Origin of the sequence: Streptomyces sparsogenes subsp. cuspidosporus, from assembly GCF_039532705.1 — a bacterium.
GTDB lineage: Bacteria > Actinomycetota > Actinomycetes > Streptomycetales > Streptomycetaceae > Streptomyces > Streptomyces sparsogenes.
Genome location: NZ_BAAASD010000041.1, coordinates 1 through 56326, shown reverse-complemented (window position 1 = coordinate 56326; position 56326 = coordinate 1). Strand labels below are relative to the sequence as shown.

49 protein-coding genes are annotated in these 56326 nt (G+C 73.1%); 16 read left to right on the top strand and 33 right to left on the bottom strand.

From position 1 onward, the window contains the following. Positions 1-106 precede the first annotated feature (106 nt). Together ABFY07_RS33845 and ABFY07_RS33840 are read left to right on the top strand one after the other, a co-directional pair. Positions 107-4678: a hypothetical protein gene (locus ABFY07_RS33845; RefSeq protein WP_346178157.1), complete on the top strand. Its 4572-nt coding sequence runs from the start codon at positions 107-109 to the stop codon at positions 4676-4678. Further along, complete coding sequence (locus tag ABFY07_RS33840; RefSeq protein WP_346178156.1) at positions 4679-5320, top strand: hypothetical protein; 642 nt, start codon at positions 4679-4681, stop codon at positions 5318-5320. It begins immediately after the preceding gene. Between the two features lie 114 nt (positions 5321-5434). Here the strand turns inward: ABFY07_RS33840 and ABFY07_RS33835 are convergent, their stop codons facing one another. The 21 genes from ABFY07_RS33835 to ABFY07_RS33735 all read right to left on the bottom strand — a co-directional run bounded on the left by ABFY07_RS33835 (position 5435) and on the right by ABFY07_RS33735 (position 30180). Next, positions 5435-5596, bottom strand: a complete 162-nt coding sequence (locus ABFY07_RS33835; protein WP_346178155.1) for a hypothetical protein — start codon at positions 5594-5596, stop codon at positions 5435-5437. Positions 5597-5718: 122 nt separating this feature from the next. Continuing rightward, the gene (locus ABFY07_RS33830) at positions 5719-7851 is read right to left on the bottom strand and encodes an ATP-binding protein (RefSeq protein ID WP_346178154.1); all 2133 of its coding nucleotides are present in this window, start codon (positions 7849-7851) and stop codon (positions 5719-5721) included. Between the two features lie 5 nt (positions 7852-7856). Then, positions 7857-9686 carry a hypothetical protein gene (locus ABFY07_RS33825; protein ID WP_346178153.1) on the bottom strand — a complete coding sequence of 610 codons (1830 nt, stop codon included), beginning with the start codon at positions 9684-9686 and terminating at the stop codon, positions 7857-7859. Continuing rightward, complete coding sequence (locus ABFY07_RS33820; protein WP_346178152.1) at positions 9683-10213, bottom strand: hypothetical protein; 531 nt, start codon at positions 10211-10213, stop codon at positions 9683-9685. The genes ABFY07_RS33825 and ABFY07_RS33820 overlap by 4 nt, the downstream gene beginning before the upstream one ends. Positions 10214-10215: 2 nt before the next feature. Then, complete coding sequence (locus ABFY07_RS33815) at positions 10216-11352, bottom strand: hypothetical protein (RefSeq protein WP_346178151.1); 1137 nt, start codon at positions 11350-11352, stop codon at positions 10216-10218. After that, positions 11349-13484, bottom strand: a complete 2136-nt coding sequence (locus ABFY07_RS33810) for a hypothetical protein (RefSeq protein WP_346178150.1) — start codon at positions 13482-13484, stop codon at positions 11349-11351. Before ABFY07_RS33810 ends, ABFY07_RS33815 begins: the two co-directional genes overlap by 4 nt. 2 nt (positions 13485-13486) lie before the next feature. Then, the gene (locus tag ABFY07_RS33805; protein WP_346178149.1) at positions 13487-14821 is read right to left on the bottom strand and encodes a hypothetical protein; all 1335 of its coding nucleotides are present in this window, start codon (positions 14819-14821) and stop codon (positions 13487-13489) included. Positions 14822-14832: 11 nt separating this feature from the next. Then, complete coding sequence (locus ABFY07_RS33800; protein WP_346178148.1) at positions 14833-16794, bottom strand: phage tail protein; 1962 nt, start codon at positions 16792-16794, stop codon at positions 14833-14835. After that, positions 16791-18851 carry a putative baseplate assembly protein gene (locus ABFY07_RS33795; protein ID WP_346178147.1) on the bottom strand — a complete coding sequence of 687 codons (2061 nt, stop codon included), beginning with the start codon at positions 18849-18851 and terminating at the stop codon, positions 16791-16793. Before ABFY07_RS33795 ends, ABFY07_RS33800 begins: the two co-directional genes overlap by 4 nt. Further along, on the bottom strand, positions 18848-20830 hold the full coding sequence (locus ABFY07_RS33790) for a baseplate J/gp47 family protein (RefSeq protein ID WP_346178146.1): 1983 nt from the start codon (positions 20828-20830) through the stop codon (positions 18848-18850). Before ABFY07_RS33790 ends, ABFY07_RS33795 begins: the two co-directional genes overlap by 4 nt. Beyond that, positions 20827-21249: a GPW/gp25 family protein gene (locus tag ABFY07_RS33785; RefSeq protein ID WP_346178145.1), complete on the bottom strand. Its 423-nt coding sequence runs from the start codon at positions 21247-21249 to the stop codon at positions 20827-20829. The genes ABFY07_RS33790 and ABFY07_RS33785 overlap by 4 nt, the downstream gene beginning before the upstream one ends. Continuing rightward, positions 21246-21941 carry a phage baseplate assembly protein V gene (locus ABFY07_RS33780; protein WP_346178144.1) on the bottom strand — a complete coding sequence of 232 codons (696 nt, stop codon included), beginning with the start codon at positions 21939-21941 and terminating at the stop codon, positions 21246-21248. Before ABFY07_RS33780 ends, ABFY07_RS33785 begins: the two co-directional genes overlap by 4 nt. A 2-nt stretch (positions 21942-21943) precedes the next feature. Next, positions 21944-23125 carry a phage late control D family protein gene (locus ABFY07_RS33775; protein ID WP_346178143.1) on the bottom strand — a complete coding sequence of 394 codons (1182 nt, stop codon included), beginning with the start codon at positions 23123-23125 and terminating at the stop codon, positions 21944-21946. 10 nt (positions 23126-23135) lie between these two features. Then, complete coding sequence (locus tag ABFY07_RS33770; RefSeq protein ID WP_346178142.1) at positions 23136-23807, bottom strand: CIS tube protein; 672 nt, start codon at positions 23805-23807, stop codon at positions 23136-23138. Between the two features lie 112 nt (positions 23808-23919). After that, complete coding sequence (locus ABFY07_RS33765; RefSeq protein WP_346178141.1) at positions 23920-24102, bottom strand: putative phage tail protein; 183 nt, start codon at positions 24100-24102, stop codon at positions 23920-23922. 5 nt (positions 24103-24107) lie between these two features. Continuing rightward, complete coding sequence (locus ABFY07_RS33760) at positions 24108-24626, bottom strand: phage tail protein (RefSeq protein WP_346178140.1); 519 nt, start codon at positions 24624-24626, stop codon at positions 24108-24110. After that, on the bottom strand, positions 24623-26116 hold the full coding sequence (locus ABFY07_RS33755) for a phage tail sheath family protein (RefSeq protein ID WP_346178139.1): 1494 nt from the start codon (positions 26114-26116) through the stop codon (positions 24623-24625). Before ABFY07_RS33755 ends, ABFY07_RS33760 begins: the two co-directional genes overlap by 4 nt. Before the next feature lies 1 nt (position 26117). Next, positions 26118-26573 carry a phage tail protein gene (locus tag ABFY07_RS33750; RefSeq protein ID WP_346178138.1) on the bottom strand — a complete coding sequence of 152 codons (456 nt, stop codon included), beginning with the start codon at positions 26571-26573 and terminating at the stop codon, positions 26118-26120. A gap of 31 nt (positions 26574-26604) precedes the next feature. Next, complete coding sequence (locus ABFY07_RS33745; protein ID WP_346178137.1) at positions 26605-28869, bottom strand: phage tail sheath C-terminal domain-containing protein; 2265 nt, start codon at positions 28867-28869, stop codon at positions 26605-26607. A 10-nt stretch (positions 28870-28879) separates the two neighbouring features. Continuing rightward, positions 28880-29605: a carboxypeptidase-like regulatory domain-containing protein gene (locus ABFY07_RS33740; RefSeq protein ID WP_065967828.1), complete on the bottom strand. Its 726-nt coding sequence runs from the start codon at positions 29603-29605 to the stop codon at positions 28880-28882. Continuing rightward, positions 29602-30180, bottom strand: a complete 579-nt coding sequence (locus ABFY07_RS33735) for a Pvc16 family protein (protein WP_346178136.1) — start codon at positions 30178-30180, stop codon at positions 29602-29604. Before ABFY07_RS33735 ends, ABFY07_RS33740 begins: the two co-directional genes overlap by 4 nt. 185 nt (positions 30181-30365) lie before the next feature. Here ABFY07_RS33735 and ABFY07_RS33730 point away from each other — a divergent pair, with 185 nt between their 5' ends. Both ABFY07_RS33730 and ABFY07_RS33725 read left to right on the top strand, forming a co-directional pair. Continuing rightward, positions 30366-30563, top strand: coding sequence for a hypothetical protein (locus tag ABFY07_RS33730; RefSeq protein WP_065967830.1), 198 nt, complete (start codon positions 30366-30368; stop codon positions 30561-30563). 159 nt (positions 30564-30722) lie between these two features. Beyond that, on the top strand, positions 30723-31523 hold the full coding sequence (locus tag ABFY07_RS33725) for an AfsR/SARP family transcriptional regulator (protein ID WP_245738456.1): 801 nt from the start codon (positions 30723-30725) through the stop codon (positions 31521-31523). Here the strand turns inward: ABFY07_RS33725 and ABFY07_RS33720 are convergent. Next, the gene (locus ABFY07_RS33720; RefSeq protein WP_065967831.1) at positions 31484-32422 is read right to left on the bottom strand and encodes a LysR family transcriptional regulator; all 939 of its coding nucleotides are present in this window, start codon (positions 32420-32422) and stop codon (positions 31484-31486) included. The genes ABFY07_RS33725 and ABFY07_RS33720 overlap by 40 nt on opposite strands. A gap of 241 nt (positions 32423-32663) precedes the next feature. Here ABFY07_RS33720 and ABFY07_RS33715 point away from each other — a divergent pair, with 241 nt between their 5' ends. From ABFY07_RS33715 to ABFY07_RS33700, 4 genes are all read left to right on the top strand, one after another. Then, on the top strand, positions 32664-33554 hold the full coding sequence (locus ABFY07_RS33715) for an ABC transporter substrate-binding protein (protein WP_346178135.1): 891 nt from the start codon (positions 32664-32666) through the stop codon (positions 33552-33554). Beyond that, complete coding sequence (locus tag ABFY07_RS33710) at positions 33551-34456, top strand: amino acid ABC transporter permease (protein ID WP_346178134.1); 906 nt, start codon at positions 33551-33553, stop codon at positions 34454-34456. Before ABFY07_RS33715 ends, ABFY07_RS33710 begins: the two co-directional genes overlap by 4 nt. Beyond that, positions 34453-35217 (top strand): amino acid ABC transporter ATP-binding protein, encoded by a 765-nt coding sequence (locus tag ABFY07_RS33705; RefSeq protein WP_065967832.1) that lies wholly within the window; start codon positions 34453-34455, stop codon positions 35215-35217. The genes ABFY07_RS33710 and ABFY07_RS33705 overlap by 4 nt, the downstream gene beginning before the upstream one ends. Positions 35218-35290: 73 nt before the next feature. After that, positions 35291-36484 carry an NAD(P)/FAD-dependent oxidoreductase gene (locus ABFY07_RS33700; RefSeq protein WP_346178133.1) on the top strand — a complete coding sequence of 398 codons (1194 nt, stop codon included), beginning with the start codon at positions 35291-35293 and terminating at the stop codon, positions 36482-36484. Positions 36485-36763: 279 nt separating this feature from the next. Here ABFY07_RS33700 and ABFY07_RS33695 read toward each other — a convergent pair whose 3' ends face one another. The 5 genes from ABFY07_RS33695 to ABFY07_RS33675 form a co-directional block, all read right to left on the bottom strand. Next, the gene (locus tag ABFY07_RS33695; protein WP_346178132.1) at positions 36764-37744 is read right to left on the bottom strand and encodes a PfkB family carbohydrate kinase; all 981 of its coding nucleotides are present in this window, start codon (positions 37742-37744) and stop codon (positions 36764-36766) included. Then, entirely contained in the window at positions 37741-39234 is a 1494-nt protein-coding gene (locus tag ABFY07_RS33690) for a purine-cytosine permease family protein (RefSeq protein ID WP_346178131.1), read from the bottom strand. The genes ABFY07_RS33695 and ABFY07_RS33690 overlap by 4 nt, the downstream gene beginning before the upstream one ends. A gap of 61 nt (positions 39235-39295) precedes the next feature. Then, positions 39296-40303 (bottom strand): ADP-ribosylglycohydrolase family protein, encoded by a 1008-nt coding sequence (locus ABFY07_RS33685; RefSeq protein WP_065967836.1) that lies wholly within the window; start codon positions 40301-40303, stop codon positions 39296-39298. A 59-nt stretch (positions 40304-40362) separates the two neighbouring features. Next, the gene (locus tag ABFY07_RS33680) at positions 40363-41079 is read right to left on the bottom strand and encodes a GntR family transcriptional regulator (RefSeq protein WP_346178130.1); all 717 of its coding nucleotides are present in this window, start codon (positions 41077-41079) and stop codon (positions 40363-40365) included. A 110-nt stretch (positions 41080-41189) separates the two neighbouring features. Next, positions 41190-41921: a glycoside hydrolase family 15 protein gene (locus ABFY07_RS33675; protein WP_346178129.1), complete on the bottom strand. Its 732-nt coding sequence runs from the start codon at positions 41919-41921 to the stop codon at positions 41190-41192. A gap of 185 nt (positions 41922-42106) precedes the next feature. Here ABFY07_RS33675 and ABFY07_RS33670 point away from each other — a divergent pair, with 185 nt between their 5' ends. The 6 genes from ABFY07_RS33670 (at position 42107) to ABFY07_RS33645 (ending at position 46648) form a co-directional block, all read left to right on the top strand. Next, positions 42107-42493, top strand: a complete 387-nt coding sequence (locus ABFY07_RS33670) for a TOBE domain-containing protein (protein WP_346178128.1) — start codon at positions 42107-42109, stop codon at positions 42491-42493. Between the two features lie 33 nt (positions 42494-42526). Beyond that, the gene (modA, locus tag ABFY07_RS33665) at positions 42527-43354 is read left to right on the top strand and encodes a molybdate ABC transporter substrate-binding protein (RefSeq protein ID WP_346178127.1); all 828 of its coding nucleotides are present in this window, start codon (positions 42527-42529) and stop codon (positions 43352-43354) included. Further along, entirely contained in the window at positions 43351-44199 is an 849-nt protein-coding gene (gene modB, locus ABFY07_RS33660) for a molybdate ABC transporter permease subunit (protein WP_346178126.1), read from the top strand. Before modA ends, modB begins: the two co-directional genes overlap by 4 nt. Further along, a complete protein-coding gene (locus ABFY07_RS33655) occupies positions 44196-45290 on the top strand; it encodes an ABC transporter ATP-binding protein (protein WP_346178125.1) in 1095 nt (364 codons plus the stop codon). Before modB ends, ABFY07_RS33655 begins: the two co-directional genes overlap by 4 nt. A 495-nt stretch (positions 45291-45785) precedes the next feature. Then, a complete protein-coding gene (locus ABFY07_RS33650) occupies positions 45786-45953 on the top strand; it encodes a type 1 glutamine amidotransferase family protein (RefSeq protein ID WP_346178124.1) in 168 nt (55 codons plus the stop codon). Positions 45954-45982: 29 nt separating this feature from the next. Further along, positions 45983-46648, top strand: coding sequence for a DJ-1/PfpI family protein (locus tag ABFY07_RS33645; RefSeq protein ID WP_346178123.1), 666 nt, complete (start codon positions 45983-45985; stop codon positions 46646-46648). A gap of 132 nt (positions 46649-46780) precedes the next feature. On the opposite strand, the gene ABFY07_RS33640 is transcribed toward ABFY07_RS33645, so the two are convergent. Then, positions 46781-47425 (bottom strand): dihydrofolate reductase family protein, encoded by a 645-nt coding sequence (locus tag ABFY07_RS33640; RefSeq protein WP_346178122.1) that lies wholly within the window; start codon positions 47423-47425, stop codon positions 46781-46783. Between the two features lie 147 nt (positions 47426-47572). Here ABFY07_RS33640 and ABFY07_RS33635 point away from each other — a divergent pair, with 147 nt between their 5' ends. Then, entirely contained in the window at positions 47573-48310 is a 738-nt protein-coding gene (locus ABFY07_RS33635; protein ID WP_346178121.1) for a class I SAM-dependent methyltransferase, read from the top strand. Here the strand turns inward: ABFY07_RS33635 and ABFY07_RS33630 are convergent. The 5 genes from ABFY07_RS33630 to ABFY07_RS33610 all read right to left on the bottom strand — a co-directional run bounded on the left by ABFY07_RS33630 (position 48261) and on the right by ABFY07_RS33610 (position 53737). Continuing rightward, entirely contained in the window at positions 48261-49049 is a 789-nt protein-coding gene (locus tag ABFY07_RS33630) for an SGNH/GDSL hydrolase family protein (protein WP_346178120.1), read from the bottom strand. The two genes, ABFY07_RS33635 and ABFY07_RS33630, sit on opposite strands and share 50 nt — an antisense overlap. Before the next feature lie 122 nt (positions 49050-49171). Next, entirely contained in the window at positions 49172-50194 is a 1023-nt protein-coding gene (locus tag ABFY07_RS33625; RefSeq protein ID WP_346178119.1) for a carbohydrate ABC transporter permease, read from the bottom strand. Further along, positions 50191-51177, bottom strand: a complete 987-nt coding sequence (locus ABFY07_RS33620; protein ID WP_065967847.1) for a carbohydrate ABC transporter permease — start codon at positions 51175-51177, stop codon at positions 50191-50193. Before ABFY07_RS33620 ends, ABFY07_RS33625 begins: the two co-directional genes overlap by 4 nt. A gap of 231 nt (positions 51178-51408) precedes the next feature. Beyond that, complete coding sequence (locus ABFY07_RS33615; protein WP_346178117.1) at positions 51409-52650, bottom strand: sugar ABC transporter substrate-binding protein; 1242 nt, start codon at positions 52648-52650, stop codon at positions 51409-51411. Between the two features lie 37 nt (positions 52651-52687). Beyond that, positions 52688-53737 (bottom strand): LacI family DNA-binding transcriptional regulator, encoded by a 1050-nt coding sequence (locus tag ABFY07_RS33610; protein WP_346178116.1) that lies wholly within the window; start codon positions 53735-53737, stop codon positions 52688-52690. Positions 53738-53868: 131 nt separating this feature from the next. Between ABFY07_RS33610 and ABFY07_RS33605 the strand changes: the two genes are divergently transcribed. Further along, complete coding sequence (locus ABFY07_RS33605) at positions 53869-56052, top strand: amylo-alpha-1,6-glucosidase (protein ID WP_346178115.1); 2184 nt, start codon at positions 53869-53871, stop codon at positions 56050-56052. Positions 56053-56326: the final 274 nt, after the last annotated feature.

Genomic DNA, 56326 nt, shown 5'->3' with positions numbered 1-56326 from the left:
TTCCTCGGGGGTGTCGACAGGACACCGCGTTCCTGCCGGCACCGACATGCCGTGGGAGGGGTTCCGTCCGATGCCACCGCCGAAGGCTCTCGCTCAGCGGCCGAGGATGGCGAAGTCGGTCCCCGCCCCCACCCAGGAACGGCCGGAGGTACACAGCCCCGCCAGGCCCCCCTTCGCTCCCTCCAACGCGGCGGCGGCCGCCGCCCTGGCCGGCGGGCCCAGACCCGCGCCGCCCGCAGGGCAGGACATGGTCGGCAATGGCGCGATCGCGGCGGCGCGCCGTGCCGAGCCCGCCCCTCAGCGGCCGCCCGCGGCCGAACCGCCGGCGGTGGACACGCCGGAGGCGAAGACACCCGACGCAAAGGCACCTGACGCGAAAGCACGCCCCGGCCCTGACGCGGATCCGAAGTTCGCGACGCTGAAGAAGGACGTGCAGCGCAAGAAGCGCTCGGTGGCGAGCTCGCACCCGCCCCCCAGGGCGGAGGCGGGGGCCGCGCAGGACGCGGCCCGGCCGCCCAAGGACGACGAAGAGGCGCAGGGCAAGACCGCCAACGCCGAGAAGATGAACGAGGCGAAGCCGAAGGAGTTCGACAAGGACGCGTTCATCAGGGCGGTCGAGAAGGCGATCGCCGAGAAGGCGCCCAAGAACCTCGACGAGGCCGACAAGTTCGCCGACTCCGGCAAGGCCGACGAGGTGCGGGCCGAGGTGCACGGCAAGGTCGGCGAGGGCAAGACGGACTCGGCCGAGCAGATCGCCACGACGACCGCCGCTCCCCCGGACACCTCGGCGGCCGTGCCCAAGAAGGTCGTACCGATGACCCCGGACCGGCCCCCCGGGACCCCGGGCACGCCGAATCCGGCGAACGCCGTACCCGACAAGCTGCCGCCCTCGGCCACCGACTTGTCCGCCGGACCCGCGCAGGTCGACCGGCAGATGGCGGACGCACAGGTCACCGAGACGCAGTTGAAGAAGTCCAACGAGCCCACGTTCAAGAACGCGCTGGGTGAGAAGAAGGCCGCCGAACGGCACTCCGAGGTGGCCCCCGGCCGGATGCGCGGGCACGAGAAGAAGGAACTGCGCGCCGCCACCGCCCAGGCCCAACGGCTCGGCACCGCCGCCATGGGCGCGATCGGCGCCCAGCGGGTGAAGACCGGGCAGCAGGTCGGCGCGGGCAAGACCGGTGCCAAGGGCCGGGACGAGGAGAAGCGGGCCCAGGTCACGGCCATCCTTCAGGGCGTCTTCGACACGATGAAGAAGGACGTCGAGGCGATCCTCGACGGCCTCGACAAGCTCGTCGACGACCAGTTCGGCAGGGAAGAGAAGGCGGCGCGGGACGCGTTCACCGCCGAGCACAAGCGGAAGATGGAGGAGTACAAGGACCGCCGCTACTCGGGCTGGACCGGCAAGGCCCGCTGGCTCCGGGACCTGTTCGCCGGGCTGCCCGCCGAGGCCGACAAGATCTTCGAGGAGGCCCGCGACAACTACGTCCGCCGAATGCGGCAGGTCATCTCCGACGTCGCCGACACCATCGGCGGCGAACTGAACCGGGCGAAGCGCCGCATCGCCCAGGGCCGCGCCGAGATGCAGGCCGCGGTGCGCAAGCTCCCGGCCGATCTGCGGTCCATCGGGCAGCAGGCGGCCGCCGAGTTCACCGACAAGTTCGACGAACTCACCCAGTCCGTGGACGACAAGGGCACCCAGCTCGTCGACACGCTCGCCACCAAGTACACCGACGCGCTCAAGTCCGTCGACGACGAGATCGCGGCGGAGAAGGAGAAGAACAAGGGCCTCGTCGCCAAGGCCGTGGACGCGGTCAAGTCCGTCATCAACACCATCCTGGAGCTCAAGCGGCTCCTGCTGTCGGTCCTCGCCAAGGCCGCGTCGGCGGTCATGCTGATCCTCAAGGACCCCATCGGCTTCCTGCGCAACCTGGTCTCGGCGGTCGGCGCCGGCCTGCGGCAGTTCCTGGCGAACATCGGCCGCCATCTGCAACAGGGCGTCCTCTCCTGGCTCCTGGGCAAGACGGCCGAGGCGGGCATCGAGCTGCCGTCGAAGTTCGACGCCCAGGGAGTCCTGCGGATGCTCGCCTCCCTGCTCGGACTGACCTGGCAGAACATCCGCTCCCGGATCGTCCGCAAGGTCCCGAAGATGGAACCGGCGGTCGCGGCGGCGGAGACCGCGGTGCCGCTGGTCGCGGAGGTCCGCAAGCGGGGCGTCGCGGGGATGTGGGACGACCTCAAGACCCGCGTGGGCGACCTGAAGAAGGACCTCCTCGACAAGGTCATCGCCTACGTCACGCCGACCATCGTCGTCGCCGGGATCACGTGGATCATCTCGCTGCTCAACCCCGCGTCCGCCTTCGTCCGCGCGGTGAAGCTGATCATCGACATCGTGCGCTTCATCGTCACCCAGGCGCGCCAGATCTTCGAGTTCGTGAACGCGGTGCTCGACGCGGTCATCGCAATCGCGAGAGGCGGCAGCGGCGGCGTCCCCGGCCTCATCGAACGCGCCCTCGCCCGCTCCATCCCGGTCCTGCTGGGCGTCTTGGCCGGCATCCTGGGCGTGGGCGGCATCGCCGCCAAGGTCAAGCAGATCGTCCAGGCGATGACCAAGCCGGTGAACCGGGCGGTGGACTGGGTGATCGACAAGATCGTGGGCCTGGTGAAGAAGCTGTGGGCCAAGATCAAGGTCAAGTTCGAGAAGAAGAAGCCCAAGCCGAAGCCGAAGCGCCGCCCGGACCGGAAGCGGCCGGGCAGGCCGCGCCGCCGGAGGCGCCCGGACCAGCGGCGACGTCCGGACCGGCGGAGGCCGAAGCGGAAGGACCGGCGCGATCCGAGGAAGAAGCGTCCCGACAAGCGGTCCAGGAAGGACATGCTGCGCGCCCTCGACGCCGCCGTACGCGAGGCGGCGCGCCTGCTGGACACCAAGTCGGCGACGGAGGAGACCATACGACGAGGGCTTCCGGCCATCAAAGCGCGCCATGGACTCTCCCGCATCAAATTAGAACAAGCGGCCCGAAACACCTACTTCATCACGGTCGCCATCAACCCAGAGAAAAAGACCCCGTTCAAGAGGCTCTTCCCTTACAAGATCGGCAAGGCTGCGGCGTCGACCGGGCTCGACGATGCCGCCGGGTCGATCGGCGCTCTGCGCGAAATCGACAACCCCATGGGGGTGAAGCACGCGGTCGCCTTCGTCATCACCATGGTGGCGACTCCCAATGAGGTGAAGGCAAAGCCGAGGGTCGCCGCGCGTTATCTCGAAGAGGCGTGGAGCGGCTCCCCCGAAAAGAAGGCGGCCTGGGCGAGGACCGCCGTCATCATCGGCGTCAACTCCGCGAACCGCTTGGACCCGGAGCGCTCGAACGCCGGCGTCCCTGCGATCTCCCAGGCACTGGGGTCGATCCTACGGCCGGACGAACTGCGCATGATCGCGTTCGGCTTCGTCTGGACTCCCGAGTGGTTCGATGTCAACAGTAAGAAGACCGTTCCGTTCAGCACCGTGAAGAACACGTACGTCAGCTTGGACGACGCGCACAAGAAGGCCGCACGTGACGTGGAGGGGAAGGGCATCGGCAGCAAGCGGGCGAAGGCGGTGCCGTACGGGCTCCTGCGCGAACGTGTCTTCACGTCCACGCACACCAAGCGTGCGGTCGCCGTCCTCAGCAAGGTCAACCAGCAGGTGCAGGTCCTGAGCCAGGACCCTGACGGCGGAGTCCGCGCTCCCAAGGGCCGCGGCGTGCTCGCCGCGTACGAACAGATCCTCCACGTCATCGCCGGTGACCCGATCATGATCGTCGGTGGCTACGACTTCGAGGAGCTCCACTGGGAGGAGGGCGCCCAGGAGCGGGTGGTCCAGTTGACGCAGCTCGCCAACGCGGTCGACCGGGCGGTCCGGGCGGCCGTCGCCCGGCGTATCCCGGAGATGACGTATCCCACCGAGCCCAACACCCTGGTCAAGGTGTGGGACGAGGATCGCCGGAACGGCGTTTTCCAGATGATGCAGAACCGGGCCGATGAGGCGGCCAGGAAGGAACTTCCCTTTGGTTTCGGTGAAGGGGAAGGGCGTAGTTTCCGCAAGTGGCTGTTGCGTCTCTACGGCAGCGCCTTCTCCATCGTCCATGACCAAAGCGCGTCCGTCAGCTCCGATGCGAAGCTGCACGACCCTGGTCGCAAACTCGCGGTGCGTGGACCGAGCGCGCGCAGCAAACGCCACATGGCGTACGCGATCATGCTGCAGTCGCAGTCGATGGCGAACGCCCAAGTACTGGCCAACGAGCTCTTCCTGGCGAATCAGGGATTGGGTCTCCCGGCCAAGAACTTCGTGCGGGCGGAAGTCTTCTCGCATGTGGAGGCCGTCATCAAGATGATGGTGGACAACCCTGACCTGACGGTGGATGACCCGAAGATCAAGAAGCGCATCGAGGCAATGGAGAAATCGGTACAGAAATATCTCGAAGAGAAGATCCCGCCGGAGGAACAGCGCAGATCCGGGGATCAGAGACTGCACGACATCCTGGTCAGGACGGAGACCATGACGCGCGAGATCGTCACCGCGTTGACGGCGGAGGAACTCAAGAGTGTCTGGCGCAAGCTGAGCGTCCTGCTGCAGGAGGCCAAGAACGAGGCCGAGAAGAACGCGGAAGCAGCGAAGAACAAGAAGACGGGGAAGAAGTAAATGGACGAGTCCGCACTCCGGCGGCTGCGGACGGAGGCGTCCCGCGCAGACTACTCCTCGATGGCCCGTCTGGCACACGCCCTCTACGAGAACGGTTTGTCCGTGCCGGAGGTCATGCGCGAGTGCTACGGGGTCGATCTGCCGACGGAGTTCCTCGTACTCGCCGAGGTCGATCTATGGCGTCTCGACCTTCTGTTCGTGTGTACCCGTCAGCCGTGGTGGCTGGCCGTCCCGCCGACCCGGGGCGGCCCTGTGACCGCCCCGGATTCCTCCGCCGGGACGGAACGGAAGCTCCTCGCGCTCGATCCCGATCTTCTGCCCCTCGGCTACACCCTCGGCACGAACAGCCCACCCTGGCATAACAGGGAGGTGGTCTGCTATCGGCTGTCCGAGCTCGCCGCAGGCCGGGCGACCGTCTTCCGGCTGCGGGAGAAGACCACTCGTCTGGACAGGGTGAAGCAGCGAGGCGAATCCCTGATGACGGTACTGGAAGAACTCCACGCGGCAGAACTGCGTGAGACAGAGCGTCAGGTGCACGACTTGGACATCGGCGCCCAAGAGGAGCTTGTGGGGGCGGCACGGGAATTGATCGAGCAGGTCGAGGAGCTGCGGCGCAAGGTCGCGGCACGCGAGGGGGAGTGAGCGCGGCCCGGCCCGTGGGGCGTGGCCCCAGCGGGCGCGTATCCACTGCCATCGCGAGCTTGTCACTCCAGGCAGTCCGCGCCGCCCACCTCCCCGACTTGCTCTCAGGTTTCTCTACTGCCGTTGGGTCTTCAGCGGCATGACGAGCAGCGGTACAGCCGGGGCCGCCTGTGCGGCCGCTTTGGCCATGGCCGCGTTGCCGAGCTGGTCCTGGGCGGCGGCCGACGCTGTCCCAGCCAGCGCGTGCATGCCATGGGCCACTGCCGCATTGCTCACCGGCACCGGGGCCGGCGCCGGCACCTGGCGGGTGGCCGTCGCCGTTTCCTGGGTACGCGCCGGTGGGACGGGAGCCACTAGCCGGTGGAGGGAGAGCGGGGGTTCGGTGGGCAGCATCGGCGTCACCCCTTGGACGTGTCGCCGAGCAGGTCGGCGTACGGGCCGAGTTCGGTCGGGCGGAGGAGGCGCGCCTCGCGCTGGAACTGGCGGGCCACCCCGCGCACCACATGGCGCATACCGATAACGGTACTGCCGGCGTCGGCGGCGGCAAGGGCGGCGGTGCGGGCCGCCGCGGTGATGCCGGCGCCCGTCATGTCGAGGCGGGCCAGGGCGTCCAGGTCCACGTCGGGGGCGAGGGGGGCTTCCTCGGGGAAGGCGATGCGCCACAGGCGGCGACGCTCGGCGGCGGACGGGCGGGGGAAGTGGACGACGAAGTGGAAGCGCCGGGTGAAGGCCGGGTCGATGTTGTCCTTGAGGTTGCTGGTGAGGATCACCAGACCGTCGCTGGCCTCCAGGCGCTGCAGCAGATAGCCGACCTCGAGGTTGGCGTACCGGTCGGTGCCGTGCTTCACCTCGCCCCGCTTGCCGAACAACGCGTCGGCCTCGTCGAAGAGCAGCACCGCGTGGCTCTCCTCGGCCTGCCGGAACGCGGTCTCCATGTTCTTCTCCGTCTCCCCCACCCATTTGGAGACCACCTGGGCGAGGTCCACCTTGAGCAGTTCCAGGCCGAGCATGCCGGTGACGATCTCGGCGGACATGGTCTTGCCGGTTCCGGGCTCCCCGGTGAAGAGCGCCTTGACCCCGCCATGACCCGAGCCGCGGGCGAAGCCCCAGCTCTCGGCGATGCGGGGCCAGGCGCGGAAGGCCGAGGCGATCTCCAGGATCTGGCGGAACTGGACGTCGGGCAGGACCAGGTCGTCGACGGTGCGACGGGGAACGATCGAGTGGACGGCGCTGCCGCCGCGGCCGCGGGTGACTGTGGCGATGGCGGGTTCGACGTGGTCGGCGAGCGGCTGCGGGTGGCCGTTGCCGGCCAGGCGTGCCCCGGCGGTCGCGACCGAGGCGACGGCGCGCAGTTCGCCGCCGTTCATCCGGTAGCGGACGGCGAGGTCTTCCAGGAGGGTGCCGTTCAGGTCCGGGAGGGCGGCCGACCACATGGCGCGGCGGTCGGTGAAGCCGGGGACGGGCACGGTGAGTTCGGCGTAGGCGCGCGCGGCGAGCAGGCCGGGCGGGCGCCATGGTTTCAGGCCGGTCAGGCACACCGGTACGCGTGAGCGCGGCAGCGCGGCGGACACCGCGTCGGCGTGGTGCCGCCGCGACTCGCCGTGCAGGTCGTCGGCGGGGATCCACAGCACCGCGCCCAGCGCGGCGGCCGTCCGCAGGTCGGCCTCGGGGTCGTCGGTCAGAGTACGCAGCGGTGCCCCCGCGGCCCGGGCCAGCGCCTGTGCGGCGTCGAGCTGGCCGTCGGGCGGGCAGCCCCACAGCCCGGCCAGGTCGATGTCGCCGGAGCCGAGGGCGCGGCCCAGCCGGGTGAGTTCGTCCGACGAGAGGTACGGGGACAGGACGCGCGGCTCCGGCGGCGCGACCTCGCCGGGGTCGTGGCCGAGCAGTCCGACGTCGCCGCCCCAGCCCAGCAGGAAGTCCAGCACCCCGGGGCCGACGACCAGTTCCTGGGCCAGTTCGACGGCGGCCTCCCCGTGCGGGCGCAGCAGGCCGTAGCGGCGCAGCGGCCCGGCCGGGCCGAGGCTCCGGCGCAGGGCCAGGCGGGCCGCCGCGCTACCCGCATCTTCCTCGGCCTCTTCGTGTCTCAGTGCGCCCACCGTCACCAGCAGTTCGACGCTCGGCAGGCGGCGGTTGAGGTTGTCCACGATGTACGCGTAGATCCGCTCGTACCCCCGGTCCAGTTCGACCGCCGCGGCGAGGAGCAGCGCGTCCTGCTCCGCACGGGTCAGGCCGAAGCGGGTGGCGAGCGCGTCCAGCGGCAGTGGCGTGCCCTGGGCGGACGCGCGCCGCCTCAGGTCCCGTTCGGCGTCCGGCTCCACCCGGCGGGGGGCGTACGGCTCGGCCATGGTGTCGGTGAAGGCGTGCACCTCGCCGAGCAGCACCTCGACCTGCTCGTCAGTCACGCAGTACGGGGTGAGGTCGGGCCTGGTGAGGCGGGCGGCGAGCCGGGCCTGACGCTCGACGGCGGCCCCGAGCGCCCGGTGCAGGCCGGCGAGACGGATCCGCAGGTGCTCCACCGCTGGTTCGCCCATGCCCGTCACCCGGCCGAGAAGGTCAGGGTCCGGCCGCCCAGCCAGGCCACGTCGGGCACATCGGCGAGCAGGCCGCCGGCCAGGAGGTCCGCGTGGCGCCGTCCCCTCGGCACCCGTACGCGGACGGCGCCGGGCTCGTACCGCACCGTGGCCTCCAGGTCGGCGAAGCGGACGAGGGCGGCCGTCGGATCGGGCGTCTCGCGGTCGCGCCAGAGCGTCCAGGCGATCGTGGCCAGGCCGAGCCCCGCGGCCAGGGTGACGGTGCGCTCCAGGCCGCCGTCCCGCGCGAGCGGCACCGCCCGGCGCTCGGTGGCCAGGGCGGTGACCAGGTCCGCGAGCCGTTCGGCGTGGTCGGGCAGCTCCGCGGCGAGGCGCGTGTCCGGCGCCGTGCCCGCGCCGGCCCACAGCGGTGTGCGCCAGGGCAGCCGCACCACCGGGTCGCCGCGCAGCGGCCGTACGCCGGTGAGGAACGGGACGCCCGCCGCCGCGAGTTCGCGCAGGGTGCCGGGGGGCAGGGGGCCGTCGCAGAGCAGCACGGGGGGCCGTCCGCAGGTCTGCCAGTGCGGCAGCAGCCCGGCGGCCTCCGCCGCCCAGGCGACCGGGAACATGCCCTGGGCGTCGACGAGGAGCAGCCCGCCGTCGACGTGGGTGGTGCCCGTGATCAGGAGCGGGTCGGCGGGGTCGTGGCCGCGGCCCACCGACAGCGCCAGGACGCCGTCGAGGACCGGGAGCGCGGGGCGGACCCGGCGGGCGAAGTCGGCCAGCCGTTCCTCGGCGACGGGCGGCGCGAGCCCGGCGAAGGCGGCCGCGGCCTCGGCGTCCCCCTCGGCGCGGCGCCAGCCCCGCGCGGTCACGCCCAGCACCTTGTACGCCAGTGCCGCCGCGAACAGCGGTGTGTCCTCGGCCAGTTCGATACCCGCCAGGGCGGGTCCGATGGCGTCGAGGTATCCGATACGCGCCAGGGGCCCGGCGAGCAGGAAGGGCAGCACGGACCGCACCCGTACCTCCCCCGTGGCCCGCGCCCCACGGGTGTCCTCCGCCGCCCGGGGCGGCTCCCCGGCGGCCCCGGCGGCCCGGTCAGCCCGGTCAGCCCGGTCGGGCTGGTCTCGCGGGCCCGCCGGGAGCCGCGCAAGCCGTAGCGCCTCCTCGCGGTCGGCCGATGCCAGGAAGCCGGCGAGCACCCGGGGCAGGTCCGCCGCGTCGAGGCCCGCGACCGCGGCGCGCAGCCGCTCGGGCAGCGCCTCGGCGGGCGCAGGGCCCGCAACGGGGGCGCGGCCGACGAGTTCGGCGAGCAGGCGCGCGGCCGCCGGGTCGTCGGCGCCGAGCAGGGCGAGGAGGTAGGTCCGCAGCGTCTCGTCCGGCAACAGCGCGAGCAGCGCGTCCAGTTCCCCGCGCTCGGCGAGTTCGGCGAAGAGCGCGGCGGCGCCCGGGACGGTCCGGGGTTCCGGCTCCGCCGCGAAGGACTCCGCGAAGGCGTCCTGGAGGGACGCGGCGTCGTCGGCGGGCGGCTCGGCCGGGACTGCCACCACCGGCACCGGCGCGAAGTGGACCTCGACGGGCGGGCCGCCGCCCGGCGGCCGGCCGGGCCCTCGCGGCCGGCCCTGCCGGACGGTGACGGTCAGCGGCTCGGTGATCTCCACGTCCGGTCCGTCTTCCGCCAGCCGCTCGGCGAAGTGGTCGGCCAGCAGCTCCGGCAGGGCGTCGACCACCTGGCGGACCAGGCCGCGGGGGTCGGGCCCCCAGCTCCACCCACCGCGCCGGACCACCGTCACGGTGCACCGGCGCACCGTGATGTCGCCGGTCCCGCCGACGGCCGGCCCGGTGGGGGCGCTCATGTCACCGCCGCCTTCTCCAGGTGGCCCGCCCAGCCGGCCGGGAGCACCAGCACCCCGTGCACGCTGCCCGCGGTGAGGGTCACCGGCAGTTTCACCTGGGTCTGCTGGGCGGGGATCTCCCCGGCGAGCACATGGGTGTCCTGTTCGTCGGAGACCAGGGCGACGACGGGGGTGGGGCGGGCCACGGCCACCTGCACGGTGACGGTGAGCCCGTCCTTGGCCAGCGCGATGCCGTCGGTCCACGACGGGAGACGCACCAGCGCCGGTTTGGGTCTGCCCTCACCCGTCACCTCGACGCCGAAGGACAACGGGTCGGTGAGGGCGGCCGGTTCGTCGTCCACGGCCGCCACGGCGAGGTCCCGGGCGTTCAGCGGAAGGGTCGCGGTCCGGCCTTGCCCCAGGGAGACGCGCAGCGGCAGCGCGCGCCCCACGAGGGCGGCCACATCGGCCGGGGCGGCTACGCCGGTCAGGGCCAGCGCGCCCACGACGTGGCCCGTGTCGGCCGCGTACACCACGGAAAGAGCCATCGTCAGCCACCGCCGTTCGTCGCCGCGACCGTCGCCAGGACGAGGAAGTCGACCGCCCCGGGCTGTTCGACGACCTTCGCCGGGGTCGCCAGGGGGTCGTACAGGCGCACCCGGCAGCGGACGCGCCGGTCGCCGTCCACGGTGGCCTCGGCCGGGCCGCACAGCGTCCCGTCGGGCAAGGGCGGGGTGCGCGGGGTCAGATGGACATGGAGGACCACGCGGCCGTCGGCGACCTGCTCCGGGAGGATGCCGGAGGGCAGCGGCAGCAGCATCCCGTCGGTGGCGGTTCCGGAGGCCACCAGTGTGCTGCCGGCCGCCATCCGGCCGCTGAAGCTGCCCTCGATCGTCAGGTTGCCGTTGGCTGCCACGGTCATCAGCGGGGAGACCGCGCCGCCGCCCTGATAGAGGCCGAAGACCAGGCTGGGCTGGTCACCGCCGGACAGCACGAGCGCGGGCCTGCCCTCCTGGGCCGCCGGGTCGGTCCGCAGGGTCAGCGTGCCGGACCGGGCCGCGACGGTGTCCGCGCGCACGCCCGCGAAGCGCACCGCGACGCCCCGCGCGCGGGTCTGGACGCCGCTGAAGTGGCCGTCCGCCCATCGGACGTAGCCCAGCAGCACGAGCCAGCGGGCGGGCGGATCGGCCGGCGGCTCGCCGATGGCGGGCGGCCGCTGCTCCTCGGCCAGCCGCTCGTCGCCCCGGCGCCCGAAGAGGATCTGGTACGACTCCTCCACGCGGGTCGAGGTGGCGCTCCCGGAGCAGGAGACCGGCCCGGGGGCCCGGGCCGGTTCCCGGTCGGCGGCGGTGAGGAAGACCGGGTACGGCTCGTCGGTGGGCTGGTCGGCGCCGTTGACCGCTTCGAAGTCGCTCTCGCGCAGCACGACCGGCTCGGTGAGGACCACTTCGCGGCCCGTCCCGTCCACGGCCATCCCCGCGGCGACGCTCACCTCGACATGGCGGACGCCCGTCAGCGGGTCGGTGCGGGGCTCGGTGGTGAGGCCGAGCCCTTCGACGATGCCCCACTCGTGCAGGTGCCGCGCGTACCGCGCGGCCCGGCCGCGCGCGTACTCCACCGTGGCCGTCAGGTCCGCGGCGGCCAGCACCTGGCCTTCGTGGAAGGCGGGGCGCAGGGGTCCCGTCATGGCGTCTCACCGGACTTCCGGGTACGCGGCGCCCGGGCGCGCTTGGCCGGCGGCTTGGCGGGCCCGTCGGCCTGATCCGGGCCCTGGTCGGAGGCATGGTCCGGGCCCTGGTCGGAGGCATGGTCCGGGCCCTGGTCGGAGGCCTGGTCCGGGGCCTGGTCAGAGGTCTGGTCCGGGCCCTGGCCCGGTGTCCGGTCCGGGGCCTCGCCGGTTGCCCGCTCCGGGGCCTCGCCGGTTCGGTCCGGGTTGCCTTCGAGCTGCGCGAGGCGCGGCCCGAGCCGTTCCGGCAGCCGCTCCGCCAGGTGGGTCACCTGCGTCTCCGCGCTGCTCATCTGGGCGCGCAGCCCCTCCAGGGCGGCGGTGAGGTCCGCGACCTGCGTCCTGAGCCCGGCCAGTTCCCGCATGCTGTCGGTGACTTCGCTGGGGGTCGTGTAGACCTGTTCGTGCAGCGCCTTGGGCGGCGTCTCGCCGGGCGCGGGGGTCAGCAGCAGGGACAGCATCTCCTCCAGGTCGCCGGTGCGCGGCCAGTCGCCGAGCAGTCCCTCCGCGTACGGGCGCGCCACCGGGCCCTCCGAGGGGAGCGCAGGCTTACGGCACGACGGGAGGGGGCCGCAGCACACGCGCTCGGCGAGTTCCCGCAGCCGGTAGAGCTTGGGCAGCCACTCGCCGTACGCCGATCCGCCCGGCAGCACCTGTTCCCGGGTGGCGGAGCAGACCCGCACCACATCGCAGCCTTCCAGCTCCACGTGCGCGAGCAGGACGTCGGTGTCGGCGCTGTCGCCGCACGGCGGGTTCAGGGTGGCGCACGCGGCGTCGGTCAGGAACCGGCGCAGCGCGGTGCCCAGCGCCGCGGCCGCCTCCGCGATCTGCTGCGCCTCGGCGACGGTCGCCTTCTCGGTGCTGTCCGACGGCGGGGGCGGCAGCAGCGGTGGTACGTCGACGGTGGCGACGTCCGTGCGCAGCGCGCAGTCGGCGAGGTCGGCGGCCTGGTCGAGACGGCCCAGGAGCCACTCCCGGATCAGGGCGATGTCGGCGCGGAACTCCACCCGCAGCGCGTGTCCGAGCGGCGTGCCCTGGGCGAGCATCCGCACCTCCAGCGGCGCGTCCGGGTCGCCCTGCGCCGGTACGACGCGGGCCGCGGCCTCGGTGACGACGGCGCGGGCGATCGTGCGGCGCAGCGGGTCCGGCCACGCCGCCTCCAGGTCGGCGCCCCTGAGGCGTTCGCAGGCCGTGCCCAGGACGGCGCGGGCCTCCCGCACGGTGGCGAGGTCCGGGTAGTCCCTCCCGAGCTGCTCCTGCCCGGCCGGGTCGTAGGTGTCGAACCGGGCGACGGCGGCGGCCAGCGCGCGCACGTGTTCGGTCGTCTCACGGGCCGTCGGCGGGGGCGGCGGGCCCTCACCGCCCGCGTTCTCGCGCAGCCACGCGAGAGCGGTGGCGTACCGCCGCGCGTCGGCGGCGTCGAAGCGGAAGGTCCGGCCGGTGCCGAGCGAGGCGACGAGGAGGGCGTCGGTGTACATCCCCAGCCGCCGGTCGCGGGTGCGGGCCCGGTCGGCCCGTGGGAGGTCGCCGAGGCTCGCGAGGAGCCGGGTGCCGGGGTTGTGGCGGTGGTCCTCGACGTCGGCCCGTCCGACGAGGAAGCGGAACCCCTCCTGGATCCTGGAGGGCACACATCCGGGTGCGGGGCAGGGCTCCTCCGTGGCGTACGGTGCCACCGGCTCGACGGGGGACTCCTGGTAGCGCACATAGAGCCCGTAGCGGCGCCCGCCGTCGTCGCCGCAGTCCGCCCCGCAGTCCACGCCGAGGCCGCTGATCCGCAGTTCCCGCACCAGTGCCGTGACGTCGACCCGTTCGGTGCAGGGCACCACGATGTCGTTTCCGGCGCGGTCCAGCGCGTGTCCGGGGTGGACCGCCACGGTTCCGCCGCCGCACGGGTCGCAGGTGACGCCGAGGCCGCAGACGACCCCCGGCCCGTACAGGGACCGGTTGTGCAGTCTGCTCTTCGCCGTCGTGTACTCGACCAGCAGGCTCAGGTCGTCCTCGGTCAGCAGTTGCCCGGCGAAGAAGCGGGGGCGTACGAAGGCGGAGGTCCGGGTGGCCTCGCCACCGCAGCCGCATCCGCAGTCTGTTCGCATGATCAGCGCTCCTTCACGAAGAACCAGCTCTCGAAGACGTCCCCGCCCGCCCCGGTGCCGGAGGTCCAGGGGCCGATGCCCGAGGGCGGGAGGTGGCAGTCGCCGTGCGCCGCGGCCGGGGTCGCCCCGGCGTCGATGGTCGGTACGCGTCCGCCGACGTGGGTGCCGTCGACCGGGCGGCAGCAGCGGTCGAGGATGAACGCGGCGCGGACGGTGATCAGTACGCGGTCGCCGTCCTGCAGCGTCTCGCGGGTGGTCTGGCGGTAGCGGAACTCCCGGGTGAACTTGCCGCATTCACCGCCTGTTTCCGGGTCCGGTTCGGCGAAGGTGCCGCCCATGTACCAGGTGGAGGCGTTGCGGCCGCTGCCGCCCTCGATCACCTGGAGCTCCACCACGCCGGGCCGCAGCGTGTCGGACCGTACGTCGGCGGAGAACCGCACCACGAGCCCGCCGTCCTCGTCGTGGGTGCCGAGGAGGTCCTTGGCCTCGTCGATGGTGTAGGTGTGTCCGTGGATCCAGTTGACACCGGTGATCACCGTGGGCAGATGGCGGCCGAACGGACGGCGTACGTTCATGTGGATCCGGTCGCGGCGCACCGGCTCGTGCCAGTCCACGCAGTCGATCCTGGCCAGCCAGAGCACCTTGTGCCCGCAGGGCGTGCAGCAGGTGTCGCAGCGCTCGTCGGCCGGCGGCTCGCAGCCGGTGACCCGTACCCTGTGGCACTCCTCCGTCCAGCCGAACTCGCAGTCGGGGGTGTCCGCGCAGCCGTCGTTGTAGACGGCGCGGGTGGGCTCCACGGGCCGCTCGGCGTACTCGACGCCGACCCAGACGGTGTCGGTGTCCCGTTCGTGCGGGGGAAGCGCCTTCCACAGGTCGATCACGCAGGCGCCGCGCACCACGACCTCGTTGCCGTCGCAGTCCACGGCGAGACCGGGCGTGATCGCCACCTTGGCCCTGCGCCGGGTGCGCTCCGCCGGCTCGGCACCGCCGGCTTCCGTGCTCTCCTCGGGCAGCCCCGACTCCTCGGACGGCCCCGACTCCTCGGACGGCCCCGACTCCTCGGGCAGCCCGGACTCCTCGGGCAGCGCGGATTCCCCGGCGGTGTCCGGCGGGCAGTCGTCGTCGTCCCGCGGCACCGGTTCCACGTGCAGGCCGCACACCACGCCGTAGCCGAGCAGACAGCGCATGCGCAGTCGCGACTTCTCGCGGTGGTACTCCTGTTCGCGCTGGAAGTCCCGCGCGCCCAGCATCTGGCCGTGGAAGTACCGCAGCCGGCGCAGCGGTGGCGCGTCGAACTCCCCGCTCCTCGATGTCCCTGTCGTCCCTGGCTCCGTCATCGCCCGTCCTCTCACGACACTCGCGTATGCACACCGACGGCGGAGACGACTCCGACGCCCACTCCTCGGCGCGGCCCCCTCGGCCCCGGCCTCAGCACCCCGTCGCGGTTCAGCCGCACCGGGCGCTCACCCCCCAGCACGGGCGCGGGCAGCGGGACGAACGCCGTGTCCACGCCGACCGTGGACCGCGCGCCCACCACGAACCCCGCACCCCCGGTGCGCACCGACCCCACCGTGTGCGCGGGTGCCTGCCGCTCCACCAGCCGCCGCAGCGCCGCCCCGTCCGCCGAGCCGGCGGGCAGGAGCACCCGGAACCGGTGCGCGTGCGCGGTGTACGGATCGCTGTCCGGGGTGCCGAACGCGCGCAGCGGCGCCGAGCCGAGCGCCGAGCCGCCGAGCCGGAACCGGCTCGCCGACCGGCCGAACAACCGGACGGATCCCAGCTCTTCAGCCTGGCCCGATCCCGCCGGGGTGCCGCCCACGGCCTCGCGCAGCCGCGCCCAGCGGCGGTCCGCCGCCGACTCGTCGATGACCGGCGCCACCCCGAACACGATGCGCACCGCCTCCCGCAGCGCCCCCGGCGTGCCCCGGCGCCGGTACAGCTCCGGGGCCGCGGCCAGCAGCGCGCGCCGGGTGGCGGGGTCCCAGCCCGCCTCGAACGACAGGCCCAGCAGCCCGGCCAGCCACGGCAGCACCCGGTCCGGGACGCCCGCCGGGTCCAGCAGCGCCGGGTACCGCTCGATCACCCGGTCGACCTCGGCGAGGGTGGCGTCGAACAACGACAGGAAGCGTTCGGTGAAGTCGTCGGCCGCGGGGTCCTGCCGGAAGGCGGGCGGCAGCAGGTCGGCGCTGGTGACCCTGGGGAAGTCCAGCCGGATCCGGCGGACGACGGGGGTCGCGCCGCCGTCGCCCGACAACCGCAGCCGCAGCCGCAGGAAGCGGCCGGGCGGCTGGTCGACGAGGAAGTCCGTGACGCCCGGGGCCGAGGCCTGCCAGTCGCTCTCGTCGTACCGGTCGTCCTCGCTCACCACGATCCCGACCGCGACCGCCGTCCCTGCGGGCACGTCGGCGTCCACGCGTACGCGGTGCCAGCGGCACCGCGAGATGCCGCTGTCGATGAGGGTGGTGACGTACGACCCGCTGGTCACATACGCGTCGGCGGCCCGCGGCGCGGCGTCCCGGGGCAGTCCCCGCCAGGTGAAGCAGGTGGTCCGGGGGCCGTCCGGGCCCTTCTCGCCCAGGCAGAACCCGTCCTCGTCCGCCGAGGTGAGCGCGGACGGCGGCAGGGCCGCGGCCAGTTCGGCCACGGTGGCGGTGCGAAAGGGGCGGCGGCGACCGCCCCGGTGGATCCTGAGCCGTCCGCCGTCGTCGGTGAGCAGCCACACGGTCTGCCCCGGTCCGGTGCGCAGGCCGATGACCTCGCCGCGCGCGCCGGTGCGCAGCACGCCGCGGAAGCCGCCCGTCGAGTCGAACCGCCGCAGGAGCGTGCTGCCCCGGCAGGCCACCAGGACCTCGTCGTCCGGGCCCGGCGCGGCCCACCGCGGCCGCTCGACCCGGATCACCCCGGCGAGTTGCTCGCCCTCGCGGCGCCACACCAGCACCCGGTCGGACTCGACCACGGCCAGCCGGTGGCCGCGCGCGGCCACCGAGACGGGCTCGCGCGGCGGGGCGGGGTCGCAGCCGGGCGGCCGGACGGGTGTGAAGGCGTCGCCGCACACGTCGCGGCGCAGCAGCCGCCGCTCGTCCGGGACGAGCAGGTACCAGGCGCACGGCCCGCACCCGGGGGCCAGCCGCGGGTCGGGGAACCAGGGCAGGAGTTGGTCCCTGGTGGGGCCTTCCGGGGCCGTGCCGCGGTAGGCGAGCCGGAGGCCGGCCGGGTCGTCGAAGCCGACGAGGCCGTGCGCCTCCTGCTGGTCCCAGCCGACGTAGGCGTCGAGGAGGCGGAAGGTCGCGGGGTGCGGTGCGCAGGTCATGGTTGCTCACCTACCGGGATCAGCAGCGGGCGCTCCGGCCAGACCAGAGTGTGGGGCGGGAGGGCGTGGTCGGTGCAGGGCGGGTGGCGCACTCCGTCGACGGTGAGCGAGAGCCGGGTCACGGCCAGCACCCCGTCGACGGCCAGGAGCCGTCGCACCAGCGCCGTGTGGCGCAGCGCGCCACCGAACGGCCAGCCCGCGCCGTCCTCGCCGCCGCGCAGCGGGTCCAGGTAGCCGCGCACCGCGTCGCCGGCCCGGGCCAGGACCGCGGCCCGGTCGAGGTCCGGGTCGAGGGTGACCCAGGACTCCACTTGGACGCGGCGGTACGGCGCGGGGGCGGCGACCACCGTGACCCCGGCGGGCGCGGCCCGGCGGGACAGGAAGTCGGCGACGGCCCGCAGGGTCGCGGCGGTGGGGACCGGCGGTTCGCCGGTGTCGTCGCCCGGCGGTACGGGCGGCGCCGACGGCACCACGAGCACTCCGACGACGCCGGGGATCGGCACCCCGGGGAAGTCGGGGTGCAGGCCGGGGACGCCCCGGGCGCGGGCCACCGACGCGCCGGGCGCCCGGGTGGCGAGCAGACCGTAGTCGGCCGGGGCCACGGCCCGGCCGCGCGCCCGCAGTTCGCCGACACCGCGGCGCATGGCGTCGGCGTCGGGCTCGGCGTCGGTTCCGCCGGAGGCCGGGAAGGGGTTGTTGACGCCGGTGACGAACGGCAGCGCGGTCACCACCCCGCCCACCGCGCCGGCCCGTACGGCGCCGGCGCTGCCGCCGCCCACGCGGTAGCGCACGGCCCGGACGTTGCGGAAGCCCGGGGGGACGGCCGCGCCGTTGACGCCGTCCCCGAAGGTCACCTCACCGCTGTCGTGGTCCACGGTGAACACCCGGTCGTCGGCGCCGTACCCGGCCAGGCTCTCCACCTCGCGCCACCGGGACGTGGTGCCGGCCGTGGTGCCGAACACGCCGCCGCCCGCGTCGTCGTCGACCTCGATGACCACCGAGCCGGCGAGGATGGGCACCTGGCTGAGCTTCATGCGGCGCCGCCCGCTCGCCGCGGGGTCCTGGACGGGCTGCAGCGGCTCGTCGCGGATGGTGCGCGCGGCGGTGGCGGCGACCACGTTCAGCCGCAGTCCGGACAGCACCGGCGCCGGTCCCGCGAAGGCGCCGTGTGCGATCCGCACCCGCAGCCAGCGCAGCCGGGGGCGGGTGGCGGACGGGCTGCCCGGCTCCCAGGAGCGCGGGACCCTCAACTCGACGGTCCCGCCGGCGCTGAGCCCGGCCGTGGAGTCCCGCAGCAGCTCGGCGGGGACGAGCCGGGTGCCGTCCAGCACGTCCCAGCGCAGCAGCGGCCCGGGCGGCAGCGGCAGCGGCACCGTCCCGCCGGAGGCCGCGGGCGCGGGGGGAGCGGCGACGACCACGAAGCCGAGCGACAGCCGCGGGTAGGGGGCGGCCGGCCCGGCGAGCCCGATCCACAGCCCGTTGCCGGGCTCGGGGTCCCGGCCGAAGGGCGCGAAGGGACGGCTGGGCCCGGACGGGCCCAGCGGCAGCGGCTCCAGCGTTCCGGCCTCCTGGACGGCGAGGTCGCCGAGGGTGGCCGGGGTGGCGTACAGGTCCTGGTCGGTCTCGTAGACGACCTGCCCCGCCGGCGTCGAGGCCGCGCTCTGGAACCCGGCCGGGACGAGCACGGAGGAGCCGTCCGGCGGGTTCACGGTGAACTCCAGGAGCGCCGCGGCCGCGCCGGCCGGGCGCCGCCGCACGCCCGCGATCGCCAGGTGCTCGGCCAGCACCTTCTCCGGCAGCCGGTTGACGCGGCCGAGCACGGGTTCGGCCTGGATGCCGAAGAGGCGGACCAGCGCGACGCCGGCGTCCTGGCGGTCGGGGTCGGTCCAGTCCGGGGTGTGGCCCGCGATGCGGCCCCGTACGCCGGTCCGGACCGCCTCCCGGGTCGCGTCGACCAGTTCGGGCTGGACACCGGTCGGTCCGGGGCCGGGCACGGTCCGCCCGTCCGCCCTCTCCCGTTCCCCCGCGTCCTTCTCCCACCACACGCCGCCGGTCATGCCAGCCCCTCCCCTGGTTCGACGGCGGGCACGATCCGGGTGCGGACCGTCCGCAGCACGGGAAGCGCCCCCGCGCCCAGCGGCACCTCGTCGCACTCCTCGTCCGCCTCCGCCCCGTCCAGGCCGATCGCCACCGCGGCCACGTCCGCGAGGTCCCCCAGCGCCCGCTGGGCGGCCTGCAGCAGGGCCGAGGGCCGCAGCGGCTGTCCGAACGGCCACCCGTCCTGGTCCTCACCGCCCACGAGCGGGTCGAGGAAGCGTCGCAGCGCCGCGGTGACCTGGGCGGACACGCGGGCGCGGTCGGCCGGGTCGCCCGACAGGGCGACGCCCAGCGCCACCTCGCGGTAGCGCGGCGGGCGGACGAACACCTCGGAGGTGAGCAGCCGGGCCTGTTCCAGGCGGGCGGCGACCGCGCACAGCATGCCCGGGTCGGGCAGCGGCGCGGCCACGAAGTCCTCGCGGTCGAGGTCGTCCCGGGGCGCCGCCGGGACGATGTGGACCGTCACCGCGCCGGGCACGGTGGCGCAGGGGAAGCCGGGGTGCTCGCCGAGGGACGGGTGGGCGCGGGCGACGGCGACGCCCGGTGTCGTACGGGCCAGGGTGACGAAGTCGTCGGCGGTGACGGCGCGGGTCACCTCCCCCAGGGACGCGGCCGCGCGACGGCGGGCCTCGGTGATGGTCTCGGGGTCCGCGCCGCCTTCGGCCCGTACCAGGTTGGCGGCCGAGATCGCGCCCGACGCGGCCGGGACGTCCGTGGCCGCGGTCCAGTTGCCGGTCATGCCGCCGTTGCCGTCCCGGCCGCCGCCGGTCGTGTACTCGACGCTCAGGTCCGGGTCCGGGCGGGGGACGCGTCCGGTGAGTCCGTCGCCGAACACCACCGCGCCCTCGGTCCGGTCGAGCACGAAGATCCGGTCGGCCGGGCCGCCGAAGGTGAAGTCCGGCACCTGCCGCCACTCCTCACCCGCCAGGCGCACGGTCGCCTCCAGCAGGCGATCGGCGGCGTCGGGCAGGACGAGGTGCTGGCCGGGCAGCCTCAGCCACGCGTCGAGCTGGTCCCGGAGGTCGGCGCCGCGCACGGTGCGGCGCCGGCGGTGGTGCGCGGCGGAGACGTTGACGGCGAGCTGGAGGAGGCGGGGCGGGGCGGGGTAGGTGGCGGCCGGGGTGGACACCAGGAGCCCGGTGTCCCGCGTGGTCCAGCCGTCCGGGGGGTACAGCCGGACGACACCGGACCGTCTGAACCCGGCCGTGCCGTCCTCTACTTTCTCGAATGTCCCGGCCCGGCCGGAGACGTCTTTCCCGAACCGGCCGGAGACGTCCGTGCCCGGCCGGAACCAGGACCAGGTCAGCTCGGCGGGGGGCGGCACGTCGGCGACCGCTCCGGGCAGCCACGACGGCACGGACGCGGCGGGCGCGTCCAGCTCGACGAGCAGGCCGATCGGGCCGGGCGCGGGGTGCGCCCCGGTGAGCGGCAGGGTGAACCGGACCTCGGCGGGGGCGCCGTGGCCCGCCAGCAGCGGCACGCCGCGGCGGGCCCGCAGGTCCGCCGTGCGGTCGCGGTCGGTCCACACGCCGACCTCACCGCCCTCGGCGAGCGGGAAGACGGCCACCTCGTCGTCGAGGGTGAAGACGGTCTCTCCCGTGGGGTCCCGGGTCAGCGCCGTCCCGGCGGGTACGACCGGGACGGCGGTGCCCGCCTCCTGGGCGGCCACGCTCAGCACGGTGGCGGCGGGGCGGGCGGGGCGCGGCGGTTCCAGGCCGAGCAGCCGCAGGACGGCGACCACGAGCGCGTCCGGCACCTGGTCCAGCCAGTACAGCCGCTGTTCGAGGAGGTGGGCGAGGAGTTCCAGGAGCGTGACGCCGGGGTCGACGGGGGCGTGCAGCGTCCAGGTGCCGTCCGACTCGGCGGGGATCCGCCGGCGGATGGCCGCCATCATGTCGGCCCAGGTGAGGTCGTCCAGCTTGGGCGCGGGCAGGGTCATGAGGTGCCCCCGGCGAGGCCGGTGAGCCCGGTGAGCCCGGTGTAGAACGGGAACACCAGGTTGGCCTTGGTGTTGCTGCGCCGGACGCGGTAGACGACCGAGACGGTGATCCGCGACTCGTCGGCCGGGTCGGCCTCCGCGCGGACCTCCTCCAGTTCCACCCGCGGCTCGTGGTCGCGGACGGCCACGGCGATGGAGTGCTCCAGGTCGCGCAGGTTCTGCACACTGCCGGGCGCGAACACCAGTTCCTGGGCGCGGGTGCCCAGTTCCGGCCGCATGACCCGCTCCCCGACACCGGTGAGCAGCAGCGCCCGCAGGCAGTGCTCGATGCTCTCCTCGCCGACCGCGTAGCCGAGCCGTCCGGACGCGTCGGGCAGGATCGGGAACCGCCAGCCGGTCCCGAGGAACTCCTCGCTCATGCCGTCCTCGCCTTCTTGGCCAGCACGGCCGGGGTGAGCGGCGGGGCCGGCGGGCCGGTCGGCCCGGCGGCGGAGGGGTGGGTGTGCGCGTTGAACGCCTGGAGCAGTGCGTTGCCGAGCACGAGCGGTTCGGTGGCGCCGCCGCCGAGGTCGATGGAGGGCGAGTCGACCGTCACCTTCGGCGCCTTGAGGGTGATCTCGCCCTGCGCGGTCACGGTGACGCCGCCGCCCTCGGCCGCGGTGATCCGGATCGCCTTGCCCTCGTCGTCCAGCTCCACCACGTGTCCGGCGGCGGAGGTGATCCGTACGGCGGCCTTGGACCGGGTGTCGTCGAGGACCACTTCATGGCCGTGCCGGGTCCGGATGGTCTTCTGGTCGCGGCCTTCGGTGCGGGCGGTCGGCGGCTTGTCCTCGCCGTTGTAGAGGCCGCCCAGGACGATCGGGTACCGCATGTCCCCGTGGACGAACGCGACGAGCACCTCGTCGCCCTTCTCGGGGACGAACACCGAGCCGTAGCCGCCTCCCGCGTACGGCTGGCTGACCCGGACCCAGTCGGTGACGGTGGTGTCGTCGAACCACGGGAACCTCAGCTTGACCTGGCCTTCGTCATTGCCCTCGTTCTCCACGACGAGCGCTTCGACGACGCCGTAGTAGCGCTTGTCGGTGGAGCGGGCGCGTGGCGTGCCCCTCATGGTCACTGATCCCCCTGATGGATCCGCCGTGCGGTGAACTGGGTGAAGAAACCACTGGTGTTGAGGGTGTGCTCGACCCGTTTGACGAAGTACGTGCCCGAGAAGCGGCGGCCGAGGCCGTAGATCTCCAGGTTGTCGCCGGGCCGCAGCTCGGGCAGGCCCGCCACCTTGCCGGTAGCGGTGATGAACTCGTAGGCCCGCTCGCGCAGCAGGCTGATCGCCAGCTCCCGGGCCTCCTGATCGCTGCCGACCGGGGCGTCGACCACGACCTCCTGACGGCCCTGGAGGGTGGACTCGGCGACCTGCGGTCCGCTCTGCCCGTCGGCCGTGTTCTGCCCCGCCGGCAGGTTCTCGGCGGTCGCGGTGAACGCGATCGCCTGCTTGGTACGGGGGTCCCAGCCACGCACGGTGACCTTGCTGACCTGCTGGGACACCGTGAGCGTCGGGGTGAACTCGATCAGGTTGGGGATCAGTCCCCGGGGCTGGTCGGTGGGGCCGGTGCTCAGTCCGGGTGCGTACGCCAGCCGGTACACCCGGATCGGGCGGCCGTCGCGGCCGTCGGTCGGCCGGACGAAGTACAGCGTGTCCTCGCCGTCCTTCGGGTCCGGCAGGATGTAGCAGTCGAAGTCGAGCCGCTTGGCCCGCTCCAGCAGGAACGTGGCGTCGTCCTGGTTCTTCTGCACCACCAGGTCGTGCGTGGGGCCCTCCCTGGTGACCTCGATGCGCAGGTGGTTGCGCCGGGCGATCTGCTCGGCGATGCGCCAGTCGGGCAGATTGCGGTAGACCTTGGTCTCGTTCTCGGTGGGCTTGCGGTCCTTGAGCCGCAGCAGCCCGTCCACACCGCTGATCTGGACGGTGGGCGACGCCCCGTCGGTGAACTTCGGGCTGAGCGTGGAGATGGTCCCGGTGGCCACGGTGAGCAGCCTGTCGGCGTAGCCCAGCCGGACCGACACCCGGCCGCCGAGTCTGAAGCGCGGTGAATCGCTGTGCTTGAACCGCAGGCCCACGTCGTCCCAGTTGTTCAGGGTCAGGTCGAAGCCGGACATCTCGTCGAGGTCCCGGTTCACCTTGATGTCGATGATGTCGTTCTTGGTGGACGGGTCCATCTCCAGGCCCTCGACGCGCACGTCGAACTCGGGCGCGTACCGGTCGGGGGACGCCACTTCGGGCGTGGGGGTGCTCATCGCGCGCTCCTCACGCCAGCCGGGGCACGGTCAGCACCCGGCCCGGCCGCAGGTCCCGCGGATCGCTGATGCCGTTGGCGCGCGCCAGCTCCCGCCAGGCGTCGGGCCGCCGGTACAGCGCGGCGGAGATGGAGCTGAGCGTGTCGCCGCGGCGCACCACATAGCTCTTCTCCACCGTGGGCGACGAGCGCGGTGTCTCGGCGACCTGCGCGGCGGCCGGGCGGAACTCCTTGAGCGAGAGGTCCAGCATGGCCCGCAGCGGCACGCCGTCCGGCCGGAACAGCTGGTAGTTGACGTCCAGCTTCTCCACGACGCCGGTGAAGACCTCCTCGTCCCAGACGAACCGGACGACCGGCGGGGCGTGTTCGCGGCTGTCGGGCCGCAGCAGGTTCCGCACCGCGTCCACGTACGTCTTCCGTACGTTCTCCAGGGTGTCGGAGGTGTCCACCAGCGCCTGGACCGTCAGGGTCTCCGTGCCGCCGCGGACGTACTGGAGGGGCGGTGTCTCCAGGCCGGGGATGGTGATCTCGGCGAAGGTGTTGCTCTTGCTCAGCTTGTAGTCGGTGGGGTTGAACCGCAGCGGGATCCGCCGCTGCCGCTCGTCGGCGATCACCGGCCGGACGATCTCCAGCCGCGCCCGGGCGGCGCCCTGACGGGCGAAGGACACCGGCGTCACGCTCACAGTGCCTCCTCGTTCGCCCCGCCGCGGCAGCGGCTCATGTCACCGTCGCCCGCGCGGCGCAGAGGTGCGGCTTTCGTCACCGTCTGCAGCCCGGCGGCCGCGCGTGCGACGCTCACAGTGCCTCCTGGTCACCGAAACGGCGTTCGTTCTCGGTGTGTCTGGCGCGTGCGCACTGGTCCTCGTACAGCTTCGCCCAGGCCTGGATGTGCTTGTTGAACAGCTTCGTGAACACGGCCCCGTCGTCGCCGTCCACCTGGAACCGGACCTCCAGCTGGTGAATGGTCACCTTCGGCACGTCGGTCACCTCCCCTCGCCCAAGCGCGGCAAGGCGTTCGCCGCGGCGTCCTGCAGGACCTTCGTCAGCCCCTCGTGCGCGATCTCCAGCGACTCGACGGCGATCGCGTTCTGCTCCGCGTGCAGGTCGGGGCCGCTCCACTTGGCGGCGAGCCCGCCGTGGAAGGCCCATGCCGCGCCGGGCACCCCGTCCGGGCCGAGCACGATCACCGCGCCGTCGCGGCGGGCGCCCAGCGAGTCGGCGAGCCCCGCCTGGTACCAGGCCCACAGCCCCGGGTCGCGCACCACCCCGCGCTTGAGGGTGATCCGGTTCCACGAGTGGCGCAGCGGCAGTTGGTGGACCGAGTCGTTGCGGCCGCCCTCCGGGTAGCTGGTCACCTCCAACTGTGCGCCGAGCCCGGTGACCTCCTGGAACGCGCCGGACGCGGCCAGCGGCAGCAGCAGCGCCTGCGCGGGCGGCAGATACGCGTCGCCGGGGTCGAGGGTGACCAGGAAGCGGTATTTGGGCAGTGGATCCAGGGTCATGCCTCGATCACCTCCAGACCTCGGTCCTGGCCGAGGACGAGACGCAGCCGGATGAACTCCATGGGGACGGCCGGGGCGACCTCGATCTCGCAGACCAGCTGTCCCGGGTCCTGCTCGGGCGGGTTATTGCTGTCGTCGCACACCACCCGGAACGCCTGCTCGGGCCGGTCGCCGGCGAGCGCCCCGGCCCGGAAGGCCGACAGGAGCACGGAGGTCAGCGCCCGCACCAGGGTCAGCCGCAGCTCGGGTGAGTTGACGTCGAACACCAGGGGGCTCGCCACCCGCCGGATCGCGCGCACCAGCAGGTGCACCAGCCGGCGGTGCGCGATGTAGCGGGTGCCCGGGTCCGGGGACAGGGTGCGCCCGCCCCACACCATCAGCCCCCGCCCGCGGGTGCACCGGATCAGGTCGATTCCCGCGTCGAACAGCCGGACCTGCTGCGGCTCGGGGTACTCGGCCGCGAGGTCGACCGCCTCCAGGATCACGGCGCCCGCGGGGGTGTGGTGGGCCCCGCGCTCGCCGTCGAGGCGGGCGATCACGCCCAGGACGTGTCCGGACGCCGGGACGGTCCGCAGGGCATGCCCGTCGGGGGTGCGCAGCGGCGGGTGGTAGACGGCGGCGCAGCCCAGCAGCCGGGTGTCGCCCGTGGCCGCCAGGGAGCCCACCCAGCCGACCGCCTCGTCCACGGAGACCTGCCCGGGCGGTACGTCCAGGACCGCGAGGCGGTCGTGCAGGGGCGCGACGCTTCGCAGCAGTTCGAGCACCACCTCGGTGTGGGTGTCGCCGGTCAGGTCCGCGCCGAGGTCCGGCAGCGCCACCAGCGCCGGTTCCGGGAGTTCGGCCTGGAGCGCCACGGCGTCCGTGTACTCACCGCGGCCGGGCGCCGCGTCGGTGCCGCCGTCGAGCGTCAGGTCCCAGGACATCGAGATCGGGCCGGGCCGTCCCGGTGGCGGTGGCGGCCCGTCCGGGACCAGCCGGATGTAGCGGGAGGCGGTCAGCCGGTCGGCCAGATCGGCGGGCGGCAGCCCGGGGAAGGTCTCGGGCGCCTCGCCGGGCATCATGACCCGCACGCCCACGCCGGCCGGCCCGGCGACGGTGCTGGCCTGGTAACGGATCGCGACCCGCCCGCCGTTGGCCCAGGCTCCGGGGCTGGTGGCGACCACCTGGTAGCCGGTGGCGGCCAGGCCGCTCAGCGGACCGGCGGTCCACCGTGTCCGGGCCGTGGTGGCCGGCCCGGACACGCGGAGCACCCAGGCGGTGCGGCCGCCGTTCTCGAAGAAGCCGCGCAGCGCGTACGGGGTGGCGAAGGCGCCGTCCGGCGGTCCGAAGGCGCCCACCACCTCGTTCCAGCTCTCCACGCGCACCGGAGTGGAGAGCGGGCCCCGGCGGAGCCCGCCCAGGAACGCCGCCACGTCCGTGCGCATCGGCTCCGCGTCCAGGCCGCGTGGCCGATGCGTCAGGGACACCCCGGGGAGCGCTTCTGCGGCCATGTCAGACGTCGATCTCCAGCTTCTCGACCGCCAGGACGAGTGTCTCCATGGCGATCTCGTTCTTGGTGGCGCTCAGCGTCGGGCCGGTGTACTTGGTCGGCCAGCCGCGGTCGAAGTTCCAGCGCATGGTTTCGGTGCGGTTCTCGTCCAGCAGCACGATCGAGCCGGAGGTGCGCCGGACCTTGCCGTTGAGCGCTTCGACCACCCAGTTCCAGAAACCGACGTGGCCGGTGATGCCGCGCTTGAAGGTGAGGTTGGTGAACTTCTTCAGTCCCGGGATCTTGCGGACGGTGATGTCCTCGCTCCCGGTGCGGTACTCGATCGGCGGGATCTCCAGCTCCAGGCCGCTCACCTCGGTGAAGGACCCGCTCACCGCGACGCCGTCGTCGCTGACGTTGGTCACGATGATCTGGAAGTTGTATGACGCGTAGGGATCGTCCCTGGTCACGGGCGGCATGGTGGCCTCTCCTCGGTCCTCGGTCGGGCGCTCAGGCGAGCTGGGTCTCGCGGGTCTTCTGCTGGATCCGGAAGATCACGAACTCCGCCGGGAAGACCGGAGCGACACCGATGGCGCAGATCAGCCGACCGTTCGCCAGGTCGTCCTCGGTCATCGTGGTGCGGTCGCAGGCGACGAAGAACGCCTCCTCGGGGGTGGTGCCGGCGAGCGCGCCGCTGCGCCAGACGGTGGTGAGGAAGTTGGTGACCGTCTGGCGGACCAGGGCCCACAACGCCTCGTCGTTCGGTTCGAACACCACCCACTGGGTGCCCTCGTCGATCGACTCCTCCAGGTAGAGGAACAGCCGCCGGACGTTGACGTACTTCCACGAGCTGTCCGAGGAGAGGGTGCGGGCGCCCCAGACCCGGTGCCCCATCCCGGGAAAGAACCGCAGCGCGTTGATGCCCTTGGGGTTGAGCAGGTCCTGATGCCGCTTGGTGATGTCCTGGGCGATGCCGTCGGTGAGCCGGATGCCCCGGATGACGGCGTTGGCCGGTGCCTTGTGCACCCCCCGCTCCACGTCCACGCGCGCGTAGATCCCGGCCATGTGGCCGGAGGGCGGCAGCTCGACGTCGCGGCCCGTCGAGGGGTCGCGGGCGACCAGCCACGGGTGGTAGAGCGCCGCGTACTTGGTGTCGAACGGCTCACGGAACGCCTGGACGCCCTCGATGTCCAGGCCGTCCTGCGGGTCGAGGATCGCGAACCGGTCCCTGAGCAGTTCGCAGTGGGTCACCAGGGCCGATTCGACCGTCCCGGACCACATGCCCGGCACCGCGCAGACGGCCACCTCGTCGATGTCCTCCAGCGCGGCGATGCCGGTGCGCTTGCCGCTGCCGCCGTCCTCGCCGACGAAGTCGGCGACGCTCAGGCTGCCGTAGGCGTCGTCCCCGTCCGCCAGCGTCAGCCAGGATCCGACCGCGGGCACGGGGAACTTCGCCGGGTCGGTGGACAGCGCGGCCAGGGCCGTCGCCCGCACCAGCCGCGAGCGGTCGGCCAGGGTGGTCACCAGGTTCGCCGGGGCCTCGCCGGTGAGCCGGAGGTTGCGGTGGGTCTCCGTCACCACGGTCCCCGACGGCTCGGTGAACCGGGCGTCCACCTGAGCCTCGACCAGGTGCAGCCGGTCGGTTTCGAACAGCGTCCCGGGCACGTTCGCGTCGAGTGTGACCACGTCCGCGGCGATCGAGCGGACGGAGCGGATGGTGAGGGCGGTGCCGTCGTCGAGCTGGACGACGGCGCCCTCGTACAGCCGGCTCGCGCCGCCGATCCGCAGTGTCGGCCCGGCCGAGGTGTTGCCCCGGCGCACCCGGCGCACCACCAGCCCCTTGCGCCACGCCTCGTGGGCCGTGCCGGACGGCAGGGTCAGCGCGACCTTCCCGTCGGCGGGTTGGCCCGCCTGGACCTTGAACCGGCCGGAGCCGATCTGCACCCACAGGTCGCCCGGCAGGTCGTCGGGGTCGAGCCCGGCCACCGCGGCGACCTCGACCGTCTCGCTGTCCGCGGTGGCGTCCGCGGTCAGCCGCGTGACGAACAGCCCGCCCTCCTGCGGGTCCGGCAGCACCGGCAGCGCGGCCGAGGCCATCGGCTGGATCCGCACCTGCACCCCGCCGCCCCATGAGCCGGGGCTGACGGCGGTGAACTCCAGTGTCTCTTCCGCGCTGCGCTCCCCGACCTGTACGTAGTCGCCGCGGCCCGTCCTGACCTCCGCGGTCAGCGCGGCGTCCAGTTCCACCCGGTGGGCGGTCGCGTCGTAGGCGGCGACACCGGCGGTGTGGATCACCTGCTGGTCGTCGCCCCGGAAGATCTGGATCTGCTGCCCGACGCCGGAGAACCCGATCAGGTGGCCCAGTTCCAGGCGGGTCGCGCCCTTGGCGGCGTCGCCGGCGACCGGGCTCACCAGGCCGTGGCCCATCACTTCGGAGGCCGGCGTCGCCTGCCTGCTGGCGACCCGCTTGACATACAGCCGCTGACCGCCGTTGTCGAAGAAGCCCTTGACCGCCAGCGGGAACAGCCACCAGCGGCCGCCTTCCTCGGGGTCGTTCGCCCAGGTGTCCCGGATCAGGGCGTCCGGCTCGGGGAGGAACCCGCCGAACGTGTTCTGGAACTCCAGGAAGTTGGTGACCAGCTTGGGCTTGCCGGTGTACGGACCGCGCACGGTGACCCCGGCCATGCCGGCCGTACTGGTGCTCACCCCCGCGATCGGCCGTGGGCCCGCATCGATCTCCTCGATGTAGACCCCGGGGCTCAGATACTCCGCCATGGACGGCTCCTCACTGCTCGCGGATCTCTATGACGTGCCGGCGCTCGGTGTCCTGGGGCAGCCGCACGACCAGGGATCCGGACCGGCCCGGCCGATCGAGGGCCAGCAGGCGGAACGTCTCCTCGACGGCGTGCTCGTCGGCCTTCTCGCCCTCCCACCGCAGGGCCAGCCGGAAGGCGCCCGCGGCGTCGGACAGGGTGCGCTCGTGCCACGGCGTCAGGTCCCGGCTGGTTCGGCCCCGGGCCTCGACCAGCGCGTTCGCGATCGGCGCCCCCGTGGCCGCGTCGACCACTGCGCCGTGCACCGTGCGCAGCCCCGGCGGGTAGGGGTAGGAGACGCTGGGCAGCAGCCGCACCAGGCGCGGCTGGGTCGCCACCGCCGGCGGGTGGGCGTCGTCGTGCGGGTGGACCAGGAACTCGACGCCCACCAGACCGGCCGAGAACGGCTCCCCGTCGGCCGGGTACAGCGGCTGGTAGCCGGCGGCCGCGAAGCGGGCCCGGTGGCGCCGCGGCCGGGCCGCCCACGGCTCGGCGCACCTGCCGAGTCCCGGGTAGGCGAAGGCGGCGCTGGGGGTGCGCACGGCCACCTCGTCAAGCGGCACCCAGGCGCCGTCGTCGAACCGGTCCAGGTGGACCGTCACCCCGGCGCCGCGCACCCGCCCGGCGTGGTCGTCGAACGGGATGAACCAGGCGGGGCTGTGCAGAGTCGAGCGGGTCAGCGGCAGGAAGCGGCTCATGGCATCGCCGTCCCGCCGATGACCCGGCTGTGCACCGGGCGGACCGCCGTTTCGACCGCGGAGTCCAGGTTGACCACGCGGACCTCGTAGTTGAGCGACAGCCGGTACGGCTTCTGGATCGCGTACCAGACCCAGGACTTCTGGTCCAGGGTGAGCGGGGTCAGGCTCAGGTGCAGTGAGTCGGTGCTCGCCGCCAGGCTGCCGGACAGCCGCGTGCCGTCCAGGATCGCGTCGTCGTAGAAGGTCTGCATGGCCCGTCCGAGCATCCGGTGCTGGGTCTCCTGGTCTCCGCCCCAGGGGGTGATCAGGTATCGCAGCAGCAGAGCCATCGGCGGCTTGCGGGTGGTCGGTGGGTCCGGCGGCTGGGAGCGCACCGGCGGCCGGTTGCGCGAGGTCGGGTCCTCGGCGATCTCGTAGAGGAACACCGTGAGTTTCGGCGGCGGTGTCTGGACCGTCTCGGAGAGGTCGTTGAGCTCCGCGATCGGCGGTTCCACCTGGCTGAGCCCGCGCAGGGCCCGGGTCAGGGTCTCCACGACGACCGTCGAGACGTCGGCGATGACGCCGAAGTCACCCATGCGCGTCCTCCTCCCCGGCTCCGCGCCCCGAAAGCGGGCACGGGGAGCATGCCGGGCCCGGCGTGGCCGGGCCGCGATTGGCGCATCACGCGAGCGTCACCGGCGCGTTCCGGGGCCGGCGTTGACGTAGCCGGACACGCGCCGACAACGCCGAGGTGACAGGGGGCACGGCATATTTTCCCTTTATGGAGATCCCCTCAGACCGGACCGGCGTGCTGATCCTCCGGGTGTGGGTGGAAGGTGACGGGCCGGACGGCTTCCGGGCACGCATCGTGCCGACGGGCGGCCCGCGGCAGGCGCCCCCCACCGCGGTGAGCGCGGTCGACGATGTGCTCAGTGCCGTGCGGGCGTGGCTCGATCAGATACTCGAACCGGACGGGTGACGTTCCCGCGACGTTCCGGTGATGCCCAGCCATTTAACGTCGTTTATCCGAAAGGCCGGATACACGATCATGACTTGCTCGTAACATGGCTCCCGGGCATCCCGCTCGCTTCGCCGGCATGGGATGGGTCGCTGAAGCCACGATCGCCCCGGGGGGCCGATGAGCGCAGAAGGCCATGTCATCACCTTGAGACTGCTGAAGGGCTTCGCGCTGTCGGTCGATCACAAGCGCGTTCCGCTCTCTTCCAGCGCCCAGCGCCTCCTCGCGTTCCTGGCCCTCCAGGACATGCCACGGACCCGGACCTATGTGGCCGGCACGCTGTGGCCGGACGTCACGGCCTCCCGCGCCAACGCCAACCTCAGGTCGTCCCTGTGGCGCGCGACGAGAACGGGACACCACATCATCGAGGCGTCCACCCAGGAACTGGCGATCTCCAAGCACATCGACGTGGACCTGCACACGGCGGCCCAGCGCGCGCACCGGTTGCTCGACATGTCATGCCCGTGCGACGACATCCTCTCCGCGCAGACGCGGGCCGACCTCTCGGCCGACCTGTTACCGGAGTGGTCGGAGAACGAGTGGGTGCTGATCGAGCGGGAGCAGTACCACGAACTGCGGCTGTACGCCCTGGAGGCGATGACCGAACGGCTGACGGCGATGGGCCGCCACGGCGAGGCCGTCGCCGCCGGGCTCGCCGCCGTACGCGCGGAACCCCTGCGGGAAAGCGCTCATCGCGTCCTGATGAACGCGCATCTGGCCGCCGGCAACAGGGGCGCGGCGATGCTGCAGTACGAGCAATGCCGTCGCGTCCTGCTCGACGAGCTGGGCCTGGAGCCCTCCCGGACGCTGCGGAGCCTGGTGTCGCCCCACCCGGAGGCGGGCACGCCGAACCCCCCGGCGCGCCGGGTCGGGCCGGGACCTCAGAGGGCCACCGGAAGCTCCGCCCTGAGCCACCGCTGATCGACACCGTCCGCCGCCGTGCGCAGCATGGCTATGGCCTGGTCCAGCAGCGGGTTCGGGTCCGCGGCGCGGCGGACCGCGGAGACCCTTCGCACATGGGAGGGGTCGGCGAGCCGGATCACATGGACGTCCGAGGACTCGATCATGGCCAGCTCCGGGACGATCGCGATGCCCAGGCCCTTGCGGACGAGTTCGAACGGCAGGTTGTAGTCGTTGGTGCGGAAGAGCACATCCGGGTGGAAGCCGGAGGCCGCGCAGATCCGGAACAGCGAGCGGGCCGCGTCCGTGTCCTCCAGGAAGCAGATCCAGCGCTCATCGGCCAGCTCGCTGATCTGCACCCGCTTGCGGTGCGCCAGCCGGTGGCCGGTGGGCAGCAGCAGATACAGCGGCTCCTCCAGGAGCAGCGTCAGATCCAGATCGCTCTGCCAGCTGCTGTGCGGCACCGTGCCGTATTCGAAGACGACGGCGAGGTCCAGCCGCCCGTCGAGGACGGCGGGCACGGTGACCGGGGGATCGCCTTCCTGGTAGCGGATGTCCACGTCCGGGCGGTCGCGCAGGAAGGCGGCGAGCAGCGCGGGGACCAGCTTGAAGCCGGCCGACCAGAAGCTGCCCAGGTGGAGCCGGCCGCGCTGGGCCGAGGCGAACGAGCGCATCTCGTCCTCCGCCGCCTCCAGGTCCGCGAGCAGCCGGGTGGCGCGGCGCGCCAGCTGGATGCCCGCCGGGGTGGGCCGCACACTGCGCGGCGTGCGCTCGAACAGCTTGACGCCCACGGCCCGCTCGATGGACGAGATCTGCTGGGACACGGCCGATGGCGTGAAACCCAGCTTTCTGGCGGCCGTCCGGAGGGAGCCGGTGGCCACCACCTCACGGAGGGCCAGGAGCTGCGTCGGGGTCAGCATCGCCCGAACTTAACGCCTGGGACCCCAGGAACACCATGGCTTGTCACCCCCGGCTTTTCCGGCGGACCCGCCGCCGGCCCGCCTGACGTGGCGGGTGGCCCCCCGACCGGGAGCGCCGAGCATCAGTTCAGCTGAACAACAGGGTCGCCAATGCTCATCCTGAGCGACCTTGCGCCGAGGGTGGTCGTCCCGCACATTGTGGGGAACCAAATCCAGCCAACCCGATGGGAGAGGGGTCCCCATGGCCGTTCGACGTGCGCTGATGTCTCTCGTCCTGGCAGGGCTCGTGACCACGACGGCGTGCGGCCCGTCGGGCGGCGAGTCGAAGTCCGCCGCCCCGGAGCAGAAGGTGGACCAGCGGCTGCACGACCTGCTGCCCGCGAAGATCAAGAAGTCCGGCAGGCTGGCCGTCGCGCAGGGCAACAACTATCCGCCGCTGGTCTTCCTGGACAGCGACAACAAGACGGTCATCGGCATGGAGCCGGACCTGATGAAGGCCATCGGCGAGGTGCTGGGCGTCAAGGTCGAGTTCTCCCAGACCAGCTTCGACAGCCTGATCGCGGGCGTCCACGCCCACCGCTACGACCTCGCCATCCAGGCCATGCTGGACAAGCCGGAGCGGCGCGAGCACATCACCTTCGTCGACTACTTCAAGACCAGCAGCTCCGTCCTGGTGCACGCGCAGGACGCCACGGAGATCGGCTCGCTCGGCGATCTGTGCGGCAAGTCCGTGGCCGTGGAGCAGGGCACCGCCCAGGTCGACGACGCCAAGGCCCAGTCCGACACCTGCCGCAAGGCGGGTAAGCCGGCGGTGAAGACCCTGGTCTTCCCCGACACGGTCGGCTGTATCCAGGCCCTGTCCACCTCGCGGGCCGACGCCTTCGTCGGCGGCACCCCCACCGTCGTCTACCACGCCGGGCAGTCCGGCGGGAAGCTGAAGGAGGTGGGCAAGCCCTACCGCTACCTGCCGTACGGAATCCTGGTCGACAAGCAGGACACCGCGCTGGTCAAGGCCGTCCAGGGCGCCCTGAGCAAGCTGATGCGGAACGGTACCTACGGAAAGATCCTCAAGACCTGGAAGCTGTCCTCCGGGGCCCTCGACCGCGCCACGGTCAACGGGGGTGCCGCATGAGCGGACACTCCCCGCGGTACGTCACCGAGGTGCGGAAACAGGACGGCGCGGGGCCGGAGCAGCCGGCCGACCGGGGCGTGCCGATCCAGGCCGTGCCCCTGCGCCACCCCGGCCGGTGGTGCGCCTCCGCCGTGCTCGTCTTCGTGGTGGTGTTCCTGGTCCAGGGCTGGGCGACCAATCCGCGCATGCAGTGGGGCGTGGTGGCGGAGTACCTCTTCGCCCCCGCGGTGCTCGACGGGCTGCGCACCACCGCCCTGCTGACGGTGCTCGCCATGGCCATCGGGGTGGTGGGCGGCGTCGTCCTGGCGATCCTGCGGATGTCGCCCAATCCGCTGCTGGCGGCGCTCAGCGGCTTCTACATCTGGGTCTTCCGCGGCACCCCGCTCCTGGTCCAGCTGCTGTTCTGGTACTTCCTGTCCGCCGTCGTGCCCACGGTGGGGCTCGGCATCCCCTGGGGCCCGACCTTCGTCGAGGCCGACACCAACCAGCTCATCACCCAGATGACGGCGGCCGTGCTCGGCCTCGGGCTGCACGAGGCCGCGTACATGGCCGAGATCGTACGGGCCGGCATCTCCTCGGTGGACGACGGGCAGACCGAGGCGGCACACGCCCTCGGGATGACCCGGCGCCAGACGATGCGGCGGATCGTCCTGCCGCAGGCGATGCGGGTGATCATCCCGCCCACCGGCAACCAGGCGGTGTCGATGCTCAAGACCACCTCATTGGTGTTCGCCATCGCCGTACCCGAACTGCTCACCTCCGTCCAGGGCATCTACTCCCGCAACTTCGCCCAGATCCCGCTGCTCACGGTGGCCTGCGTCTGGTACCTCGTCGCCACCACCGTGCTCACACTGGCCCAGCGCTACCTCGAGCGCGCCTTCCGGAAGGAGAGCTCGTCATGACGGCGACGGTGGTCAGGGCCGAGGGCGTCCGCAAGAACTTCGGGGACGTGGAGGTGTTGCGGGGCATCGATCTGCGGGTGGCCCAGGGCGAGGTGCTCTGCCTGATCGGCCCCTCCGGGTCGGGCAAGTCCACCTTCCTGCGCTGTGTCAACCATCTGGAGCGGGTGGACGCGGGCCGGCTGTACGTGCGCGACAGGCTGGTCGGGTACGAGGAGCGCGGCGGGAGGATCCACGAGCTCTCCGACAAGGCGGTGGCGCAGCAGCGGCGTGGCATCGGGATGGTCTTCCAGCGGTTCAACCTCTTCCCCCACATGACGGCGCTGCAGAACGTCATGGAGGCGCCGGTGCGGGTCGCCGGGGAGCGCAAGGAGGTCGCCAGGAGGCGGGCGCTGGGGCTCCTCACCCGGGTCGGCCTGGCGGACAAGTGCGACAGCTACCCCTCCCAGCTGTCCGGGGGTCAGCAGCAGCGGGTGGCCATCGCCAGGGCGCTGGCCATGGAACCCGAGCTGATGCTCTTCGACGAGCCCACCTCCGCCCTCGATCCCGAACTCGTGGGCGAGGTGCTCGATGTGATGCGGGCCCTCGCCCGGGACGGCATGACCATGATCGTCGTCACGCATGAGATGGGGTTCGCGCGCGAGGTGTGCGACTCGCTGGCCTTCATGGACGGCGGGGTCGTGGTGGAGTCCGGCCCGCCCGAGGCCGTCATCGGCTCCCCGCGGCACGAGCGCACCCAGGCGTTCGTGCGCAAGGTCCGCTGAGACCAGCCCTTTCCGGTCAGCCGTTTCTGATCGACCTGATCGCCTCTTTCTGATCGACCCGTAAGGAACCCACGTGTCCCGTGTCATCGTCCTCGGTGCCGGTGTGATCGGCGCTTCCGTCGCCTACCATCTGGCGCTGGCCGGCGCCGACGTCACCGTGATCGAAGCGGGCGGCCCGGCCGCGGGCACGTCCAGCGCGACCTTCGCCATGGACGTCACCCACCTCAAGACCCCCGTCAGCTACTTCGAGTTCAACCGCCGCAGCGCCGCCCTCCACGCCGAACTGGCCGCGGAACTGGGCGGCGACTCCTGGCGCCACGCCGCGCCCACGGTGCAGTGGGCGGACACCGCGGCCGAACAGCGGTCGCTCCGGGAACGGGCCACCCGGCTGCGCTCCTGGGGCCACCCGTGCCGGTTCGCGGACCCGGCGGAGCTGCGCGAGCTGGCGCCCGCCGTGGACCCGAGCGCCTGCCCGGCGGAGGAGATCGTCGTCCACGAGGCGACCGCCTGGTACGACGCTCCCCTGTTCGTGCGCTCGCTGCTCGACCGGGCCGCCCTGCTCGGGGCGGACATCCACTACGGCCTGCGGGCCACCGCCCTGACCCTCGACGGCGGCCGGGTGCGGGGCGTGCGGACCGGGTCGCGCCGGTGGGCGGCCGACTGGGTGGTGAACTGCGCGGGCCCGGACGCGGACCGGATCGCCGGTTTCGCGGGCGTACGCCTCCCGATGGAGCGCGTACCGGGCCTGGTCGGCGAGACGACCCCGGTGCCCGAGGCCCGCCTGGCGGCGATCCTCACCACGCCCGAGGTGGATCTGCGGCCCGCGCCGGGCGACCGCGTCTGCTCGATCTCCTGGCCCATCGACGCGCTGCTGCCGCACGAGCCCGCCCCGGGCGACGGGCTCACGCCCCAGGAGCGGCTGCACCGCCAGGGGCAGCGCCTGATCCCCGCGCTGCGCTCGGCCCGGCTGGCCGGGGCACGGATCGGGGTCCGTCCCGTCCCCACCGACGGCCTGCCCCTGGTCGGCACCAGCCCGGCGGCCCCCGGGCTGTACAGCGTGGTGACCCACAGCGGCGTCAATCTGGCCCCCCTGCTGGGGCGGTTGGTGGCGGGCGAGCTGAGCGAGGGCCGGCCCAGCGCCGAACTCGCCCCGTACCGGGTGACCCGCGACCCGGCGACCACCGTGCAGGACGAGAGCCTGCACCGGATGAGCGGTGAGCGGGCCGCCCTTCAGACGGACGCCGGGGCGGGGGCGGCGCAGGTCTGAGGGAGCGTGACCTCCCCCCGGCCGGTGTGCTCGTCCTGTTCCGCTGCCACCTGATCGTCGCGCCGCTCACCGGCCTTCGGCGGATGGGGTGACACGCCTTGCTGCCGCCGGCGCTGCGCCTCGGCGAGCGCCTGCCCCCAGGAGGGGTGACACATGGGGAACTCCCTTCATGGATGTCCACGAGCCAATGGGGATCAGGCTATTGACGCCCCGTGGCGCGCGCTTCTCGATTCCTGACCGGTATCCGACGCCGGGGCGGCGGGGGTTGCGGACGGCGCCCTACCGCCCGAGCGCGGAGGACAGCCGTGCGGCGAGCGGGTCGCCGTCCAGGAAGCCGAGCAGCTCGTCGAGGGTCGGCCCGGTGGCGGGGCCGGGGCGGGTGACCGCGAAGGCGGCCGCGGCGTTGGCGCCCTCGGCGGCGGTGACCGGGTCGAGCCCGTGGCCGAGGAGGGCCAGGAAGGCTCCCGCGTGGGCGTCGCCGGCGCCGTTGCTGTCCACGGCGGTCACGCGGCGGCCGGGGAGGTGCAGGGGCTCGCCGCCGGGCGGGACCAGCAGGCAGCCGGCCGCGTCGGCCCGCAGGATCACCCCGGTGCGGGGGCCGAGCCGGGTGGCGAGCGCTGCCGCGGCCTCGTGGGCGTCGGACAGGCCGGTCAGCAGCCTCGCCTCGCGCTGGTTGCAGCTGACCCAGTCGCAGCGCGCCAGGACGGGGGTCAGGACCTCCTCCGGTATCTGGTCGACCAGGGGGCCGGGGTCGAGGAAGACCCGGGTGTGCTCCGGCAGCCGGGCGACGAGCGAGGCGAGCACCGGGCCATTGACCGGATACGCGAGCCCGTATCCGGAGACCTGCACCATGTCGCCGGGGCGCAGCGCGGCGAGCACGGCGGTGGCGTCGGCCTCTGTCAGCCGGGCCTCCGCGCCGAGGCTGGTGGCGAAGGTGCGCTCGCCGCCGTCGTCGACGAGGGCGACGCAGAATCCGGTGTCCACCCCGGGGATCCGATCCAGCACCAGTCCGATGCCCTCCCGGGCGAGGTCCGCCCGCACCCGGTCGCCGAACGGCCCGGTGCCGTGGGCGCCCGCGTACAGGGCCGGCAGGCCCAGGCGGCGGGCGGCGGTGAGGACGTTGAATCCGCCGCCCGTGGTGAAGGCGGTGTCCCGGGAGACGGTGTCGCCGCCGCGTTCGGGCAGGGCGGGCACGCGCATCACCAGGTCGACGATGGCGTTGCCGGCCAGGACCAGCCGGCCGCCGGTGGGCTCGCTCATGAGATCTCCCGGGTGGCCGGGGCGGGCCGGACCTGCTGCTGGGGGCGCTGGTCGGCGGCCTCCTGGCGGACCGTGCCGTCCACCCTGCGCAGGATCGCGTAGACGGCGGCCGCGAGGGTCAGCGTCACCACCCAGCCCAGCCCGTTGGCGCCGATCCAGCTGTGCGCGAGCGGCCCGGAGAACCACACGTCGGTCGGGCCGGTGCTCGCCTCGGTGAACAGCAGGCCCACCACGATGGCCACCGCCCAGGCGGCCATCGCGGACCAGGCGACGCCGCCCCGGAACCAGTAGCGGCTGGAGCGCCCGACGTCCATCAGGGCCGCGCCGTCGTACGACCGGCGGGTGATGAGATCGACGGCGAAGACGCCCACCCAGGCGTTGATCGGCACGGCGAGCAGGGTGAGGAAGGTGATGAAGGGGCCGTAGAAGTCCTTGGCGATCAGGATGAAGTAGATGCCGCCCGCGAAGGTGACGACGACGTCCAGGCCGACGGCGAGGGTGCGCCGGACCCGTATGCCCAGGGTGATCATGGTGAGGCCGGCCGAGTAGACGGACAGGTGGTTGGAGAGCAGCAGCCCGCCGAAGGCGGCGATGAGGTACGGGATGGACATCCAGCTGGGCAGCATCGCGTTGATGGCCGAGACCGGGTCGGAGGCGGAGGCCAGCTCCGGCTCACCCGCCGCGAGCAGGGAGCCCAGCGAGATCAGCACGACGAGCGGAATGCCGGCGCCGAACGCGGACGCGGCCACGAGCCGCCCGCCGGGGATCCGCCGGGGCAGGTAACGGGCGTAGTCGGCGCCGGTGTTGGCCCAGCCGATCCCGGTGCCGGCGGCGATCATGCCGACGCCCACGACCATCGCGCTCACCGATCCGAGCGGGGCGTGGAACACCTTGCCCCAGTCCACGGTGGCCGCGAGGAAGCCGATGACGACCACGTTGAGCAGGCCGAAGACATAGCTGGCCCACCTGTTGATCCACATGATGGTGGCGTGTCCGAGGCCGCTGATCAGCAGGGTGCAGCCGATGAAGACCAGCAGACAGACCACGGTGAGCACGGTGTTGCGCCGGATGCCGAAGGCGACGTCGAGCAACGCCAGCAGGGCGAAGGCGGCCGTGGTGGTGTTGATGGTCTCCCAGCCGAGCCGGCTCATCCAGGTGACCAGCGTGGGGCCCGCGTTGCCGCGGACCCCGAACACCGCCCGGGACAGCGTGAGGGCGGGCGCCCCGCCCCGCTTGCCGGCGATGCTGAGCGCGCCCACCAGGGCGAAGGAGCCGAAGGACCCGAGCACGGCCACGACGGCCGCCTGCCAGATGTTCAGGCCGCGGAAGCTGACCAGGGCCGCGCCCAGCGGCAGGCCGAGGATGCTGATGTTCGCGGCGAACCAGGTCCAGAACATCTGCCCGGCGTGGCCGTGGCGCTCGGTGTCCGGGACCGGCTCGATGCCACGGGTCTCCACAGAGCCCACGCGGTCGTTCTCTGAAGCCGCCATGGTGGTACCTGTCTTTCTTTACGGGGGGCGCTCCGGTGCGGGTGGCCGGCCGGGCGTGGGGTCATCGGGCCGCGTCGGCACGCAGCGCGAGCAGGGCGGTGGCCAGCGGTTCCAGGTCGAGGCCGTTGACCGAGCGCAGGGTGGCGAGGGCCTCGGCGGGCAGCCCCGAGGCCCCGCTGACGGCCCCGGCGACGGCACCCGCGATGGCCCCGATGGTGTCGCAGTCGCCGCCGAGGTTGGCCGCCAGCAGACAGGCCCGCCAGGGGGCGCCCTCGGCGAGGGCCAGGACGGCGAAGGCGGCGGGGACGGACTCCTGGCTGGCGACGCTGGTGCCGACCAGGTCGCAGAGGCGGTCCAGGGCCTGGTCCTCCGGCAGGCCGCGGACCAGGTCCACGGCCCAGCCGATGCGGGCGGCGATGTCGGCGCCGGCGACCCAGTGGCCCCGCTCGGCGCCGGCCTCGGCCGCCGTGACGGCCGCGGCGAAGGCGTCCTCCAGGTCTCCGCCGTCGATGCCCCGGCTCACGGCGGCGGCCACGGCGGCCGCCGAGGCGATGCCGATGCCGGTGTCGTGGGTGACCTGGCAGGCCGCCGCCACCCGGTCGACGAAGGGCTCCAGCGGGGTGGCGGGGAAGGCCACTCCGACCGGGGTGATGCGCATGGCCGCGCCGTTGGTGGACCCGGACCTGCCCGCCTCCTGGGGCGGTACGCCGCGGGACACGGCCTCCAGGGCGGCCTTGGTGGAGGGGCCGAGCAGGTCGAAGGAGCCCTTGGCCTTCATGGCACGCTCCCACTCCAGGAGTTCGTCCGCGAGCCGCAGGGGGTCGACGCGCCCGCCGGACTCGATCAGCAGCCGGCCGACGATGAGGGCCTGATCGGTGTCGTCCGTGACCGAGCCGGCGGGCATTCCGGCGCTCACCGGGTTGTCCGGCGGGCCGGGTTCGAAGTCGGTGACGGTGCCGAACCGGGCGGTGATCGCCCGCCGGGACATGATCTGGGTGGGCATGCCCAGGGCGTCCCCCATGGCCAGGCCGTACAGGGCGCCGAGCGCGCGGTCGTGCTGGTGGTTCATTCGGGCTTCCTGTCGGTGTGGGGGGTAGGTCGGGCGCTGGACGGGCTCGCTGGACGGGCTCACTGGGGCGGCTCGCCGAAGCCGAGGTGCAGCTGGAAGCGGGCGGGGTCCAGCAGGCTGGTCACCTGCTCGACGACCCGGCCGTCCGCTCCGCGGCCGATCCGGCGGGTGCTGAGCCATGCCTCTCCCTCCGGGCGGCGGAGCAGGGCCGCCTCCTCGGCGGCCAGCGGCCGCACGGACGCCCATTCGTCGCCGTGGGTGGCCCGCAGCCCGGCCGCGGCCAGCGTCTTGGTCAGCGAGCCGTCGAGGAGCCCGCCGACCGGGACGTCGGCCAGCGCCGGGACCAGCGGCACCCTGCTGCGCTCCAGCGAGACAGGGGTGCCCTCCGGCAGCACGCGCAACCGGTCGAGCGCCATGAACTCGGCGCTGTCCAGTTCGAGTTCCTCCGCCAGCCGGGCGTCGCGCACCGCTTCGAGGCGGAGCACCTCCGTGGTGATCCGGGCACCCTGGTCGGCCAGGGCCCTGGTCCAGCCCAGGCTGTTGTCCAGCAGGCTGCCGTCGAAGGCGACGAAGGAGCCGACGCCCGCGTGGGTGGAGATCAGCCCCTGTCTGCTCAGCTCGTCCAGCGCTTGGCGGACCGTGGTGCGGCTGACCTCGAAGCGCCGGGTGAGCGCGTGTTCGCCGGGCAGCTTGCTGCCCGGCTCCAGGACGCCGCTGTGGATCTCACGGGCCAGAACGCGGGCGATACGCTGATGCTTGAGGACCTGTTTAGGCATGACTGGAAGCTAGTCGTACATGTCCAGTCCTGTCTAGACCCGAAATTCCGGAGGAGAGATCCGGCCGCGTGGTGGCGGCCCTGTGCCACGGCTCCTTCTTCGGCATCGGCTCAGCCGTCGCCGGCCAGCCGTACGGATGTCTCGAGGAGCTGCGCGTGGACGAACGCCTGGGGCAGATTGCCCCTCAGCTGACGCTGCCGGACGTCGTACTCCTCGGCGAACAGCCCCGGCGGGCCACAGGCGGCCCTGGTGCGTTCGAACCAGCGGAAGGCGCCGACGGTGTCCCGCTGGTAGCGGGCGGCGAGGGCCATCATGAAGCCGCACAGCAGAAAGGCTCCATCGGCCTCCCCCAGGGGCCGGTCGCCGTGGTCGAAGCGGTAGAGATAGCCGTCCTCGGACAGCCGCTCCTCGACGAACCGGCGCGTGCGCAGGCCACTGGGGTCGTCCGGGGGGAGGCAGCCGCGGGCGAGGGGCAGCAGCAGCGCGGCGTCCGGACCCTCGTCGTCCTCGGCCCGCGACCAGTGGCCCCGCGGGCTCAGGCAGCGACGGCGGGTCTCGCGCAGGATCGTGTCGGCGAGGCCCTCCCAGTCGTGCCCGGCCCGGCCCCGCACCGCGCGGGCCGCGGCGCGCAGACCGGCCACCGCACAGAGCCGTGAGTGGGCCCACCAGCGGTTCTCCCCGTCGGGGTGCAGGAGGGACGCGGTTTGCATCCACCGCCGCACCGCCTCCGGCTCGACCCCCTCCTCCAGGAAGGTGTCGACCCGGGTGGGCCATCCCCCGTGCCGGTCGTACGGGGTGCGGCCGCCCCAGGGCTGCGCTATCCGATCCACCGAAGCGTCCATGTCTGCCTCCACGACCCCGGCGCCGCCCGGGGCGCGGGGCGTCACCGGTACCCGGTGGCGCCGGTCCCCCACGTCGCCACATCCGGCGCCCGAAACGCACATGCCAGGCCGACAGCGAGACGGTCTGGGCTCATGCGACGCGGCCGGGGGCTTCCCCCTCGCAACTGCGGACGTATGATCGGCGCATGCACACCTACCGGATCGGGGACGCGGCCGCCCTGCTCGGTGTCAGCGTCGACACCGTCAGGCGTCTGGTCGACAGCGAGAAGCTGATCGCCGAGCGCGACGAGCTGGGGCGCCGGATCATCCCGGGGCCGGCCCTCGCGGCGTACGCCCGGCAGATGCACCGGGCCGAGCGGGAGTCCACCGGCTCCTCGGCCCGCAACCGGTTCTCCGGGATCGTCACGGACGTGGTCCTCGGGGATGTGTCGGCGCAGGTCGAGATCCAGGCCGGGCCGTTCCGGGTGGTGGCGATGGTCAGCCGCGAGTCGGCCGAGGAGCTGGCGCTGGAGCCCGGGGTTCCGGCGGTCGCCGTGATCAAGTCGACCAACGTGGTCGTCGAGAAGCCGTAGCCGAGTCCATAGGACCTTGAGGGAGTGGACCTGATGACCCGTTCAGCACGCCGGACCCGCCGGATGCTCCAGGTGACCGGCGCGGGTGCCGCCGTCCTGCTGGCCGTGAGCGCCTGCTCGTCGTCCGACTCGGACTCCTCCTCGAAGGACTCCTCCACCCGGGGCTCCTCCGCCTCGGACAAGCTGTCCGGCGAGGTGACGGTGTTCGCCGCCGCCTCGCTGAAGGAGAGCTTCACGACGCTGGGCGAGCGGTTCGAGAAGGAGCACCCGGACACGAAGGTCACGTTCAGCTTCGGCGGCAGCGACAGCCTCGCGGCGAGCATCAACGGCGGCGCCCCGGCCGATGTGTTCGCCGCCGCCAGCCCCAAGACCATGAAGATCGTGACGGACAAGGGCGACGCGGTCGGCACCCCGGCCACCTTCGTGCGCAATCAGCTGGAGATCGCCACCCTGCCGGGCAACCCCGACAAGGTCGCCTCCCTGAAGGACCTCACCAGGTCCGGCCTGAAGGTCGTGCTGTGCGACAGGACGGTGCCGTGCGGTGCCGCCGCGCAGAAGGCGCTGGACGCCAGCGGCCTGAAGCTGACCCCCGTCTCCTACGAACAGGACGTGAAGTCGGCCCTCAACAAGGTGGTGCTGAAGGAGGCCGACGCCGCCGTCGTCTACAAGACCGACGTGAAGGCGGCCGGGGACAAGGTGGAGGGCGTGGAGTTCCCCGAGTCGGCCAAGGCCGTCAACGACTATCCGATCGCCCTGCTCAAGAACGCGCGGAACGCCGAGGTCGCCAAGGCGTTCATCGCGCTGGTGCGGTCCGCCGAGGGCCAGAAGGTCCTGGGCGGGGCCGGGTTCCTCGAGCCGTGACCCCGCTCGACGAGACCGGCGCCGCGGCCGGCCCCCGCACGGCCGGCCGGCGGCCCCGCCGCGCCCGCGGGGGCGCCCCGCCGCCCCTTCTGCTGCCCGCGCTGATCGGCCTGGCGTTCCTGACCCTTCCGCTCCTCGCGCTGCTGGTCAGGGCCCCCTGGCGGAGCATGCCCGACCTGCTGACCAGCACCGAGGTATGGCAGGCGCTCCAGCTGTCCCTGGTCTGCGCCACGGCGGCGACCGCGGTGAGCCTGGTGATCGGGGTGCCGCTGGCCTGGCTGCTGGCGCGGGTGGAGTTCCCCGGGCGCGGCCTCGTACGCGCCCTGGTGACGCTGCCGCTGGTGCTGCCCCCGGTGGTGGGCGGGGTGGCCCTGCTCATGGCGCTCGGCCGCAACGGCGTGGTGGGGCACTGGCTGGACGACTGGTTCGGGATCACCCTGCCGTTCACCACCACCGGGGTCGTGGTCGCGGAGGCGTTCGTGGCGATGCCGTTCCTGGTCATCAGCGTGGAGGGCACGCTGCGGGCCGCCGACCCCCGCTACGAGGAGGCGGCCACCACGCTCGGCGCCTCCCGCTTCACCGCCTTCCGCCGGGTCACCCTGCCGCTCATCGCCCCCGGGATCGCGGCGGGCGCCGTGCTGGCCTGGGCGCGGGCGCTCGGCGAGTTCGGCGCGACGATCACCTTCGCCGGCAACTTCCCCGGCCGTACGCAGACCATGCCGCTGGCCGTGTATCTCGCCCTCCAGAACGACCCGGAGGCGGCGATCGCGCTCAGCCTGGTCCTGCTGGCCATGTCGATCGCGGTCCTGGCGGGGCTGCGGGACCGCTGGATGGCCGCCTCGTGACCGACACCCACAAGTCCGCGCGGCAGGCCGCCGGCGTCCCCGGCCCGGCCGGCGAGGGACTGGACGCCCGGCTGGTGGTCGAGCGCGGCGCCTTCCGCCTCGACGTGGCGCTGACGGCCGCGCCCGGGGACGTGGTCGCCCTCCTCGGCCCGAACGGCGCCGGCAAGACCACCGCCCTGCGCGCCCTCGCCGGTCTCCTCCCGCTCGCCGACGGCCATCTGCGGCTGGACGGCGCCGAGCTGGACCGTACGCCGCCCGAGTCCCGGCCGGTCGGCGTGGTCTTCCAGGACTATCTGCTCTTCCCCCACCTCACCGCGCTCGACAACGTGGCGTTCGGACCGCGCTGCCACGGAGCGTCCAGGGCGGAGGCGCGCGCCCAGGCCGCCGCCTGGCTGGACCGCATGGGCCTGGCCGGACACGCCTCCGTCAAGCCCCGCCGCCTCTCCGGCGGCCAGGCCCAGCGCGTCGCCCTCGCCCGCGCCCTGGCCACCCATCCCCGGCTGCTGCTCCTCGACGAGCCGCTCGCCGCCCTCGACGCCCGCACCCGCCTCGATGTCCGCGCCCAACTCCGGCGCCACCTGGCCGACTTCGAAGCGGTCGCCGTGCTGGTCACCCACGATCCGCTGGACGCCATGGTCCTGGCCGACCGCCTCGTCGTCGTCGAGGACGGCCGCATCGTCCAGGAGGGCGCGCCCTCCGACATCGCCCGCCACCCGCGCACCGACTACATCGCCCACCTGGTCGGCCTCAACCTCTACCGGGGGCAGGCCCGGGGACACACGGTGCGTGTCGACGGCGGGCCCGGGATCACGACCGTCGAGGACCTCACCGGCCCGGTGTTCGTCGCGTTCCCGCCGAGCGCCGTGACCCTGCACCGGGACCGCCCGTCCGGCTCAAGCGCCCGCAACCTCTGGCGCTGCGAGGTGGCCGGCCTGGAGACCCACGGCGACCGGATCCGCGCCGACCTCACCGGCGAGCTGCCCCTGGCCGCCGATCTGACCACGGTCGCCGCCGCCGAACTCGGCCTCCACCCCGGGGCCACGGTCTGGGCCACGGTCAAGGCGGCCCAGACCCACGCGTATCCGGCCTGAGCGGCCCGGTGGAGGGCCCGCCCGCCGCATGACCTGATCGCGGCCCGAACGCGCCGGCGTTCCTTCCGCTCCCCCGGAACTCCCTCCGCCCTCCGTCCGACTACTGAACCGGACCGGCCGCGCAGCACCGCGCACCCGCGCGGCGGCACGGCCCCGGACACCGGGAAAGAGGCCGGGCGGACCCAGGAGGCCACCTTTGGAACGCAGACACTTCCTTCGGCGGACCACAGCCGCCGGCGCCGCGACCCTGGCGGCCGGCACGCTGACGGCCACGTCGCTGAACACCGGGAGCGCCACCGCCGCGCCACGGTGGTCCGGCCCCCTGCGCGTCGACATCGTGATGTTCGACGGCGTCGAGGAGTTGGACTGCGTCGCTCCGTACGAGGTGTTCTCGGCCTCGGCCATGCACAGCCCGCAGGGGGTGCGGGTGCGGTTCGTCACCACCGGACGCCCCCGGCTGATCCGCGGGGCGTACGGGACGGGAAGAACGCCCGCGTGGTCGACGACGGGGACCTCGTCACCACCGGAGGCATCACCTCGGGGCTGGAGCTGGGCCTGTGGCTGGTCGCCCGCGAGCTGGGGGCGGACGCCGCCACCGGTGGGGAGAACATGCTGGAGTACGAGGCGCGCGGGACGGTCTGGACCGCCTCCTCGACGTCGTAGAGCGGACACGGAAACGAGGAGGTGTCGCGATGCGGGTGGCGGTGCTGCTGTACGACGGGTTCACCGCGCTGGACGCGGTCGGGCCGTACGAGGTGCTGTGCCGGCTGCCGGGGGTGAGCGTGACCATGGTGGCCGAGCGCGCCGGGCCCATTCGTACCGACACCGGGGAGCTGACCCTGGTGGCGACGCGCTCGCTGGCGAGCGTGGAGCGGGCCGATGTGCTGCTGGTGCCGGGCGGCGGTGAGCGCGGCACCACGGCGACCATGGCCAACACCGCGGTCCTCGACTTCATCCGCCGCGTCCACCGCCACTCCACCTGGACCACCTCGGTGTGCACGGGCTCGCTGATCCTGGGCGCCGCCGGGCTGCTGCGCGGCCTGCCCGCCACCACCTACTGGGCCTCCCGGCCCCATCTGGCGGACGCCGGCGCGGTCTGCGCCCCGGGGCGGTTCGTCGAGGCCGGGAAGATCATCACCGCGGCCGGGGTCTCCGCGGGCATCGACATGGGGCTGCACCTCGCCGCCCGGCTGTCGAACGAGCGGGTCGCCCAGGCGATGCAGCTCGCCGTGGAGTACGACCCCGACCCGCCCTTCGACACCGGCAGCCCGGAGAAGGCCGGCCCGGAGCTGCGGCGGCTGGCCCTGGAACTGCTCGCGGACGTCGCCCGAGAGGCCGAAGGCCCCCGGCCGGGGTGACGGGCCGGCCGGGGCGGCGGGCGACCGGGGTGACGGGCCGGCCGGGGTAACGGGCCGCCGGGGTTCGGGCCGGCCGGGTCCGGGCGGTCGCGGCATGCCGCCGGGGGGACCCGGCGGCAGCGCGCCTCGGCGTCACTTCCGCCAGAACAGGTGGTGCGTCACACCGCTCGGGCTGGGCACGACGTCGAGGTGGAAGCGGTCGAGCAGCTCATCGGGGGACTCCCAGAGCCTGAGGCCGGTCCCGAGCTTCACCGGCGAGACCGCCACGTGCAGGGTGTCGACGAGGTCGGCGTCGAGGAACTGCCGAATGGTGCTGACCCCGCCGCCGAGGCGGACGTCCTTGCCCCCCGCCGCCTTCCGCGCCTGTTCCAGGACGGTGGCCGGGTCGCCGGACACGAAGTGGAACGTGGTGTCGGAGAGCGTGAACGAGGGACGCTCGTGGTGGGTCAGGACGAACACCGGGGTGTGGAAGGGGGGCTCGTCGCCCCACCAGCCGCGCCACTGGTGGTCCTGCCAGGGGCCGCGCTGGGGCCCGAACTTGTTGCGGCCCATGATCTCGGCGCCGATGTTGTGCGCGAAGTCCCGGGTGAAGTAGTCGTCGAGGCCCCGGCTGCCGCCGGGGTCGGTGCGCATGGGCCAGCTCGCCGTGGCGCCGGCCCAGGCGAACAGCCGCCCGGGATCGACATGGCCGAAGGGATTTTCGAGGCTCTGGTCCTCCCCGGCGCCGATGCCGTCGCTCGAGACGTTGAAGTTCTGGACTCTCAGAAGCTGAGCCATGTGTTCCTCCTGTGCGGTGGTTGACGGTGGTGAGACTCCCCGGGCGGGGAAAACTCATCGCCGCGTCCGTGACCGGCCAGAGGGGCGGGGCACATTCGGTGGCAAATTCGGTGGACGCCGACGGTCGCGCGCGGAATCGTGGCCCGCATGCGACAGGACGAGATCTGGGACGCGGAGGCCGCCCAGGGGTATGACACGCCCGGCACCGGCATGTTCGCGCCGGAGGTGCTGGAGCCCACGGTCGACCGCCTCGCCGCACTCGCCGACGGCGGGCGGGCTCTGGAGTTCGCCATCGGAACCGGCCGGGTGGCCGTCCCGCTCGCGGGGCGCGGCGTGCCGGTCACCGGCATCGAGTTGTCGCGGCCGATGCTCGACCAGCTGCGGACGAAGGCGGATGAGGCGACGATCCCGGTCGTCCTCGGCGACATGGCGACCGCCGAGGCTCCGGGCCCGTTCCGGCTCGTCTATCTCGTCTACAACACGATCTCCAACCTGCTCACCCAGGCCGAGCAGGTGGCGTGCTTCCGCAACGCCGCCCGCCACCTCGGCCCGGGTGGCCGGTTCGTCATCGAGCTGTGGGTCCCGGAGGTGCGGAAGCTTCCGCCCGGCCAGCAGGCGGTGGTCTGGCGGTCCGAGGCCGGCTACATCGGCCTGGACACCTATGACGTGCTGCGCCAGCAGGTCGTCTCGCACCACTTCCGGTTCGGCGAGGGCAGGGACGCCCGGGTGTTCCGCAGTCCGCACCGCTACATCTGGCCGGCGGAGCTCGATCTGATGGCCCAGTTGGCCGGGTTCGAGCTCGAGTCCCGGCACGCGGACTGGCGGGGCGCCGAGTTCACCGCCGAATCGCGCTCCCATGTGTCGGTGTACCGGCTCCCTGAGTGACCAGGGCGTCGCCCGCCCCGGCCGGGCCCCTGGCGCCCATGCTGCCGGGCACCGAGAGGAGCGCGCTGTACCAGACGTTGGCCATCTTGCTGTAGCCGCCCGCGTTCGGGTGCACTCCGTCCGCCAGGTCGGCGGTGGTGAGCGCCCGGTACATGTCGACCAGATGGACGCGCTTGCCGGCGTTCACCTTGCTCCGGACGATGCCGGGGATCGCCGCGTTGAAGGTCCGGACGGTCGAGTCGGCGAAGGATATGGGGATGATCGTGGCCACGAAGACCTCCGTGGTGGGGGACGTGGCGGTGATGTGGTCGAGCAGGGTGGAGAGCCGGGCCGGTGCTCCGGCGGGGTCGCTCCCGTACATGTCGTTGGTGCCGATGTGCAGGAGCACGGTGCGCGGGGTGTAGGTGCGGAGCCAGTTCACGACGTTGTTGTCGATCTGACCGATCGTCCATCCGGAGTGGCCCTCGTGGTTGCGGTCGCCGAGACTGCTCGGCCCGTTGGACTGGGAGCCGACGAAGTCGACGGTGCGGCCGCCCGCCACGAACTTCTGCCACAGGTCGACGCGGTAGCCGCCCGGTACGTTGTAACCGTCGGTGATCGAGTCGCCGAGCGGCATGATCCGCACCCCGGCGGCGCGCTCGGCGTGCGCGGCCTGGGCGGTGCCGGTGGTGGTGACCAGTGCGAAGAGCAGGGACACCAGAGCGATGGAGCCGGTGACCAGGCGTCGTAACCTTGTCATGATCGCCTTCCTTGGTGGGGGGGGACCACGATGCCGCCACCTCTCGACTTCCGGGGCTCCCGGTGACTTCCGAGACTTCCGGCGACAGTGGTGAAACATTCCGGAGTGTCTTCCGAACTTTTTCAGTCGGCAAGAGTCAAGACGCGCCATAGCCGAACCGACCGTCCCCCGGCCGTTCGCGCGGACGGCCGGGGGGACGGTCGGGGGGACGGCCGGGGGGACGGTCGGCGGGCGGGCCCTACTCCTTGACCGCCCCCGCGTTGGCCCCCTGCACGAAGTAGCGCTGGAAGCAGAAGAACAGCGCCGCCACCGGCAGCGTCGCCAGCAGGGCCGCCGCCAGCTTCAGCGGATACTGCGTGCCGCCGCCCAGCCCCCCCCGAGACGAACCGCGCGAGCCCGGTCGTCAGCGTCTCGTACTGCCCGGACTGGGTGGCCACCAGGAAGTGCGTGAACTCGTTCCACGAGCCCTGGAACGACAGGATCGTCAGGGTGATCAGTGCGGGGCGGGCCATGGGCAGCACCACCGACCAGAACGTCCGGAACACCCCGGCCCCGTCCACCCGGGCGGCCTCCTCGACCTCCCGGGGGACCGACTCGAAGAACTGCTTCATGATGAAGATGCCCGCCGCGTCCACCAGCAGTGGAACGATCATCCCGGTGTAGGTGTCGAACAGCCCGAAGGTGTTCAGCACCAGGAACTTGGGGATCAGCAGGGCCACCCCCGGCACCGCCATCACCGCGAGCACGAAGGCGAACAGCAGCGAGCGGCCCGGGAAGCGCAGCCGCGCCAGCGCGTATCCCGCCATCGAGTCGAACAGCACCCGCCCGGCCGTGACCACGACCGCGACGAGGGCCGAGTTGCCCAGCCAGCGCAGGAAGGGCACCCCGTCACCGGCCTCGCTCAGCCCGAACAGCCGCTGGTAGGCGGCGGTGGTCGGGGTGGTGGGCAGCAGCCCCAGCGGGTGTGCCGCCGCGTCCGGGTCCGTCTTGAACCCGGTCACCAACTGGAGTACGAACGGCAGCAGATACAGCAGCCCGACCCCCACCACCAGCGCGTATCCCAGCACCCGCAGCGGCAGCGGGAAGCGGCCGAGCACCGGGCGCCCCTGCGCCGGGGAGGCGGCGGGCGTGGCCTTGGTGTTCATCGGTTCCTCCGGGGGCGGGCGCCGCGCTCGCGCAGCGCCCAGCGCTGCAGGGCGGTGATGCACAGGATCAGCGCGAGCAGGATGAAGGCGATGGCCGCGCCCTGCCCGAAGTCGGCGTCGTCGAAGGCGGACGCGTACGACAGGAAGGCGGGCGTCAGCGTGGTGTTGCCCGGGGCGCCCTGGCCCATCACATACACCTGGTCGAAGACCTGCCAGGTGGCGATCAGCCCCAGGGTGAGGACGAGGAAGAGCACCGGCCGCAGGGCGGGCAGGGTGACGTGGCGCAGCAGCTGGCGGCGGTTCACGCCTTCCAGGGCCGCCGCCTCCTCCAGCTCCCGGGGGATGTCCTGGAGGGCCGCGAGGAAGATCAGCATAAAGGTGCCGGAGGTGGTCCACACGGCGAGCAGGATGATCGTGCACATCGCGATGGACGGCCCGGACAGCCACTCGTACCAGGACAGCCCCATGAAGGAGTGATCGGCGAGCAGACCCGTGGGGTGGTCGGGGTCCACGATCCCCAGGGCGCCGAGCAGCAGCGAGAGCACCCCGCGCGAGTCGGCGAACCAGTTCGGGCCGTGCACGCCCATCCAGGACAGCAGCGTGTTGACGGCCCCGCTGCCCTGGAAGAGGAAGAGGAAGACGGTGGCGACCGCGACCGAGCTGGTGACGGACGGGAAGAAGAACGCGGTACGCAGGGCGCTGCGTCCGCGCAGCAGCCGCTGGTTGACGATGAGCGCCAGGGTCAGCGCGAGCACGGTCTGCAGCGGCACGGTCAGCAGCACGTAGTAGGCGTTGTTGCGCAGCGAGGTGGCGAACAGGGTGCGGTCGAGGCCGTCCTCGGTGAGCAGCGCCCGGTAGTTGTCGAGGCCGACGAACTTCGCCTGCCCGCTGAACGGGTTGGACTGCCCGTTCCAGTCCAGCAGGCTCACCCACAGGGCCATCAGGATGGGCAGCACCAGGAAGAGGCCGAGGACCAGCACCATGGGGCTGACGAACAGCCAGCCCCAGGCGCCTTCCTTGCCGCGGCGCCCCGCGGGCGGGGTGTTGGGGGTGCGGGGCGCCGCGTGGGGACCGGACCCGCCGGGCGCGTCAGGTGCGCCCGGCGAGCCGGCCGTGCGGGGACCCCCGCCCGCTGTGGGGCGGGGGCCGGACGGCGCGCCGCGGAGGGTGCGGCGCGTCGTACGGGGAGTGGTGGCGCGGAAGGACATGACGGCTCAGTGGCCCTTCGCGAGCGCCTGTTCGCCGTTGCGCTGCAGGTCGGCGAGGATTTTCTTCGGGTCGGCGGTGCGCAGCGACTGCAGGTCGGTGTTGAACTGGCCGAGCACCTTCTCGAACCCGGCGACGGTCACCGGGCCCTGCGCGTAGGCGCCTGCGTCGACCCACGCCTTGGCCTCCGGCACCCGCTTGGCGTAGGTGGCCAGGGCGCTGGTGCGGGAGGGCATCACGCCGAAGGCGTCCGCGAACTTCAGCTGCTGGTCGCCGGAGCCGAGGTACTTCACCAGGTCCACGGCCGCCGACCGGTGGGCGCTCTCCTGGGCCACGCCCCAGCAGTTGCTGAAGGCGAGGGTGCCCTTGCCGGCCGGGCCGGCGGGCAGCGGGACCACCTTGTACTTCAGGTCCGGGTAGTCGAGCTTCATGGCGCCGGTCAGCCAGTTGCCCTCGATGGTCATGGCGGCCTTGCCCTTACCGAAGGCCTCGCCGCCCCAGCTGGTGTCGACCTGCTTGGCGTACTTCATCGAGCCGGATCGCAGCAGGGACTTCACATAGCCGAGCCCTTCGGCGTTCGGCGCGCTGTCGGCGGTCATCCTGGTCTGCCCGGCGTCGGTGATCCAGCCGCCCGCCTGCTTCATGAAGACGCCGAGCCGCTGGTACTCGTCGCTGGTGACCAGGCCGGTGACTCCGTCGCCGGTCAGCTTGGCGGCGACCTTCCGCAGCTCGTCCCAGGAGGTCGGGTAGTCCTTCTCGGTCAGCCCGGCCTTCTTCCACAGGTCGGTGTTGACGGCGAGGGCGAGGGTGGAGGTGTCCTTGGGCAGGCACACCAGCTTCCCGTCGTAGGTGAAGGAGGAGCGCAGGGGCTCGGCGAAGTCGTCCGCGTCCTTGATCTTGTCGCCGTACGGGTAGAGGGAGCCGCCCTTGGCGTAGTTGGCGAACTGGTCGGAGTTGACGTAGAAGACGTCCGGCGGCTTGTGGCCGGCGAAGGACTGGGCCAGCTGCTGGTTCATGTCCTTGGCGGCCTCGACGGTCACCGTGTTGCCGGACCGCTTCTCGTACGCGGCCACGGCCTCCTTGACCGCCTTGGTCTCGGCGTCGCCCGAGGTGGCTATGAGTACCTTCAGGTGTTGTCCGGCGCCGGTGTCCTGCTTGGTTTCCTTGTCGCCGCCGAAACTCGACGAACAGCCGGTGGCGGCCAGGATCGCCGCGCAGGTGACGAGAGCGGCGGCCGTGCGGGTGGCCATGATTCCTCCGTGGGTGGTTCTGGGTGGTACGTGCGGCTCAGCGCGCCGCTGCGCGGGCGCTGTCGCGGACGACGAGGGACGGCTCCAGCAGGACGCGCCCGGGGGGCGCGTCCGGGGTGGCCATCCGCGCCAGCAGCAGCCGTACGCATTCCCGGCCGACCGCCTCGAGCGGCTGGGCGACCGTGGTCAGGGAAGGGGAGAGGATCGCGGCGGTCGGCGAGTCGTCGAAGCCGACCACGGCGAGGTCCCGGCCCGGGATGGCGCCGCGCTCACGCAGCGCGTGGTAGCAGCCGAGCGCCAGGGTGTCGCTGGCCGCGACCACGGCCGTGGCGCCCGCGTCCAGCAGGGGTTTGACGGCGGTACGGGCCGCCTCGACGTCCCCCGCGCTCTCCGCGCGCCGCCCGCGCGTCGGCAGCCCGTGCCGGCGCATGGCCCGCTGCCAGCCCTCGGCGCGGTCGTCACCGACGCCGGAGCCGCGCGGCCAGCCCAGGAAGGCGATCCTGCGGTGGCCGAGGGCGACCAGGTGCTCCACGGCGGCGTCGGTGCCGAACGCGCCGTCGACATCGACCCAGTCGCCGATCTGCCGGCCCGACCACATCCGGCCGAATCCGACGAACGGCACGCCCCGCTTGGCGAGCCACGCCTGGCGCGGGTCCTGGCGGGCGGTGTTGCTGAGCACGAAGCCGTCGACGTCATGCCGGGCGAGCAGTTCCTCGTACCCGTCCAGGCTCGGGCCGCCGGGCGGGCAGGCGAACAGCAGGATCCGGTAGCCGGCCTCGTCGGCGGCCTGGGACAGGGCGTGCAGGAAGCGGTCCATGACCGGGGGCGGATTGCCGTCCGGGGCCGGCTGGATGCCGTAGCCGATCAGCTTGCTGGAGCGGGTGCGCAGCGTCTGCGCGGCCCGGCTCGGGCGGTAGCCCATCTCGTCGATCGCCCGGCGGACCCGCTCCAGCGTCTCGGGGCGCAGCAGGTCCGGCGAGTTGATCGCGTTGGACACGGTCTGCGGGGAGACACCGGCCCGGCGGGCGACCATGGCCAGGGTCACCGAGCCGCCCTTGGGCGGAGGACTGTTGGTGGAGCGGGGCATACGGGTCTCCGACGTACGAGGGCCTGGGCCCTGACTCACGACTTGATTTGAGCGTTCCAAAAGCATTGTCAGCGCTCCGAAGAGGCCGTTAGGGTCTTTGGAACGATCTAACGCTGAGAGGTTCTACTCTTTTGGACACCACTGTCAAGACCCAGGACATCAACGGCTCCGCCCCGGTCCCCGCTTCGGCCGCTGTTTCGGCCGCCGGGGACCTGCAGCCGTTCCTGCACGACGCGGTCGTCACTCTCCACGCGCCGAGCTTTGTGGTCTCGCGCGCGGACGGGCAGCTCGGCGGGGGTGCGGACGGCTTCTACCACGGCGACCTCAGGGCGCTGTCCCACCTGTCCGTCGCGGCCGGGCCCATCGTCCTGGCGCCGGTCGGCGGTGGACTCCGGGGGGCCGACCGGGCGGACTTCCGGGCGATCCTGCGCGGGCTCGGCGAGGTGACGCCCGACCCGGCGGTGGGCCTGCACCGCCGCCGGACCGTGGCGGCCGGGCGGCTCGAGGAGACGTTCGAGGTCACCAACGCGGGCAACCAGCGGGTCGGTTTCCGGCTGACGGTCACGGCCGCCACGGACCTCGCCCCGATGGAGCGGGTGAAGTCGGGCCACACCCTGGACCCGGTCCCGGCACGGCCCGAGGGCGCGGAAGGAGCCGGAGAGCCGGGGGGCGCCGGGGGCAGCGGTCTGGCGTGGTCCCGCGACGGGTTCGCCGTACGCCTGGTCAGCGAGCCGGCGCCGGACGCGCTGGAGGCGGCGGAGGGCCGGCTGTCGTACGACGTCGAGCTGGACCCCGGCGCCTCATGGGCGGTGACGCTGCGCTGCACGGCGGCCTACGCGGACGGCGACCAGTTCCCGGCGGCCCCGGCGGACGCCGTCCCGTGGCGTGCCCCCGCCCTGCGCAGCGCGGACCGCCGCTTCGACCAGTGGCTGGACCAGTCGGTCGCCGACGCGGACCGCCTGCGCCTGATGGACCCCCGCTCCGGGGAGGGGCACCCGGACGGCGCCCACGGCGTGGATCAGTTCCTGGCCGCCGGCGCCCCGTGGTTCCTGACCCTCTTCGGCCGCGACGCGCTGTGGGCCGCCCGCATGCTGCTCCCGCTCGGCACGGAGCTCGCGGCCGGCACGCTGCGCACGCTCGCCCGCCGCCAGGGCACGGCGGCCGACCCGGCCACGGAGGAGCAGCCGGGGAAGATCCTGCACGAGGTGCGGCGCGGCACACAGAACTTCACCGACGCGTTCTCCCTCCCGCCGGTGTACTACGGCACGGTCGACGCGACCCCGCTGTGGATCACCCTGCTGCACGACGCCTGGCGCTGGGGGCTGGCCCCGGACCAGGTGGAACAGCTGCTGCCGCACACGGAGTCGGCGCTCGCGTGGCTGCGCGACCAGGCGGCCGGGGACCCCGACGGCTTCCTCAAGTACGTCGACCGGACCGGCCGGGGCCTGGCCAACCAGGGCTGGAAGGACTCCGGCGACGCCATCCGCCACCGCGACGGCCGGCTCGCCGAGCCGCCGATCGCGCTGTGCGAGGTGCAGGCGTACGCGTACGAGGCCGCGCGGGGCGGGGCGGCGCTGCTGCGCGCGTTCGGGCGGCCGGGCGCGGACGGGTGGGAGGAGTGGGCGGAGGCGCTCGCCACCCGCTTCCGGGAGCGCTTCTGGGTGGAGGACGCCCGGGGCCCGTACCCGGCGGTCGCGCTGGACCGCGACGGCCGGCCGGTGGACTCGGTCACCTCGGGCTTCGGCCACCTCCTCGGCACGGGCCTGTTGAACCGGGAGGAGAGCGCGGCGCTGGCGGCCCGACTGGCCGGCCCCGACCTGGACTCGGGCCACGGCCTGCGCACCCTGAGCAGCGACTCGGTGGGCTTCAACCCGTACGGCTACCACATCGGTTCGATCTGGCCGCACGACACCGCGATCGCGGTGCACGGCCTGGTCAGGGCCGGCTTCCCGGAGGCGGCGGCTCCGCTGGCGGCGGGGCTGCTGTCGGCGTCGGCGGCGTTCGCCGGCCGGCTGCCCGAGCTGTTCGCCGGCCACGGCGCCGCGGCGGGCCCGCACCCCGCCCCGTATCCCGCCTCCTGCCGCCCCCAGGCGTGGGCGGCCGCCTCCTCGGTCCTGGTGCTGCGCTCGGCCCTCGGCCTGGACGCGGACGTCCCCGGCGGCACGGTCACGGTGGCGCCCGCCTTCGCCGGCGCGTACGCCCCACTGTCGGTGACCCGGCTCCAGGTCGGCGGGGGCCGGCTGGACATCGCGCTGGCGGCGGACGGGGCGGTGGACGTGACGGCGCCCGAGGGGCTGACGGTGGTCCGGGGCTGAGCATCCCGCGATCGGCGGAGGACGAGGACGGGCGGGGCGTGGAGGCGGGCGAGGCGCCCGGCGCTCATCGCCCCGCCCGTCGGCAGGACGCGGACCCCCTGGGCCGGGGGTCCGGGGGTCTTTGCCATGACAGCCGGCCGGGGCTCCCGGACGCCCCCTGCGGATGGCCGCCCCCTCCGGTGATCGCCCATGGGCAACTCCCACATGGTCCGGCGGAAACCGGTGTGCGGTCTCCCTATTGCCTCGTTCGATCAGCCCCCATCAGTATCTTGCG

Bases quoted from the DNA above. Each gene is read 5' to 3' on its own strand.
- ABFY07_RS33635 (WP_346178121.1), top strand. From the start codon at position 47,573: ATGCGACAGGACGAGATCTGGGACGCGGAGGCCGCCCAGGGGTATGAC.
- ABFY07_RS33705 (WP_065967832.1), top strand. From the start codon at position 34,453: ATGACGGCGACGGTGGTCAGGGCCGAGGGCGTCCGCAAGAACTTCGGG.
- ABFY07_RS33800 (WP_346178148.1), bottom strand. From the start codon at position 16,794: ATGACCTGCGCACCGCACCCCGCGACCTTCCGCCTCCTCGACGCCTAC.
- ABFY07_RS33745 (WP_346178137.1), bottom strand. From the start codon at position 28,869: ATGGCGGAGTATCTGAGCCCCGGGGTCTACATCGAGGAGATCGATGCG.
- ABFY07_RS33795 (WP_346178147.1), bottom strand. From the start codon at position 18,851: ATGACCGGCGGCGTGTGGTGGGAGAAGGACGCGGGGGAACGGGAGAGG.
- ABFY07_RS33695 (WP_346178132.1), bottom strand. From the start codon at position 37,744: ATGAGCGAGCCCACCGGCGGCCGGCTGGTCCTGGCCGGCAACGCCATC.
- ABFY07_RS33690 (WP_346178131.1), bottom strand. From the start codon at position 39,234: ATGGCGGCTTCAGAGAACGACCGCGTGGGCTCTGTGGAGACCCGTGGC.
- ABFY07_RS33675 (WP_346178129.1), bottom strand. From the start codon at position 41,921: ATGGACGCTTCGGTGGATCGGATAGCGCAGCCCTGGGGCGGCCGCACC.
- ABFY07_RS33755 (WP_346178139.1), bottom strand. From the start codon at position 26,116: ATGGCCGCAGAAGCGCTCCCCGGGGTGTCCCTGACGCATCGGCCACGC.
- ABFY07_RS33645 (WP_346178123.1), top strand. From the start codon at position 45,983: ATGCGGGTGGCGGTGCTGCTGTACGACGGGTTCACCGCGCTGGACGCG.
- ABFY07_RS33840 (WP_346178156.1), top strand. From the start codon at position 4,679: ATGGACGAGTCCGCACTCCGGCGGCTGCGGACGGAGGCGTCCCGCGCA.
- ABFY07_RS33740 (WP_065967828.1), bottom strand. From the start codon at position 29,605: ATGAGCCGCTTCCTGCCGCTGACCCGCTCGACTCTGCACAGCCCCGCC.
- ABFY07_RS33760 (WP_346178140.1), bottom strand. From the start codon at position 24,626: ATGACCCTGGATCCACTGCCCAAATACCGCTTCCTGGTCACCCTCGAC.
- ABFY07_RS33710 (WP_346178134.1), top strand. From the start codon at position 33,551: ATGAGCGGACACTCCCCGCGGTACGTCACCGAGGTGCGGAAACAGGAC.
- ABFY07_RS33785 (WP_346178145.1), bottom strand. From the start codon at position 21,249: ATGAGCGAGGAGTTCCTCGGGACCGGCTGGCGGTTCCCGATCCTGCCC.
- ABFY07_RS33685 (WP_065967836.1), bottom strand. From the start codon at position 40,303: ATGAACCACCAGCACGACCGCGCGCTCGGCGCCCTGTACGGCCTGGCC.
- ABFY07_RS33620 (WP_065967847.1), bottom strand. From the start codon at position 51,177: ATGGTGCTGGTCCTCGGCCTCTTCCTGGTGCTGCCCATCCTGATGGCC.
- ABFY07_RS33715 (WP_346178135.1), top strand. From the start codon at position 32,664: ATGGCCGTTCGACGTGCGCTGATGTCTCTCGTCCTGGCAGGGCTCGTG.
- ABFY07_RS33670 (WP_346178128.1), top strand. From the start codon at position 42,107: ATGCACACCTACCGGATCGGGGACGCGGCCGCCCTGCTCGGTGTCAGC.
- ABFY07_RS33680 (WP_346178130.1), bottom strand. From the start codon at position 41,079: ATGCCTAAACAGGTCCTCAAGCATCAGCGTATCGCCCGCGTTCTGGCC.
- ABFY07_RS33790 (WP_346178146.1), bottom strand. From the start codon at position 20,830: ATGACCCTGCCCGCGCCCAAGCTGGACGACCTCACCTGGGCCGACATG.
- ABFY07_RS33830 (WP_346178154.1), bottom strand. From the start codon at position 7,851: ATGGGCGAACCAGCGGTGGAGCACCTGCGGATCCGTCTCGCCGGCCTG.
- ABFY07_RS33625 (WP_346178119.1), bottom strand. From the start codon at position 50,194: ATGAACACCAAGGCCACGCCCGCCGCCTCCCCGGCGCAGGGGCGCCCG.
- ABFY07_RS33610 (WP_346178116.1), bottom strand. From the start codon at position 53,737: ATGCCCCGCTCCACCAACAGTCCTCCGCCCAAGGGCGGCTCGGTGACC.
- ABFY07_RS33730 (WP_065967830.1), top strand. From the start codon at position 30,366: ATGGAGATCCCCTCAGACCGGACCGGCGTGCTGATCCTCCGGGTGTGG.
- ABFY07_RS33775 (WP_346178143.1), bottom strand. From the start codon at position 23,125: ATGAGCACCCCCACGCCCGAAGTGGCGTCCCCCGACCGGTACGCGCCC.
- ABFY07_RS33725 (WP_245738456.1), top strand. From the start codon at position 30,723: ATGAGCGCAGAAGGCCATGTCATCACCTTGAGACTGCTGAAGGGCTTC.
- ABFY07_RS33615 (WP_346178117.1), bottom strand. From the start codon at position 52,650: ATGGCCACCCGCACGGCCGCCGCTCTCGTCACCTGCGCGGCGATCCTG.
- ABFY07_RS33845 (WP_346178157.1), top strand. From the start codon at position 107: ATGGCGAAGTCGGTCCCCGCCCCCACCCAGGAACGGCCGGAGGTACAC.
- ABFY07_RS33815 (WP_346178151.1), bottom strand. From the start codon at position 11,352: ATGACGGGACCCCTGCGCCCCGCCTTCCACGAAGGCCAGGTGCTGGCC.
- ABFY07_RS33630 (WP_346178120.1), bottom strand. From the start codon at position 49,049: ATGACAAGGTTACGACGCCTGGTCACCGGCTCCATCGCTCTGGTGTCC.
- ABFY07_RS33735 (WP_346178136.1), bottom strand. From the start codon at position 30,180: ATGGGTGACTTCGGCGTCATCGCCGACGTCTCGACGGTCGTCGTGGAG.
- ABFY07_RS33805 (WP_346178149.1), bottom strand. From the start codon at position 14,821: ATGACGGAGCCAGGGACGACAGGGACATCGAGGAGCGGGGAGTTCGAC.
- ABFY07_RS33820 (WP_346178152.1), bottom strand. From the start codon at position 10,213: ATGGCTCTTTCCGTGGTGTACGCGGCCGACACGGGCCACGTCGTGGGC.
- ABFY07_RS33750 (WP_346178138.1), bottom strand. From the start codon at position 26,573: ATGCCGCCCGTGACCAGGGACGATCCCTACGCGTCATACAACTTCCAG.
- ABFY07_RS33825 (WP_346178153.1), bottom strand. From the start codon at position 9,686: ATGAGCGCCCCCACCGGGCCGGCCGTCGGCGGGACCGGCGACATCACG.
- ABFY07_RS33640 (WP_346178122.1), bottom strand. From the start codon at position 47,425: ATGGCTCAGCTTCTGAGAGTCCAGAACTTCAACGTCTCGAGCGACGGC.
- modA (WP_346178127.1), top strand. From the start codon at position 42,527: ATGACCCGTTCAGCACGCCGGACCCGCCGGATGCTCCAGGTGACCGGC.
- ABFY07_RS33780 (WP_346178144.1), bottom strand. From the start codon at position 21,941: ATGAGGGGCACGCCACGCGCCCGCTCCACCGACAAGCGCTACTACGGC.
- ABFY07_RS33720 (WP_065967831.1), bottom strand. From the start codon at position 32,422: ATGCTGACCCCGACGCAGCTCCTGGCCCTCCGTGAGGTGGTGGCCACC.
- ABFY07_RS33810 (WP_346178150.1), bottom strand. From the start codon at position 13,484: ATGCGAACAGACTGCGGATGCGGCTGCGGTGGCGAGGCCACCCGGACC.